This window comes from Syntrophomonas palmitatica JCM 14374, from assembly GCF_001311885.1.
Lineage (GTDB): Bacteria > Bacillota > Syntrophomonadia > Syntrophomonadales > Syntrophomonadaceae > Syntrophomonas_A > Syntrophomonas_A palmitatica.
In genome coordinates, this window is record NZ_BBCE01000010.1 from 57672 (window position 1) to 114186 (window position 56515).

The following is a 56515-nucleotide window of genomic DNA, read 5'->3' on the forward strand; positions in this document are numbered from 1 at the left end:
CCATGGAAGCGTTATTCTTAGGGGCCGATAAAATGCGTATAGAAGCCTCTGCAGCCAGGGCGGCGGTAGTCGGGGCAGCAGGTTCTATCGGACGGGCCTGCGCTTTGTTGCTGGCGGAAAAAGCCGCTTATATAACCCTTTTAGGCAATCCGGAGAAACCATCCAGCAACAAAAGGTTGGAGACATTGGCAGATGAAATGGTGCAGCTGGCGCTGCGCCGGCTGCAGGAAGAAAAGTACGGTGGTTTAAGCTCCTGGATTCTGCAAATAAAAGAAATGCTTTTGGCTGACCTAAATCCTGAGGCTAAGGAGTTACTTGACTATTTTGAGGAACAACCAGGCTTGGCCATTCTGGAAAAAGCATCAGATTATCTGAGGATAGCCTGTCCGGTCAATATCAGCATTGATATTGATGATTGCTTGCCTGAGTGCGATCTTATAGTTGCGGCCAGCAATTCTCCAGAGTACTTGATTTACCCTCAGCACATGAAGCCGGGAGCTGTAATCTGCGATGTAGCCCGCCCCGCAGACGTTTCACCCGAAGTCTTACAGAACAGACTTGATGTACTGGTTTTAGAGGGGGGGCTGGTTCAATATCCTGATGAAATAACATTTGGTCCTAACCTTGGATACCGTAACGGGGTAAACCTGGCTTGTTTGTCAGAAACAGTTCTGCTGGCACTTGAAGGCGATTATAATGATCACAGTATTGGGAGTAAATTGTCCATGGAGACGATGGAGTATTTCAGATACCTGGCTGATAAGCATGGCTTTGGTTTAGCAGGTTTGCGCATGGGCGGCCAGGAAATTAGCGATGAAGAAATTGAAGCAATTTACCAGCGTTCTCTGCAGCAAAAAACGCATACCCTTGCTAAAAATAAGACAAAATGTCTAGAATTAAATAGGCTTATTTAAAATAAGATCAAAAACTGTGTAAGGTGGGAAAATAACATAATGGATTTGCAAGATATTACTATACGTAAGAATGGCAAATGGTATTATGGCCAGGCCGAAATGTTTAGGCGTAATATCCTGAATATACTTGCAGCGCATATTGAAAAAAATGATGACGGCAGTTATTGTATTAAATTGGGCGATGATATGAATCCTATTACAGTTGAGGATGTTCCTTTTTTAGCTACGGGTTATCTTGAAGAGGAAACCGGAATAAAACTGGTTTTCCATGATCTGCAGGAGATGCCTTTAAACGAGGAAAAAAGGTTGATTTTAAAAGGAGAAGTGCCTTATGTTTCCTTCCGCTGGGAAGCTGATACCCGTCTCAGCCGGGGAGTGTACTGGAAGCTAAGCCAGTTCTTTGATTTCAGAGGAGAGGAAATCTATATCGTCCCCCCGGAAATCAATAAGTGACCATTATTTAAGTCCAAAAACCTGCTTGATCGAATACTGGGGATAAAAAAAGGGGGCTTAAAGTTGAAGCCCCGCGCAATATGGTTATACACCTTTGTGTATATCCCCCCTGAATTATAGAATATATGCAAAGATCATGCCTATTTTAACATAAGTGCTGATAGGGGTTATATTCATGGTTGTGATTGCCTGGTCTTTGCCTGCGAGCATGACCCGTATCAAAATAAAGACAGAAAACGTCTCAAAAAGGAGAATCGATTCTCAAATATGAGACGTTTTTATTTTTGTATAGGAAAATATAAAATGATAACGCTGGTTGCTCGGAGGGCGAATTCTTTCTTGGCCAACCGGCGGGATGGATGATCAGCGGACCCCGTGCCGGGAGGATATAACCATAAATGAAAACAGCTTGAGTACAAATTATAAATAAAATCTATGCTTATCTGTTTAAAGGTGACTTATATGGGCGGGACGAAAACGTGATTCATCTATTTGCAGGGCCTGATCTACCGACTCCAGCATGGCCTCACGATCTCGCGGCAATAAACCGCTTATATTCCAATAATTAGCAACATGATCGCTTAAAACCATCGTATTTTCACAAACGAGGTTCTCAACTAACAGGCGGATTTCCTGCAATGCTTCATGAGGAGTGAGCAGTTGAAAAAGCCCATTTTTATAATCATCATACAGAGGTGTGCCGGGTATTGGCACATAGGTGCGGATGCGTATGAAATCCGGACTGAAAGCACTTAAAACTCGGGCGCTGTTTATAGCATGCTCTTGAGTTCTGTCCCTGCCCCCGATTCCAGTCAGATAATATTCGCTGGTTTCTATCCCCGCCTCTTTGAGTTTTTTGCCTGCGGATATGATCTCTTCTGAAGAGGTGCCTTTTTGAATGCGGGCCAGAACCACATCATCCCCGCTCTCCATACCGGTGTGGACCCTGGACAAACCCGCTTCCTTAAGCCTTAGCAGGTCCTTTTCACTTTTCTTATTAATATAGCGCGCCGACCCATAAACGGTGATTCGCTGCAAGTGCGGGAAAAGGCTGCGGGCATGACTGAATATCTCCAAGAGCTGATCGGTTTTCATTATAATAGTGTTGCCATCAGGGAAAAATAGAGAATAAATGTATTCTCCATAATATGCCCGCGCGGAATTAAGATCTTCAATAATCTCAGCTACGTCGCGGAGTCGAAATTTTGTGCCCTTATACATGGGACAAAATGTGCATTTGTTATGGGGGCAGCCAATGGTTGCTTGAATCAGCAGACTCTGGGCTTCGCTGGGGGGGCGATAAACAGTACCTTCATAACGCATTATTTATTCTCCTATGATAGTTTCCAAATAATTGTTTCCAGATTACCAGAAAAACAAAATAAATAAAAGTGACTATTAGGGCAATAAATCATGGGTTTATACTCAAAAAGAGGTTGTTTTTCATTGGATTTGTCTATATTATAAAAATAGTAAATTAATAAAATGGGCTAGTTATAACCATTAAATGGAGTATGATAATATGCCAGTCCGGGTATTGATCGTAGATGATGATGAACGGGAAAGAATTGTGCTCCGGTATGTATTGGAACAGATAAAAGATATAGATATTGTGGGCGAAGCTATCCATGGTCTGGAAGCGCTTTTGTTATGCCAGGAAAAAAAGGTCAATCTGGTTTTCCTGGATATCAGCATGCCGGAAATGGGCGGTATGGAGACTGCATATAAGTTAAAACAATTAAAAGAACCTCCGCTGTTTGCTTTTATAACTCAGAAGAAAGATATGGCGGTAGAAGCATTTGAACTGGGAGCACTTGATTACATAGTTAAACCTATTGAACAAGCCCGCATTGAACGCACAATTGAAAGAACCAAAAACCGTATAGCTCATCAGGATATTATCGAAGAGATGGTTAAAAACAAGCTTAAAGAGCGTATTGACTTCATGCTGGAAAGCTATAAAAGCTTTGAGGTTTATTCCAATCGGTTGCCGGTTCGTGAAAAGGGCAAGATCAGTTTACTTAACCAGGATGATATTGTGTTCTGTGAGAGCCAGGGAAAAAAAGTTTTCATATGTACAAATAACGGTGGGTTTATGACCACATTTACCCTTAACGAATTGGAAAACCGCTTAAACACCATGACCTTTTTCAGGGCCCATCAGGCCTTCATAGTTAATTTAAATTATGTTAAAGAGATAGTGAGTTTTACGGAAGGTTCATATGTCCTGCATCTTACCCATACCAACAAAAATATTATTCTCAGTCGTTCGCGCGCCAAGCTGCTTAAAGAGAAAATGGGTATACAATAAACGAAATATACCGAAAAACAATCAAACCATACCTAAAAACCTACAAATTACGCCTGTTATTTAACGAATATATAATATTATCATGTAATTAGGTGTATATGAGAAACCAAGCCCCAAGCCTTCTGGCATATGATGGGATGAATGATTGGAGCCCGGCGGGCCTAAAATACGGATAATGTTGTCCAGCAGGATTGTTCTACCAAGTATCCGGCTATTTCAACCAAGTGTTTCATATATAGAGAAAAAAATCACAAAATGATTTATATTAATTATAGAAGAGAAGAACGAAAAATTTTAAGAAAAGGAGGGAATACAGTTTACAAGGTCAAGCTGATTCCGGGACGGCAAGTGAATCAGCAAGGATAGATAAAAGTTTCCTCGGTTTTAGAGCATAGTAGTCGTCCATGATAAGCGGGATGTTGTCCGGCCTTTAAGATTGGAGTGATGCTCATGATACCGTTCTATAAACTGGAACGTTATGAGGGTAATGAAGCCCTGTTTGATCTGGTTACAATGTCAATAGTATCGTCATACGTTGGCGAACCATTACATCTGCACGCAGAGGGATTAAGAGGAACGGGTAAAACTACTATTATGCGGGCAGCACGGCAAATATTGCCCCGCATAAAGAGAATAAAAGGATGTATATATAATTGCGATCCGGATGATCCGCATTGCCCGCATCACCGCGACCTCGACCCCGGGGAAATCGAGAGCCTGGGAGTAGAGTATATACCTATGCCTTTTTTGGAGATATCACATTCCACCAAAGTCGGTACTGTGGCCGGCAGCATTGACCTCAGCAAGCTGACCGATCATACTACACCGGAAGCGCAGTTGCTTCCCGGCATTATTCCCCAGGCACACCGGGGGATAATATTCATTGATGAAATCAACCGTCTGGCAGATACCTCTCCGGAAATAACCGATATATTGCTTGATGTTATGGGTAATAAACCTGGCCATCTGCAGATTGAGGAGGCGGGACTGCCGGTGGTGGATATACCCGTAAGCGTATCCATTTGGGCTGCTTCCAACCCTGACGAAGATCCAGGACCTCTGGAAGAAATACGCCGCCAGCTCTCCGACCGCTTTGATATGGTATGTTATATGGGGCGTCCGGATTCATTGGATGTTTTATCACATATGCTGGAAGAAAACTCCCATATTCATCGGGTTCAGAAAGGCCAGCAGCGCAAAAATGAGGAAAACGATCTGAGTAAAAACGATGTTTTCCGCAACAACATAATGAAATGGGCCGAAATGTATGAAAGGACAGAACTGCCTGACTTTTTAAGGAATTTTATTGCCCGTCTCTACATTAAACATAACCTGGAGAGTATACGCGCTATAGAAGCTATGCAGCAGGGAGCGGTTTTACACAGCGTTATTCGCAATCGTGACAAAGTACAGGTAAGTGATGTAACCTATATGATTCCGCTCGTTCTGAAGCACCGTGTGGATAACGATACCCTGATCAAGATGATTAACGATGTGGACAGCCGCAGCGGCAAAGAAGGAATCTTGAATTTCAGAGGACGTAAGAACAAGAGTAAAGAGGAGGATACCGAGTACTTCCAGCAAAATGCCCGGGCATTAAAAGACATGCACCGAGGTGAGCTGGTTAATACCGAGAAATCTTTGACCCCGAACGAATACTAAAGGGGGTGCTGTCTTATGCTGGGAGAGGGAACCAATGTAGATAAGGCGGCCTCGGTAGGCAATTATTTAAATCTATATTTCGGACAGAACCAGGGAATAAGACTGGGCGAGAGTACTGTGGTCAGCCGCAGGGCCCATGCCCGTATGCCCGAGAAAAGGGTAAAGGGTCAGATTAAGATCCTCACCAATAAGGATGCTGGTAAAACCTATCTTGATTACGTCGATGTAGACCAGATAGTGCATATTGACGTATATCACCGCCCCGGAGAAATCGATCCGCGTGATGTGGCCAGGGTCATTTTTTGGGGACTTGACGAACATTTTCTACAGAAGGATCCGCAGCTGCAGTATGCAGAAGACGAACGCTTTAAAACGGTCAGCGATTATGCCAACCGTATATATATTACGACCAATCGCGGCAAGGGACTGCTCTATGACCTTTTTCAGGACGTGGTTAAACCTTACCAGGAAGGCGATGAGGGGTGGGACCATGTTCATATACTGGCCCGTCTTAATCGAGAGGAATATTTTATCGTTTATGTAATTGCCGAAGTTGTGGAAGAGATGGTTCTGGCATCTGAAATCAAGCTTGCCAAAGTGAGAAATATTACTCACGGCAACCAGAAGGAAGAACGTGAAAGCTATGCCGGTTATATCAAATTGCCCTGGAAAAATTTTAAAGGACAGCATGCCCGACAGCTTCCCGATAAAGAAAATGTTAACCAGTTGATCTTGAAACTGGCGGAAAAGTTTGGCGGGGTAGATGAAATAGAAGAATTCATGGAGAGTTACTCTACCAATATTTTTAAACGCAAGGGAATTGAACAGCAGAAGAAAAAATGGGGCGATGTCGAACATGATGTGGAGCAGCTTGAACAACTGGGGCTGTTAAAAGATACTCCCTTCGGCAAGATTTTAACAAAACAGGGTTTTCAGCTTAAAGAGTATGTTATTAATCATAAATGTGAACTTGAAACGGAAATAAGGCGCAATACCCGCAAAATGCCGGGAGGCGGAGGGCGCTTTAAAAAGCTGGGCAAGGTTGATCAAAAGACCTCACAGGTGCAGTACACTAATCGCAATAAGACCATCAATGATCAGGACGGCAGCTGGTCAGGCGATTTGGCTGTGCCGGAAACGGTTATTCAAGCCAAAAAAAATTCTTTTCTGCGCGGTGACGATCATTTTACCATCCAAAAAGAGGATTTGCACTACTATGAAAAGAAGAGCTATGTTCCGGTCGATGTGTGTTTGTTAATAGACGCCAGCGGCAGTATGGCGGGAGATAAGAGACAGGCCGCCTGTTTCCTGGCTGAACACCTGCTGCTTTCCGGTAAGGAAAAGGTGGCGGTAGTTACTTTCCAGGAACGCAGCAGCAATGTGGTGGTTCCCTTTACCCGGAACCAGAAAATACTGAGTAAGGGTTTATCAACTATAGCCCCGGCCGGGTTGACCCCCCTGGCAGATGGAATTGTGACTGCGGTTAACCTGATTAAAGACAACCGGGTGCGCAATCCCTTAATGGTCCTGATAACAGATGGCATCCCCAACATTCCGCTTTGGACCATGGATGCTCTGGCTGATGGGATCGAAGCTGCCGGCCGTATTGCCGAAAATAAGGTGCGTTTTATTTGTATAGGGGTTGAATCCAACCGCTACTATTTGGAGAAGGTAGCCAACCGGGGCAATGGGGTATTATATCTGGTTGACGATTTGAACAAGGATAACCTTATCAACATCGTGCGCCAAGAGAAAAAGAATATGATGGAAAGCAAAAAACATATGGCGTAAAGGGAGAACTAACCACAGATGGACACAGATTAGTGAATGCGATTATAGCCAGGCTGGAAGCAGCTTTGCTTTAATAACTCCTCCTTCATGATGAGCACCCTCGGGTGCTCACTTTTTTATTGTATTAGAAAAGTATGATCCGAAACGATTGCCTTTGGGCCTCACAGGCCAATCATAGGTATCATCGCGGACGGCAGTACCGCCGCCGCTTCCCTGTCATTGCTGCGAAACCGGGAAAAGATTGCTTCGCTGTGCCCGTAATGACACAATAAAGGATTACCTTCGGGAATAACCTTACTGACGTTGCGAGGAGCGCAGCGACGCGGCAATCTAAAACAATGACGCTGATTGCCCGGAGGGCGAATTTATTCCGCCCGGAATATTTTGCTAACTCTTTTCGTATCTTTTTATGAAGATACGCTGAAGGAGGCTAAAGCAAATGGGTAAAAAAGCCGTAATAGCATTGGCGGTGCTGGTACTGGTTATTTGTATTTTGAGTGGCGGCTGCAAAACTCCGGCGGAAGAAAAACAGCGCCTGGAATCTTGGAAAGACCTGCTGAAAAAAGCGACAGAGGTAGATCAAACCAGGACAAACCGGGATGAACCAAAGGCTAAAACGAATTTGCAGGAAGTCAACACTGATACTGCCGAAAAAACTACGATTAAGTTATATTTTGGGGACCTTAATAATCATGCGCTGGCGGTAGAAACAAGGAATATAAGCAAAACCGAAGCCATAGGCCGAAAAACCCTGGCAGAGCTTATAAAAGGACCGCGTACTGCAGGACTTAAACCGGTTTTCCCTGCTCAAACCAGCCTGCGGGATATAAATATAAAGCCTGATGGTTCTTGTATCATTGATTTAAGCAGTGAGGCAACCCGGGTAGATAATGTCAGGGATGAGAAGATAATGGTATATGCGATGGCCAATACCCTGGGACAGTTTCCCACGGTAAAAGAGATCAGCTTCATGGTTGATGGGCAAAAAACCGATAAATTAGCGGGTTTTATGGATTTATCCCAGCCGGTTAAACCTGATTATAATATTACGTTCTGATTACGGTTCATTTTTATTAAACTGCTTTATAACCAAGCAAAAAGTAGAATATACAGTGTAAAAATGATAAATTAGTAAAGTAGTTGCATAAACTTTTAACGCGGGGTATATCCTGGCGTTAATTTTTATTGTCTAAAAACCAAAAGAGGTGTTATATTTGGGGAATAATTATCCCATCGGCATATTTGATTCCGGAGTGGGCGGGTTAACCGTAGTCAGGAGTTTGCTTGATCAGCTCCCTGGAGAACACTTTATTTATTTCGGCGATACAGCTCATGTTCCTTATGGCAGCAAGGAACAGCACCAGCTTTTTGCTTATGCCCGGGATATAATAGCGTTTTTGATCAGTAAAAAGGTTAAAGCCATAGTGGTAGCCTGCGGCACACACTCGGCAGTAACTGTCCCGCATTTAAAAAATGATTACCCAATCCCGATCCTGGGGGTCTTAAAGGCTGGAGCTCGCAGCGTGGTTCGAACTACTCACAACGGCAAAATTGGGGTTGTGGCCACCAGCGCAACCGTCAAGAGCCAGGCCTATACGAGCGAAATACTGCAATTGAATAAAGATTTACAGGTATTTGAACAGGCCTGTCCGCGGTTTGTGCCCCTGGTTGAATCGGGGCAAATCGATAGTGATGACAGCCTGCAGGCAATAAAGGAATATATACAGCCGCTGCTGGACCGGCAAATAGACAGCCTGGTTCTGGGTTGTACTCACTATCCCTTTCTCGCTCCGCAGATCAAGAATTATGTGGGTGAAGGGGTTGCCCTGGTGGACCCTTCCTGTGAGACTATAGAGGAATTAAAAGCGATTCTGGCTGCCCAAGACATGTTTAACCAAGAGACGGGAAATCCAACCAGGGAGTTCTATGTCAGTGGTCAGGATGATTCGTTTTATAATGTCGGCCGCTTGCTGATTGGCGATATCATTGACCAGGTGCAAAAAATCAATCTGGATTGAGGAAGTATATGAATCGAATCGGTTTTACCACCAGTATACCGGTGGAAATAATACTGGCGGCCGGTAAGATTCCGGTTGATCTGAATAATATATTTATAGAGCACCCCCAGGCCCAGCAGCTGATTACCCAGGCGGAGGAAGCGGGTTATCCCCGCAATACCTGCGGGTGGGTTAAGGGATTGTATGCGGTGGCTGCCACACATGACTTTGAGTCCCTTATCGCTGTTATGCAGGGCGATTGCAGCAATACCCAGGCTTTGATGGAGACTCTGGTTTTAAAAGGTTATAAAATCATGCCTTTTGCCTATCCATTCGATAGAGAGCGTAAAGCCCTGGAGGAACAATTCAATAAACTGATGGCTTTCTTTAATGTCAACCAGGATGAACTGCTGGCTGTGTGGCGCAATTTGAAGCATGTCCGCCAGTTATGCCGTGAATTGGATCTCATGACCTGGCGTGACAACTTGATTAGCGGTTGGGAAAACCATCGCTGCCTGGTTTCTTCCAGCGATTTCAACGGCGACCCCGCGGAATATGCAGACAAACTTGAGACATTTCTAAATGAAGCCAGAACCCGCAAACCTTTTAAGGATCAAGTGAGATTGGCTTATATAGGAGTACCTCCGATATTTACCGATTTTTATGAGGTTGTGGAATCAATGGGAGCCAGGGTGGTCTTTAATGAAATTCAGCGGCAGTTTTCTATGCCCTATGAAGCAGCCGACCCGGTGGAGCAGTATCTGCTTTATACATATCCCTACGGGGCGTTTGCCCGTTTGCCTGATATTACCCATGAACTGGCCCTGCGAGATGTTGATGGAGTGATCCATTATACCCAGACTTTTTGTTTCCGGCAGATAGAAGACATAATATATCGAGATAAGATCAAGCTTCCTTTATTAACCCTGGAGGGAGACAAGCCTGGCAAATTGGATAGCCGCAGCCGCATGCGGCTGGAATCGTTTATAAGCATGTTAAAAACATAGGGTGATGCTATGATTGGCATAGATTTAGGTTCAAGAAGTGTTAAAATAGTGCAGATGGATTATAAGACCATAACGCGCTGCGAACTATATGATACGATTGGTTTTTACAGACGTTATGCCAGTGCGGAAAAAGGCGTTCTAAGCCTGGATTTAACCAGGCTTGGTTTCGTTGAACAGCGTGTTGTAGCCACCGGTTATGGAAAAGTTACGCTGCAGGTGGCCGGGGCCGACACTATTCCCGAAATACAGGCTCACGTTAATGGGGCGGTTTTTCAAAGCGGGATAAATGACTTTACCCTGCTTGATATCGGTGGTCAGGATACAAAAGTGATTAAAGTCAGAGAAGGGCGGGCCGTGGATTTCATGACCAATGACCGCTGCGCGGCTAGTTCGGGACGCTATTTAGAAAATATGGCCGCTGTTTTGGGGCTAGGCCTGGAAGAATTATCAGCCTGCAGTGAAGAACCGGTTGAGTTAAATACTACCTGCGCAATTTTTGGGGAAACTGAAATTATAGCCAGGATTGTTGAAGGGCATTCCCTCCAGAGTCTGGCTGCCGGGGTCAATTACAGCTTGTACCGGCGCTTTGCGGCCATGCTTAAACAAATGGCCAGCGAAACCATAATCCTCTCAGGAGGATGCGCCTTGAACACAGGTTTGCAGCGCATTATTGCCCGGGAAACAGGGGCGCCGGTATTATCCCTTCCCGAACCTCAGCTGAACGGGGCTGTAGGCTGCTGCGTGTGGGGCTTAAGCCACATATGAACATAGACGCCTATCTGAATCGGTCCTGGTATTTAAATAAAAAGGAGTGTATATCACAATGAATAGACCTCATGACAGGCAAAATGATCAATTGCGGCCGGTACGGCTGGTTCCCGACTTTACTAAATTTGCCGATGGTTCGGTTCTGATTGAATGCGGAGATACCAGGGTAATCTGCACTGCCATGCTGGAAGAAAAGGTACCCCCGTTTCTTAAAGGCAGTGGGCAAGGTTGGATTACGTCCGAATACTCACTTTTGCCCTCCTCAACCTCCAGCCGTACCCAGAGAGAAGCCGCCCGCGGTAAAATCAGCGGTCGTACCTCTGAGATACAGCGGCTAATCGGGCGTTCATTGCGGGCTGTGGTTGATCTGCAGTCTTTGGGGGAGAGAACCATTTGGATAGACTGTGATGTTATTCAAGCGGACGGGGGAACGAGGACCGCCTCTATAACCGGGAGTTTCGTGGCCCTTTACCTGGCCTTAAAGAGACTTGTTGCCGAGGGCAAGCTGGAGACGATACCGCTTAAAGATTATGTGGCCGCTGTGAGCGTGGGCAAAGTAGACGGAGAACTCTTGCTGGATCTTGAATATGTGGAGGATTCCCAAGCTGAGGTCGATATGAATGTGGTAATGACCGGCCGGGGCAATTTTGTGGAGATTCAAGGAACCGGCGAGGAAAGCTATTTTACCAGAGAGGAATTAGATGGAATGCTGGCTCTGGCACAAAAAGGCATCGAAGAATTGCTGGCCCTGCAAAAATCCATTACCGGAGACGAAACCTTTTATGAATAAAACACTTTTGCTGGCAACGCGCAACCGTCATAAACAAAGGGAATTGCAGGATATGCTGGCCGGCACGGGTATTCAGGTCATAAACCTGGATAATATTCCTGATCTCCCGGAAGTAGAAGAAGATGGGGCGACTTTCACGGAAAACGCCGCTAAAAAAGCGCGGGTCATTGCCGCCGCCAGCGGAATGCTGTGCCTGGCAGATGATTCAGGGCTGGAAGTAGACGCTCTAAACGGCCGCCCCGGGGTTTTCTCGGCCCGATTTGCCGGACCTGATGCCGATGATGAGAAAAATAATGCTTTGCTCCTGCACATGCTGCGGGATGTCCCTGAAGAAAAACGCCGGGCCCGCTTTGTCTGCGTTATTGCCATTGCTGATCCGCAGGGCAATCTTTCCGTGGCGGAAGGCGCCTGCCCGGGAACTATCGGCTTTGCTCCTCACGGCAGCCAGGGCTTTGGATATGATCCCCTCTTTATTCCCCAGGGCTATAAACAAAGTTTTGCTGAACTTGGCGCTGAAGTAAAGAACAGCATCAGCCATCGCGGTCAGGCTCTGGCCAAAGCTAAACCCTTGTTGCAAGAGTTATTTAATCGCTGAAGAAAATGTCTTATCCACAGTGGCAAAGTCAGTTCAGCGCATTAAAAAACCGTGAGAATGTGTGTTAATCTTTGGCTATTTTATCTTAATGTTATCTTAATGGCAGAGGTATTAGCATGCGTATTGCAGTAGTGGGTGATACCCATGCCCGAATTGAAAAAATAAAAGCGGAATTGCAGCGCGTAAAACCCGATTTGATGATTTTTACCGGCGATTTTTACGCCGATGCCGTGAGGCTTTCACACCACCTGGGTATTAAATTTCGGGGGGTCAAAGGTAATTGTGATTCAACTCCAGCCGGAGATGAAGAACAATATCTGGATATCGAAAGCTATCATTTCTACATAATACACGGTCACCAGTACGGCGTAAAAAACGGACTGCAATCATTATATTATCGCGGAGAGGAAAAGCAGGCGGATGTAGTGCTGTTTGGCCATACCCATGTGCCTTTTTGCGAAAAGATTAACAAGATATGGTTTTTGAATCCTGCAGTCCCTCACGTCCCCGTCAGGGCTGCCAACCCAGTTACGGGCTGATCGATATTTCTTCCCATGAAATAATACCCCGTATTATAGAATTACCTTAAAACCTCAGGTTAGATTCATTTCCAAGCATATCAAAACTGAGATAAATCCTTGTATACAACATAATGTATATTGATTACAGCATTATTTTGGGTTATATTTTAGCGGGGAATTTATTCTTCAATAAATGTAGGGGATGTTACATATGGGTAAATTGCCGGATTACTTTGGAGTTACAGCCTTTGGGGTAAAGATGGGGGTTATTGTACCCGGATGCGATTTGGTGGGCATGGTGTATGACGCTCTGGCACTCTGCCACGCTGACGGTTTTCTGGAGGACGGGGATACCGTTTGTATTACTGAATCAGTAGTAGCCCGGTCTCAGAACAACTATGTCACCATTGAGGATATTGCAATACAGGTTCGCAAGAAGCTGGGTATTACACCGCGGAGCCGGATTGGAGTTTTATTTCCCATACTGAGCCGCAACCGTTTTTCTTTAATTATGAAGGCCATAGCCGCTGCCGTGCCTGAAGGTGAAGTGGTAGTGCAGCTTTCTTATCCGGCAGACGAAGTGGGCAATCAGCTCTTGCCTTATGATTTTGCCGAGAATATGGGCAAGAAGGACGGAGACACCATTGAGCTTGAAGAACTGGGAAGCAAACGCTTCCTACATCCGATTACCCAGGTTGATTATATAGAATTGTATAAAACCATTATTGAAGAACAGGGACCGCGGTGTACGATCTTTTTAAACAACGATCCTGTAAAGATCGGCGAATATGGACTGGATGGAATAATTGTGGCCAATGTTCACAGCCGCGAGCGCGTCCGTAAGAAACTGACGCAGAAGGGATATAACTGTATCACATTGCAGGATATATGCAACGAGGGAGAATCCTGGTCAGAATGGGGACTATTAGGCAGCAACCTGTCATCAGGGGATAAATTAAAGCTTGCGCCGCGCGAAGCTGATATTGTGGCCGATCAGGTTCAAACGCGGGTGAAACAAGGTTTGGGTACTAATATTGAAGTAGTTGTATATGGTGACGGGGCTTATCATGATCCTTCCACTGACATCTACGAACTGGCTGATCCCCAACCGGCCTTCGGAATAACCAACGGTCTGCGCGGCAGATACCGCGAGGGTTTGAAATACAAATACCTGGTGGACAAGATGCTGGATGAGGGTATGGATACCAGCGGCATCGAAACCAATTTGCAGCAGAAGAAAGCGGAGGGTTTTGAACGCAACTCTTTTGAGGCGGAGGGGACCACTCCCCGCAAAGCCGAAGACCTTCTGGCCAGTCTGGCGGATCTGATCAGCGGTTCAGCCGATGCCGGCACCCCGGTAATATTGGTAAAGGGTTTCTTCAAAAACTAGGTCAAAAATTAAAACCCCTCCTGATAAAACTGGAGGGGTTTTAATTTTTTGGTTATATTGAGACAATCCTGTCCAGCAAACGCTTAAAAGCTTCCTTGCGGTTGCGGTAATGATCAGGCAGCATCCAAACGTGCTGTTTTAAAAGCGGCAGGTCATGGATAGCTTCACAATAGGGAATAAAATCAGCAATTCTATCTTCACCAAACATATCCGCCAGCCTGAATAATTGACGGCTGTTATTTTCCCATTCCCCCGCATGGGCCATACCCGGTATGATGAGGTCAATCCCCCTTTGCCCAACACTCAGCTTACGAAGGTTTTGTTCCATTACTATCAGATTGTCTCTATTTATATTTCCGGCTTTGACACAGCATACAATTATAGTGAAAGTACTGATTTCCGCCAATTCCACTTCGTTATTTCCGAACTCTGTTAAATGATAATCGTAGTCTTTCTCCTGGTTAGGTATGCCCAACCTATAGTCTCCCATTACGGAAACCCCTATTTTATCATGGTAATAAACCGTAGATTCATAATTAGAAGCGGAATCAAACAACCAGCTATCAAAAAGCGCATCGTCCATATGGGGTGAAAGTAAAACGCGTTTTCCCTGCAAATGCAGGCCGGCGCCAATGTTTATCATTGCGGTGGTTTTGCCTGTTCCCGGACCAGGTGAAATGAAAGCGATTTTCTTCATGTTAGTTACGCCTCGCTTTATAATTGCTGCATTTAATTCATATAATACCATATCGATGATAATTGACATATGTCCAAAAAAGCTCTAAAATTCAAATTAAATATTAATAGATAAGAGGATTTGATTCATGCTAGAATACCAAAGTGCCGCAGAGTGGAATTCTATCCCGAGATTAAAATATTCAAACCGGCGGGAGTACCGCGTTTTTGTATTGAAAGTGTGAGTATTCGTATAGAAGAACTAGAGGCTATACGTCTAAAAGATTACCTGGGCATGGAGCAGGAAGAATGCGCGCAAAATATGCAGGTATCGCGCCCTACCTTTCAGCGTATTCTGGTTGAGGCACGCAAAAAGATTGCCGATGCTCTCATAAATGGAAAAGAACTGCAAATAGAAGGCGGAGATTACTGCCTCAGAGACGGTCCCTGCAGGCGAAAGGAACGTCATGCGGGGTCTGCTGCTGACTGTCCCTACAGGTCTGTAAATAAGGCTGGTGAGCCCGCAATACCTGATGAACCGGATAAATAATAAGTTTGAGGAGTTGATAAATATGATTATCGCAGTCGCCCAGGAAGGAAGCAGTGTAAGCGAGCACTTCGGTCACTGCCAATCATTTGCCCTTTTTGACAGCAGTACAGGCAAGTGGAGCATTACAGACAACCCCGGACATCAACCCGGATCGCTCCCGAAATATTTGCATGACTTAAAAGCTGATGTCGTTATTGCAGGTGGTATGGGGGCCAGAGCCCAGGAACTTATGCGGCAATATGGAATTCAAGTAGTGGTTGGAGCCCATGGATTGGTGCCTAATGTTGTGGAATCTTTTCTAAAGGGAACCCTGCAAAGCACCGGGGAGACCTGCAGCCATCATGAGCACCAGCATGAATGCGGCGGCTCGTGCCATGACTAAAATCGCTTTCATTCCCCTGTAAACAAATAGGTTGTTTGCTAATTCTCCTGATTTAACCTGATCTTTAATGGTCAGGTTTTCTTTGTCTGCATTTATAATTTAAATTTACTCCGCCTGTTTAATCTCATCTGCCAGGGTTACGTTATGGTTTAAAACCTTAAACGCATAATAAACCTCATTGGCTATATTTAATTCCGCGGGTTTGAAACTGCGTTCCCAATATTGAACCTGATTATCATGGTCAACCAACATAACAGTGGTGGTTTTGGTGCCATACTTAGGACTCATAACAAAGGTTGGCGCCAACATTCTTTCCCATTCCAGACTCACGCCGGTCTGGGGCAGATCATGGTCCTCCGGCTGTTCCCGGTCTGCCATCATAGCAAACAAGAATTCCGTCGTTATATCCTCCTTTTGCAGACCTTCTGCCAGTACTTTTTTGCCTTTGGTTACTTTGGGCCAGGGTACGTCAAGCAGGCTGTTGCTTAGTCCATGGATTCCACTGTTTATCTTGCGCAGCCTTTTTTCCCGGTTGGAATAATAATATAAAGAGTCACAGGTTCCGAACAAAAGGTTGAAACCATTATAATCTGCTCCATCCTTTTCTAGCTGTTCTATGTAAGATTCAGGGTCAAGATGGCCACAGAGGTAGTTTTGAACCAGATGCCCACGGGAGGGCCGGTTTGGTTTGTAGGTGGCAGGATCTCTGTAATTCGTTAAAACCGCAAACCGTCCGGCGGTGGTAATTCCCATCCAGGCGCCGCCTTCACGCAAGTCTTTTCCCGCGAGGATATCAGGATAATCAAGCCAAAACCCTGCGGCTAAAGCCGGACGATCATAGTATTCATCACGATTGGCCGCTACCACCAATTTATATTTAGGATGACAATTACAAGCAAAAAGAACTGTGCACATAATTCCTCCCCGATGAAACCAAAGAAATTGAAGGCTAATTAAATATTGCCATTTAATATCTGGTCTATGATTATAATACAAAGCACAATCCAGCAAAAGCAAGGGAAATTAACAGTGGCGCAGCCTTGAATACGCCTGGTAGTGTATGAAGCGGTTTTGTCTGTGGCATTATGGGCAATACTGATAATATAAAATAGTTAAAATAAGCTTGGATAATGGCTAAAATAATTATAAACTCTTAGCTAAGAGGAGGCGGGTTTATGCGTGTGAATACTACGGATTTAAGGCGTTATGCATGAACCAGGTTTTATTCAAAAATACTGACCCCTAAAAGAGGTATAGCTATGAGGATTACCGTAAACTCCCTGAAGGAGAGCCATGTCAGCTGATTGTAGGCGAATTGGTGATGGAAGCTGCTCCAGCCACCTGCCACTAGGAGATATCGGGTAACCTTGTTTTGAAATGACCTCATTTATACGTCATGACCATTTGTGTAAAATGCTGGCCGCTCCGGTTTAAAATCTTTATGAAATCTGCATGGATATAGATATAACCTATGAAAAGACATATAAATCAAATATTATGCTATGGCTGAATTCTCATGGTATATTCCTCTTACCATCATACAGGAAGGTGAGGACTGCCATGAAAACAGCCGTTATCGGTTACCCGAGGGTGGGAACCCTGCGCGAATTGAAGTTTGCTACCGAGAAGTATTTTGAGGGCGTTATAACCAGAGCCGAACTGCAAGAGGCCGCTGCCCGGCTCCGGAAAACCCACTGGCAAACCCAAAAAGAAAACGGTATCGACTTCATACCATCCAACGATTTTTCATTTTATGACAATATGCTGGATACGGCGGTTTTGTTTAATATTGTTCCGCAAAGATACCGCGAATTGGGGCTTGATAGCCTGGACGAATATTTTGCTATGGCCAGAGGGTACCAGGGCGCCAGAGGCGATGTGAAGGCCCTGGCCCTGAAGAAATGGTTCAATACCAATTACCATTATATTGTGCCGGAGATCGAAGACGATACCGAAATATCGCTGGTCGGGACCAAACCGTTCGATGAATTCATCGAAGCTAAGAACCTGGGGATAGATACCAAACCGGTTATCATCGGGGCCTTTACCTTTTTAAAACTGGCTAGGACTGCAGGAAATAAACCGTTAGATGATTTTGCCGCCGATATTATCAAAACATATGCAAAGATTCTAAATAATTTTAACCTCCTGGGCGCGGAATGGGTACAGTTTGACGAACCCGCGCTGGTGATGGACTTAACCGCGGATGATATTGGTTTCTTTAATAAAATCTATAGCGAAATCCTGGCGGCCAAAAGCAATATACGGGTACTCTTACAGACCTATTTCGGCGATATACGCGACTGCTACCAGGAGGCCGTTTCTCTGCCCTTTGACGGCATAGGGCTCGATTTTATCGAGGGTAAAAAAAGCCTTGAACTGGTAAAACGCAGCGGTTTCCCCGCCGATAAAACCCTTTTCGCCGGGGTGGTCAACGGTAAGAATATCTGGCGCAACAACTACAGGTTAACCCTGGATATCATTAATGAACTGAAAAAAACCGGCGCCGCCATCGTTTTAAACACCTCCTGTTCACTCTTGTATGTCCCGTATACGCTGAAGAATGAAGCTGCCCTGTCTGATGGTTTTAAGAAGCATTTTGCCTTTGCAGAGGAAAAGCTGGCGGAGCTGGCTGAGCTAAAGATGATCACAGCCTGTGATAACCCGGCTGGCATCCTAGAATTTTCCCAGAACACCCGGTTGTTCCAATCCTGCAGGTTGAGCCCAAACGAGTCTGTCCGGGCCGCGGTGGCCGCTCTGTCCAGGGAGGATTTTATAAGACGCCCCGCGTTTGAGGAGCGGGAAAAACTACAAAAGGCAGAATTCAATCTGCCGCTGCTGCCGACCACCACCATCGGTTCGTTCCCGCAGACGGCCGAGGTAAAGACCAACCGCTCTAATTATAAAAACGGCCGGATAACACTGGAAGAATACACCCGGTTCAATAAAGAGAAGATCGCGGAATGTGTGGCGCTGCAGGAAAAAATCGGCCTGGACGTCCTGGTCCACGGCGAATTTGAACGCAATGACATGGTGGAATACTTTGGCGAAAACCTGGAGGGTTTCCTTTTTACCGAAAAAGCCTGGGTGCAGTCTTATGGCGCCAGGTGCGTAAAACCGCCTATTATTTGGGGCGATATTTCCCGGCCCCGGCCCATTACGGTTGATTATATCGTATACGCGCAATCGCTGACCGGCAAATGTGTGAAAGGGATGCTTACCGGCCCCGTTACTATTTTAAACTGGTCGTTTCCCCGTGAGGATATTTCATTGAGAGAGTGCGCTTTCCAGATTGCATTGGCCATTAGGGCCGAGGTGCTGGACCTGGAAGCGAACGGCATTAGGATTATCCAGATCGATGAAGCCGCCCTGCGTGAAAAACTCCCGCTCAGGAAAAGCGACTGGTACAGTGAATACCTGGACTGGGCGATACCAGCCTTTAGGCTGGTGCACAGCGGGGTTAAGCCCCAGACGCAGATCCATACCCATATGTGCTACAGCGAATTCGGCGATATTATCCGGGAAATTGACGAGATGGACGCGGATGTTATCACCTTCGAGGCTTCCCGCTCCGACCTGGCCATAATAAGCGCGCTAAAAGACTGCGGGTTCAAGACTGAGGTCGGCCCGGGGGTTTATGACATCCATTCACCAAGAATTCCGACCGTTGATGAGATCAAGGCAGAACTATACAAGATATTGCAGAATATCCCCCGGGAAAAGCTCTGGGTAAATCCCGATTGCGGCCTTAAAACCAGAGGGAATGCGGAAACGGTCCCCAGCCTGGAAAACCTGGTTGCCGCCGCCCGGGAAGTGAGGGAGGCTTTGAGATGAGGACATCGGAAATTTTTAAAAACAAGACCGTTTTGTCGCTGGAGGTCTTTCCTCCCCGGCGCACCGCGCCGATCGATGTAATCTACCATACCCTCGATGAACTGAAGGGGTTGAAACCGGACTTTATCAGCGTAACCTACGGTGCCGGCGGGAGCGAGAACAACACCGCCACCCTGGAGATCGCTTCGGCCGTCAAAAACCTGTATGATATTGAGAGCGTGGCGCACCTTCCGGGCTCTATCTGACCAGGGAAGACGTGCTGGCCATGCTTGACGGGTTCAGACGAGAGGGTATCGAAAACATTCTGGCCCTGCGCGGCGACATTAATCCTGAACTAGAGCCCTGCCAGGATTTCCGGTATGCCAGCGACCTGATTTCATTTATCCGCGCCAACGGGGACTTCAATATAATCGGGGCCTGCTACCCGGAAGGGCACAGAGAATGCGGGAGCCTGACAGAAGACATCCGCAACCTCAAAACGAAGGTGGATGCCGGTGTAAACCAGCTTATTACCCAGCTGTTTTTTGATAACAGCTATTTCTATTCCTTCCGGGAGCGGGCCGCCATAGCCGGAATAAACGTGCCGATTCAAGCGGGAATTATGCCGGTGGTAAACAAGAAGCAGATCGAACGTATGGTATCGCTGTGCGGGGTAAAGCTGTCCCGGAAATTTACCGCTATGATGGAAAGATACGAAAACAACCCCATAGCCATGCGGGACGCGGGGATCGCCTATGCTGTCGATCAAATCGTAGACCTTCTGGCGCAGGGCGTGGACGGAATCCACCTTTACACCATGAACAACCCCTATATTGCCCATAAGATATATGCCGCCATCAGCAGCTTGCTGGCCGCCTGAACAAGAGGGCTGCAGACCCCCGCTTTATCAGCCGGGGGTCTTTTTACACCACAGTATAGCCGTATTCGGCAATCACACGCTTTAGTTCGGCTATATAGTTCGCGGCAACGGCACTGAGACGGGCTTGCTCGTTGATTATCCAGCCTATTCGCATCCTCTCGCTGGTCTCAAGACGCACGGATACGATATTATCGCCGTTCAGATCACGGCTTAAAACCCCGCTGCAGACAGTATACCCGTTCAGCCCGATGAGCAGGTTGAAAAGCGTGGCGCGATCGCTGACGTGGATAGTCTTTTTGTGGGGGACGGTGCTCAGAATCTCCTCTGAAAAATAAAACGAGTTATACTCTCCCTGTTCAAAGGCCAGAAACGGGAAATCGTCCAGATCTTCCAGACAAACCCTTTCTTTTTTGGCCAGGGGGTGGTCCCTGCTGATAAAAACATGCGGTTGGGCCTCGAAAAGCAGGTTAAAAACCAGGTGGTTTTCTTTTAGAATCTTGTTTATCACTTTCTCGTTGAAGTCGCTGAGGTAGATAATACCCAGTTCGCTGCGCAGGTTTTTCACATCTTCAATGATTTCATAGGTCCTGGTTTCCCGCAGCGTAAACTCATATTCGTCCACGTCCATTGATTTCAGCAGGTTGACAAAGGCGTTGACCGCGAAGGCGTAGTGCTGGGTAGAAACTGAACAAAGCTGTTTGGAGGGCTTCTTATTCAGGTAACGCTGTTCCAGCAGTTCGGTCTGTTCGATAACCTGGCGCGCGTAGGACAAAAACTCCGTACCGTCAGCCGATAACGATATGCCTTTGCTGGTGCGGTAGAAGATCTCGATGCCCAGTTCGTTTTCCAGCTCCTTGACCGCGTTGGAAAGGCTGGGCTGCGATATAAAAAGCTGCTTGGCGGCCTCGGAAATAGAGCCGCATTCGACTATTTTTATGATGTATCGCAGTTGCTGGAGCGTCATACATCAACCCCCAAAAAACTGTTCCTTAAGAATTACAGGTGATAAGTCTATTATATGTATCTTAATCAAGAGACTCCAGCTTTACTTGCCAGCACGCGGGGCATAACCTATAATTCATTATGTAAAAGGTGATTATGGAAGGTGCTATAAACATGGACAGAGAAGAACAACGCCAAAAATTTATTGATATTATGGCCAAATTTACCGCCTATACGGGCAAATATCTTCCCGATGACGTTCATGCCAGGCTGAAGGAACTGAGAGTGCAGGAAAATACTGCTCTGGCCAGGGTTGTATATGACGCTATGTTTGAGGATCTAAAATTGGCGGACGAACTCGACCGGCCCCTCTGTCAGGATACCGGAGTTATCCAGTATTTTGTGCAGGTCGGCACCCGGTTCCCGCTGATCGATGATATAGAGGAATGTTTGCGGGAAGCGGTGAAGAAAGCCACTATTATCGGACCCTTGCGCCATAACGCGGTGGAGGTTTTCGATGAGAAAAACACCGGCAACAATGTGGGCAAGAGAATACCCTGGATTGACTGGGAGATTGTACCTAATAGCGATGAAGCCAAGATTTATGTGTATATGGCCGGCGGCGGCTGCAGCCTGCCCGGAACCGCCAGGGTGCTGATGCCCTTGGAAGGGTATGAAGGAGTAGTAAAATTCGTTTTTGACCAGATCACCTCCTACGGTATCAACGCCTGCCCGCCTCTGCTGGTGGGGATCGGTATCGCCGGGTCCGTAGAGGTCGCGGCCAAATTGTCCAAAAAGGCATTGCTGCGTCCGCTGGGTACGAAAAACAGCAATCCCCGCGGGGCTGAATTGGAGGAAAGGATCGAAGCGGGACTTAATGCCATTAAGATAGGTCCGGGCGGCCTGGGCGGAGAGAATTCCGTCATGGGGGTGCATATTGAAGAAGCCGCGCGTCATCCCGCCACCATAGCGGTGGGCTTGTCCACTGGCTGTTGGGCGCACCGGAGAGCAGCGATAAGATTCAATCCCCATATAGATTATGAAGTCATTTCACATAAAGGAGCAGTATTATGAAGCGTAAAATACTTACCACTCCCATCCAAGATGAAGAACTGGAATCATTGACGATCGGAGATATTGTATATCTGAACGGGTATCTGGTGACCAGCCGGGATGATGTGCATCAACGCTTAATAAAACAACATAAGAGCTTACCAGTGAATTTAGCAGGCCTGGCGATATTTCATGCCGGGCCGATTATGCAGGAAATCGAAGGACAGCCGGGAAAGTACCGGGTAATTTCCATTGGACCCACTACCAGCATGCGCATGGAAAAATATGAAAAGGAATTTATTGCCCAAACCGGTTTAAAACTTATGGTCGGCAAAGGGGGCATGGGCCTGATACGGCTGATGGATGCCGGGAATATAAAGCGGTGCATACTGTGTTTCCCGGCGGCTGTGCGGTTCTGGCCGCCAACTGCGTGGAAGAGGTGGAACGGGTGGAGTGGCTTGATTTAGGCATGCCAGAGGCCATGTGGGTGATGAGGGTCAAGGGATTTGGCCCCCTGATCGTATCTATTGATACCCAAGGCAACAATCTTTTTGAGAACAATAAAAAGCTATTCAATGTGAAAAGGGATGAGGTGGTAGAGGAAATCTGCCGCCATGTCGATTATTTGGAATAAGCCTTCGGCCAATTACAAAATCCGTTCCGGCCAATCCCTTAGCAAGATATGAATTTGCGTCAAGAAAAAAGGTTGCATTAACCCTCATAAGCAGCCAGCAGTATATTTAAAACATCCTTACAGTCCAGTTTTTTAAAAGCACCCAGGGTTTCTCCGTTGGTGACCTGCCGGGCTATCGTTTCCAGGCTCTTTTCTTCTAGCCCAATTTCTTTTAGACTGGAAGCCATACGCAATGATTTAAAGAACTCTGCCGTTCTGGCTATGCCCGCCCGAGCTGCTTTAATATCATCACTTTCAGATATAGCCCATACGTTGCGGGCATATTCGGCCAAACGCGGAGCGGTTTTTTCATCCAGGACATAATTCATCCAATGGGGAGTAAGGATAGCCAGACCCAGGCCGTGGGTTACATCGTAAAGGGCGCTGATTTGATGCTCGATATCATGGGTAGCCCAATCGGTCAGTTTGCCGGAGCCGAGCAATCCATTTAGGGCCAGGCTGCCTGTCCACATCAGGTTGGCGCGGGCTTCGTAATTATTCGGTTGTTCAAGTGCAATGGGTCCATAATGGATGCATGTTCTGAGCATGGCTTCGGCCAGACGGTCTTGAACATAGCTTCCCTCAGTAGGGCTAAAATACTGCTCGAATACATGACTCATGATATCGGCGGTTCCTGCTGCGGTCTGTTCAGGCGGAACAGAAAAACTATACTCGGGGTCCAGAATGGAAAAGCGGGGGAAGAGGGCTGAACTGCCCGTACCCAGCTTCTGTTTGGTTTCATCGTTGCTGATTACCGCATAGGGGTTCATTTCCGAGCCTGTGGCGGCCAGGGTCAGCACCGTTCCTACCGGCAGGGCATGAGTAATTCGCGCCTGACGGATAAAAAAGTCCCAGGCGTCACCGTTGTAACAGGCTCCGGCCGCAATGGCCTTAGCGCAATCAATAGAGCTGCCGCCGCCTACCGCCAGCACCAGCTCTATTTCATGCTGGCGACACAGATCAACCCCCTGGCGGACGCTGCTGATGCGTGGGTTGGGCTGTACTCCGGCAAGTTCGACATGGGTTATACCATTGTCCTGAAAAATCTGTATCAATTGATCGTATAGCCCGCTGCGCTTGATGCTGCCGCCGCCGTAAACCAGCAAGACCTTCCTGCCCCAATTCCGCATTTCACTGCCCAATTCTTCTATTTTTCCCCGCCCAAAATGGATACGGGTTGGTATGTGCATATCGAAGTTTAACAATTTTGTCAGCCCTTTCTCTATGATAATAAACCAATGTTTACGTAGGTTCGTTAACTATTCTAATGTTTTGTTTCAGCAATGTCTAATAATGTTTCTTGCCCAGTAAACATTTTAATGAACTGATGGTTGCGTCAGGCTGTCTAACCGTTTTGAATTAGCCTGTTACGGATAGAAATGAATAGTATAATAACTTTAGGCACAACCTTTCAGACAATGATGATGAAATGAGGTTGTTAGAAACAGGAGGCGAGAACAGTGACAAAAGGTCGCATACATTCAATTTGTATTTCCGCAGCGAGGGGAACACTGAAATCTGAGGTGAAGCAGGCTCAATTAATCTCCGGTTTTGGCATAGAAGGCGACGGACACGCTGGGGAGTGGGGCAGGCAGGTAACCTGCCTGGCCTGGGAGAGCGTACAAAAGATAAATAAAGAGAAGAATATGAACATTGGCCCGGGACAGATGGCGGAAAATATATTGATTGAAGGCCTGGATTTTTCAAAAATCGGGGTGGGGGAGAAAATTAAAATCGGTTCTGATGCAGTATTGGAGGTCAGCCAGATAGGAAAGGAGGATCACCCAGTGTGGTAACCCGCACCTTTGGAGTGAGCCTTTTGCCGCATGAGGGTTTGTTCTGCAGGGTAGTCAGCGGCGGTACAATTCATCAAGGGGATATAGCCGAAATAATATAAAGCAAGGTTTAAATAATGAATTTTTAAAACTATTCGTTTTTGGCCTGGCAATCCTTGCAGATTCCATAGACCTCAAACCGGCATTCCAAATCTTTGAACTCTCCGGTCTGAGAATTGCTTAACTGCTGCAGGGGGCAAAAATCGAGGGGATTCACTTTCCCACAGATGCGGCAGATGAGATGGTGGTGGTGCGCGTGCATTTCCGGCAGGCAGTAGGCGAAAGCGCCTTTATTATCACGGTCAACCCGGCATAACAGACCCAAACCGCTCAAGGTGTCAAGATTGCGGCACACCGTGGAAAAATCCATGCGGGGATGGTCTATCAATAACCGATCATACAAATCGCTGGCGGTTATCCAGCCCGTTTCGCTGGCCAGAGCGTTCAGTATGGCCTGACGGGGCTTGGTAAGCTTCAAACCTCTCCGGGTTAATTCATTTTCTAATTGTGATTTTTCCATAACAATATTCCTCTTGGTTATTATAACCCAGGCTTAAGCAGAACGATGAGGAGTTCTTTTGCCGGGTGTATATATCAAGTATACAGCCATATATACGCTTACAGACAGGATGACGATTGCGGCGCCCGAAGCGATATTGTATTGATATGAAACAGCCAGCCCGGCCAGGCAGAATACAGCTCCCAGCAAGGTGGCCAGACGCATAATCGCTGCAAGATCATAGGTAAATAATCGCGCCAGGCTGGTGGGAACGCAAAGCAGGGCGAGTATCAGTATTATGCCGACCACTCGAATTAAGACCACAACCGTTATGGCGATCATGGCGTAAACCAGAGATTCGGCCAAAATCACCGGCAGCCCCAGAGCGGTGCTGAATTCCTCATCAAAAAGGTAGGCCTGTAAAAGATGATAGAAGCTAACAGTAACCGATAACAGCAGGATATCCAGAACCAGCATTAACCATAAATCCGACCGGGAAACGGTTAAAATATCACCAAAAAGGTAGCTGCTCATGCTGGGTGGGTAGCCGGGGGTTAAGGAAATAAAAACAATGCCCAGGGCCATGCCCAGAGGCCAGAACATACCTATTAGAACATCCGATATAACCGTTGAGCTGCGTTGAATGCGGGCAACAGCCAGAGCAGATATAAGGGAAAAACCAAGAGCGGTAAATATGGGTTCTACCTGCAGATAATAGCCCAGCCCAATCCCGCCAAAAGCGGTATGAGCAATCCCGCCGCTCATCATCACCAGCTGCTTCTCTATAATCATAGTGCCGATGATGCCGCAGGCTACACTGGCCAGTAAGGCTGCCATAACAGCGTTCTGCATAAAAGTGTAATTAATGATGGTGGAAATCATGACTGCCTCCATGTTCTTCCAGGACCCGGTGGGGGACGCCATGAGCGATCAAGTCCACCGGGCATCCATATAGTTTCATAACAATGTCAGGAGTGAGATCAGGCTCACCATGATAGTGCAGTTGATGATTAATACAGGCAATGGTGTCAACACATGAACTTATAGCCAGGGTGTCATGGGTGACCATAATAATCGTCATCTCCCGGTTAAATTCCTGCAGCAAATCATACACCTGGCTGCTGGATTTGGCGTCCAGACCGCTGGTGGGTTCGTCCAGAAGCAGCAAAACCGGTTCCACCGCCAGGGCGCGGGCGATCAATACCCGCTGGAACTGGCCGCTGGAAAGCTGCCCTATTTGACGTTCAGACAGGTCCTGCAGGTCAAGCCGCTGCAAACAAATGTCTATTGCCTCCCGGTCCATATTATTGAAACGATGAAAGGCGGGCCGTTTGCCGTCCAGCCTGCCCAACGACACCACCTGGCGCACAGAGATGGGAAACTGACGGTTTATTGATGCGGCCTGGGGAACATAACCAATCATACGACGGCTGTCCCTGGGATTTAATCCCAACACCTCAACCTTTCCGCTCCAAGGTTCAATAAGCCCCAGCATAATTTTGAGCAGGGTGGTTTTTCCTCCGCCATTGGGGCCGATTATACCAGTAAAGCTGCCTGCAGCAATGTTAAGGTTGATATTTTCCAGGGCCGATATATTGCCATAACCTGCATTGACATCCTGCAGGCAGACAGCGTTGTTCATCCGTGACACCAGACTTTCATCTATTATTCTTTTTCAAAATTTATAAATTTCGGGCGAACCTGAGCGGTTTTGCGCAGGTTTTCTATATAATCGGGAGCCAAAGGAGCAATAAGCTCAGCCTGCCCGTTAAGTTCCCGGGCCAGGGTTTTAGCCTGTTTACTGTCCATTTCCGCCTGATAGAATACTACCCTGATATTCTCCTTTTTAGCCTTGTCGATTACCGCTTGCAGGTCATGTGCGTTCGCTTCTTTGCCTTCTTCTTCAAGGGCAATCATCTTGAGGCCATAATCATCGGCAAAATAGCCCATCGCCGGATGGTAAACAATAAAAGACCTGCCTTTTACTTTAGCAAGTGAATTGCGAATCTCCTGGTCCAGGTCAGCCAGTTGGGCTTGATAAATACGAGCGTTTTTCTGGTAAATCTCAGCATTGGAGGGGTCTGCTAAAGCCAACTCCTGGGCTATTATTCTAACCATTTCCTGCGCCCGCCGCGGAGACATCCAGCGATGCGGGTCTTTTTCCCCAGGAGAGATTTCGCGTGCGGGATAGACCTGGTCTACTTTGGCAGCCAGATCCACAACCTTCATCTGCCGGTTGACCTGCCTAAGTCTGGGCAAGATACCGCTGGTTTCGGCAGGCACACCAACAGCGAAATAGATTTTGGCCAGGCTTAATCGCTCCATAATTTGTGGTGAGGGAGCATAATTTTCCGGACTGGCGCCAGGCGGAACCATGGTTTCAACCTCCACCAAATCTTCACCGATTGCTTTTATGTAGCTGGCTTCAGGAACTATTGAGACGGCCACGCAAAGCCTGGCTGGTTGAGTGCCAACAGGTTCTGCTGTTTTTTGTTTTGCGCTGCTGCATCCCGATGCTAGCAACAGTACAGAACAGAGCAGAGCAGATAGAACCCGGGACTTCAAAAGCCTTTTTGGGTTGGTAAACATTCTGATCAACCCCCCTCTGATTTAAATGCAAGTAGTTGCATTTAGTTTACAGCGATATTTTATACTGGTCAAGGTTACATTAGTATCAATAAATAACTAAAAAGTTAGACTATAATAATTTATTGACGTATGTTCATAACCTCACTATACTGAAATATGGACATAAGACCAGATTGAAAACCCGGCAATTGAACATCAGTGTTAATCTGTGGCCATTTTCTAATTAAATCAATGGAAGGAGGTGACGATGAAAAATGATGAAAATAGACAAAGACGTCATAGCAGAAAATGATAATAAAGCCTTGATTGGTTCTCTAAACCAGATAGACAAAGTTATAGCGGTGATGAGCGGTAAAGGAGGCGTTGGCAAATCGACCTTTACAGCTCTTATCGCTGCATCACTGGCGCGTTCCGGTTATAAAGTGGGCATACTGGATGCGGATATAACCGGTCCCAGCCAGGCGCGGGTTTTCGGTTTAAAACCGGACGGATTACATTCTACGGAGTTTGGTTTGGAACCGGTAATAACCCGTTCGGGCATAAAAATGATATCCATTAATTTCTTACTGCCCAATGAGGATGATCCGGTGATATGGCGGGGACCATTGCTGGCCGGAGCCGTAAAGCAGTTCTGGGAAGAGGTGGACTGGCAGGACCTGGACTACCTGGTGGTGGACCTGCCCCCGGGGACCGGAGATGTGCCATTAACTGTACTGCAGAGTATACCTGTAGATGGTTTGGTTATCGTTTCTTCTCCCCAGGATTTAGCCTTAATGGTGGTGAAAAAGGCTATAAAAATGGCGGCTAAAATGAAAGTGCCGATCCTTGGCCTGGTGGAGAATATGAGTGAAGTGGTCTGTTCTCATTGCGGTGAGACCCTAAAGATTTTCGGGCCGGGTCAGGGTGAAAAAGTGGCTGCGGAAATGAATATTTCCTTTTTGGGAAGCCTTCCCTGGGACCAAAATCTAAATGAACATCTGGATACAGGACGAGTGGAATTTTACCTGTCTTCCCGTGCGGATCAAATCATGGAGAACATTCTGGCGCAGCTGCCGCAGAATCAGCAATAAGCAAAGCAGGGGTCTTAACAGCACCTGTCGGCGTAAAATAAAAGGAGGGGCAATAAGCCCCTCCTTTTATTTACTTACAGATTAATTATTTAACCCTCTGCCAGATGGCGGCAGCGCCATGACCATGGCCGATGCACATGGATTCAACGATGTATTCTACATCGGAGAAGTCGGGATCGGCAAACAGGGCGGTTATGTCGCAGGCGATGCGAGCGCCGGTGCAGGCCAGAGGATGGCCGATGGAGATACCGGAACCCCATACATTGACTCTGTCTTTCGGCAGGCCCAGGGTGTCGCGGCAGTATACGGACTGAGAAGCGAAGGCTTCATTGACTTCCCACAGACCAATCTGATCCTTGGTCATGCCCGCTCTCTTCAGAACCTTGGGAATGGCCAGAGCGGGTCCGATACCCATGATTTCGGGTTCCAGACCTACAACAGCCCAGGATATCATCTTCATCTTGGGCTTCAGGCCCAGGGCTTTGCAGCCTTCTTCAGTGGCCAGAACTACACCGGCCGCGGCGTCATTGATCTGAGAGGCATTACCGGCGGTAACGGATGCTTTTTCATCCTGCATAAATACCGGAGCCATAGCAGCCAGGCTTTCCATGGTGGTCTCGGGACGAACACCCTGGTCACGTGCGCAGATTACCTCTGCCAGTTCTTCGCCTTTCTCGGCGGCGGCTTTGGCCAGATGATCGGTGGCTACATAGCGGCGGCCATGTTATGCGGATTGGTATTCTTGGCGGCTTTGGCCGGAACTTTACACTGAATCGGGATAATGGTATCTTTGGTCTTATTGGCAGCCTGAGCGGCAGCACATTTCAGATGGGATTCCATCGCGAATTGATCCTGCTGTTCGCGGGTAATGTTGTAACGGCGGGCTACGATTTCAGCGGTGTAGCCCATGTTGATAGCGCCCAGGTCCATATATTTGCCGAGGTCAGGATGGATGTCAGCGCCAGCGCCCATCGGAATATGGCTCATGTGCTGGCAGCCGCCGGCGATTTCTACATCGCCGCCCCAGCCATTCATCATGGTGGCAATGGCGAACTGAATTGAGTTTACACCGGAAGCGCAGAAGCGGTCTACTGTACATCCGGGAACATCATAGGAACCATCGGAGAGGATCCAGGCCAGGCGGCCGATGTTCAGACCCTGTTCCATAAAGGCATTGGCAGTTGCTGCCCAAACTACGTCATCAATGATACCCTGCTTGGCTTTGTCTTCGAGTCCGATTCTCTTTCTCAGTTCTTTGAAGACAATAGCGGACAGTTCATCAACACGGACATTGGTAAACCAGGATTGTTTGCCGGCGCGGGCCACCGGGGTACGCGCAGCTTCCACTACAAATACGTCTTTCATTCAGCTAATCCCCCTTAAATGTTTTTAAAATATTTCTCTACGTTGTCCGTTGCTACAGGGACAAACCACTCACGCTGATTTTATTCTACAACTGATGTAAATATTCCTTCTAAACGGTATACAAAAATAAAAGTTACAATATTCAAATAATTCAACGATTGCCATTTGATTTAGATACATTAAAAGATGTTATCTATAAAAAAGGAAATTGAATAATTTTGTCAAATAATATCTCTGATAGGTTAACCCGGGACTATTTTTCTAGGACATATGCCATCAAACGTGTTTTTTAAAGGAATTAAAGGAAATGCACCCTTAGCTGTCGAAAATATTATGGTGAATTTCTGAAGGAGCTTAATATGCTTGAATATTTGCTGTATGTCATTTTAATATATATTCCTATTGGTTTAGCCCTGGCTTATTATTTAAAAAGAGATGGCCTGTCACCCAAGGATATAGCCGCTATAGTATGTATCTGCCTGCTGGTAATTGCAACTTTCCCTATCAGCGTTGAAAGACTAGGCAGTTTATTCTCTATGGCGTTGTATATTATAGTATTAGGGGCTTTGGCCCTATACCTGCTCCACAAACAGCGGGCCAAATACTTCGAAACCCTGGCATCTTACCTGCGCGCATGGCGGCAGCAAGCGGATTTGGCAGTTGATTCCGAAGTATCACAGATAACCGTTAATCAGCTGCTGGCAGTTATGGAACAGGCTGAAAACAAACAGGTTGTGGAAAAGCCCGCACAGCCCGGACAGAATGAAAACGATTTGAAAATGGAAACAGAATCTGCTGCATTTGATTCTGCAGAACAAGTATTAAGCGTTGAAGCTGTTCCTGAAACAGGCGAAATCGAATCCCCTGCACAAGATGCGGCTGGTAATGCGGATAATGATTTGCCGGTTAATGAACCAGAAACAATCATTGCAGTCGTTGATGAAGTTAAAGATGAAGGTAAAGATGAAGAACCTGATTTAAAAAAAGAACTTGAAACTGATGACCAATCAAATTCCGAAGCAGCAGCCCTTCCTGAAGAACAACCAGAAGAAAGCGCTGTTGATCTTGAAACGGATATGGTTACAGATTTACCTGCTGAAGAACATCAGGAAACGAAGGCAGAAAACGCAGATATGCTTGAAGAACCGGAACAACTCATAACTGAACCGGCAATAAAATATGAACTTGCTGGTGATATATTGCCGGACAAGGTAGATACAATAGCAGAGACTTTCGCAACCATGAATGAACATATTTCAGAAGCAGTCGCAGATGAAGCTGCGGCAGAAGGAATTGACGAAGAATTTGCCGCAGAGGAAATAAAAACTATTAACGAAGAAGTTATCGCAGAGGAAGCAGAAACGATAGAATCTGCAGATCAACCAAGCAGCCCGGTTGAAGAACAGACAGAACCCCTTGTAGAAAAGGCTGAAGAAATTATAGAATTATTACCTGAGACGGCTGCGCCGCAACCTTTAGAAATTCTGCCTGAACCTGCAGATTTACAAACGGATATTAATCAAGTGAATATTAATGAGGAACCTTTTATTGACCCGCAACCTGTTATAAATCAGAGCAGTGACATAAATAGTTTGATTGATCAAGGGTTCAGGTACAAGAGTAACGGACAAGAACTGCGGGCCATAGATGCATTTAATGAGGCGTGGCTGACTACGCACAACTTGGAGTTAAAGTACCTGCTGACCCTGGAACTGCTTGATCTCTATAAGGAAACCGGAAATTATTCGCAGGCCGAAATGACTATGGGTTTATTCATTGAATCGGGAGAAATTAAATCTGATATAATAAACGAAATACATTATCAGTTGGAATATATAAGATTACTGGCTGCGGAGTTGAATCGCCTGGGCATGAACGGACTGCCATATTCCAAGGTGCCGCGATGGATTCGCCTGGAAGTGGAACACGTGTTAAGCATATAAGTCACTTAGGAAGGGAGAAGAAATAATGAAAAAAAGCCAGGAGATTATTGGCCTGCCTGTTTTTTCTATTGTTGACGGGAAAAAAATTGGTCAGGTTAAAGATCTGGTCCTCAATCCAGAGGAGGGCAAACTTGACTTTATTCTGGTAAGCAACGGCAGCTGGTATGTGGGAGCGCGGGTATTACCCTATAAAGCGGTTATGGGCATAGGGCAGCATGCGGTTACTACCGAGAGTGAAAATCTTTTGACCAGCATCAATGAAACATCCAGCGCCAACAGTCTTTTGCAGAGGAATATAGAAATCAAAGGCAACCGGGTTCTAACTAATAAAGGTAATCTTATCGGCGTTATTACCGAATATGAAGTGGATGAATTGAGCGGAAAAATTACCCGTCTGGAATATAGAAGCGCCTATGATGAATCTAGTATTGAAATAATTGATGCCACCCAGGTTTTAACGTATGGTTCTGATGTAATCGTGGTTAAAGAACCTCAGGAAGGGCTAGGGCCTCTGTCATTTACCCCTGCGCCGACCGAAGCCGGCGGGGCTGCTGAAACCGAAGGGGCAGCATTTTTCAAACAGAGACAAAGGCAGTTTTTATTAGGCAAGAAAGTCACCCAGGATATCCGTGATGGTTCCGGCAATGTGTTGATAGCTGAGGGAACCGTGGTTTCGGAAGAAATCATTATAATCGCTGAGAATAATAACAAATATGTGGAGCTGACCCAGTGCGTTAAATAATTAGGGAGTTTTCATATGACGGACTCAACTAAAATAGTCGCCCGGGTTATGTCACTGGTTATAACATCAGTTATATTAAGCCTGGTTTTTGTTTCATTTGCGCTGGCCAGGCGTGATGCTGATACTTATCCCTCCAATATATGGCTGGGAGGGGTATACATAGGCAACCTGACCAGAGAGGAAGCCCTTAACGTAATTACCAACCAGCTGCAGAACACCTGGGGGAAAAACTATCCTTAAAACTTCCCGATAAAAAACTTGAATATGCCCTGGAGAAAATGGGGGTTAATTATGATTACTCAGCCAGCCTGGAAAGGGCAGAAGAGGCGGTAACCGCTAATGAAGGACTTTCCGGGTTATTGCATCATGCCACCATCAGGGGGGCAAAACAGAATATTAATCCAGTATTTAATTTTGATAAATCTTCACTGACTGATCAGTTGAATAGTATTAAATTGCAATATGATAAACCCGCACTTGATGCGCGTGTTATGTATGCCAATGATTACCTGGAATATATTTCTCATCGTGATGGTTATTCCATAAACATTAATAAAAGCCTGGCAAAGATAATGGATTCTCTGTGCCAAGGGTCTTTGGACCCGATAGAATTGGAAATAGAACCCGTATATCCACGCGTAAGATTGGATGACATCAAAGAAGTAAAAGATGTTTTGGGAATCAGCTTAATGAAGCTGCCGGGAACAGCTGAACAGTATAAAGCCCTTCAGACCAGCATAAATGGAGTAATATTCATGCCGGATGAAAGCTTTACCCTGGCTTCATTTCTGCAGGATGGATGGGCATCGAACCAGCAGTTATGCCAGCTGGTCGATAAAACTATAACGGAAGCATGCACAGAGGCTGGACTGAAGGTGGAAGGAACTCCGGGCTATTATACCAATACCCTGGAAGATCCCATATTGCTGGCAGCTTCGCTCGATAAGAACAGCCTTATCATTAAGATTTACGGTTGTCAGACTGAGGAAGGGAAAGAAATAAAATATATTAAAGAAAAAGAAAAGATAGAACCGGGGGTACAATTCAAAACCGACCGGCATATTAGCCCCAACCAGCGCGTTATAAAACGGGAAGGAACCCCTGGCTTGGTGGACAGACAATATCGAGTGGTTAAACTGCATGGCAAAGTAATTGAAAAGACCCTCTTATCCGAGCAAACCACACCGGCTGTTGACACTATTATCCTGGTAGGACCGGGAACAATCAAAAAGTAAACAACTGCAACGTGCATATGTTATAATAATTGGAACATAAACAAGGAGGAAAACGCATGGAGGAGTTAAAAAAACAGGTTATCGGGGAAATGCTGCGCACCCTGCTGTGGATTGCTATAGCTATGGGAGCTGGAATAGGCGTCCACTATGTTATTTGGTAGGCGTTAAGGCTCTTCTCGATGTCATAAATTTGAATCAAGCGGTAAAAGATAAGGGTGGCATTAATACTGCCCTTATTTTTATTGACAATATTGGATACCATATTTATACTAAATATATAAATACCCATGGGGGGTATTACACAATGCCGGAAGCGGAAAATAATACCCAAAAGGTTTTATTGATGCGTCTTAGACGTATTGAGGGGCAGGTACGTGGTGTGCAGCGCATGATTGAAGACGGCAGTGATTGTGGCGAAATTCTTAACCAGATTGCCGCTGTTAAAGCAGCGGTAAACCGGGTAGGTATCTTAATATTTGAAAACCATGCTAAAGACTGCATCCTGCGTAATGTAAGTCAAAGTCCCTCCGATGAAGAATTCAAAGAAATTTTCACTATGATGGGCAGGCTGCTCAGATAAAAGAAGAAGGAGGTAATACGATGTCTGAGGTTGCAAGCGTGAATCAAGACACCTGGGAAAAAGAAGTGGTACAATCTGAACTTCCGGTGATGGTGGACTTTTGGGCTCCCTGGTGCGGACCTTGTAAAATGTTGGGGCCGACCATAGATACCCTGGCAGGTGAGAATGCTGGTAAGATTAATGTAGTCAAAGTAAATGTGGACGAAAATAAAGCCTTGGCGGTTCAATTTGGCGTACGCGGCGTTCCCACCCTGGCCTTTTTCAAAGGAGGATCTGAAGTTAAACGCATCGTGGGCGCTCAGGGAAAAAGCCAGCTGCAGCAGGCAATTGATGACGTAATTAAATAGAGAGACGAAAAGCTCGGCTTGATTCTATCACAAGCCGGGCTTATTTTTTTGTTTCAATTCTTTTTAAGAACTCAGCGATTTTTATTTCATAACCGTTTCTGCCAGGTTGATAAAAAGTACTTCCCCGGGCTTCTTCGGGCATATATTCCTGGGCTATGTAGCCGCCATAATCGTGGGGATATCTGTATCCCTGACCATGGCCCAGCAAAGAACCGGCTTTAGAATGCGAAGCATCAGCCAGGTGTTTGGGGACCTGAATTTTTTTGCTCTGGCGTACGAAGTTCATGGCCTGGTCAATGGCGGTTTTACTGCTGTTGCTCTTAGGGGCTGTGGCCAGGTATATAGTGGCTTCGGCTAATGGAATCCGTGCTTCGGGTAAACCCACGAAATCGACTGCCTGCGCAGCGGCAGCAGCTATCGATAAGGCATAAGGGTCAGCTAACCCGATATCTTCAGCGGCATGAACAATAATGCGGCGGGCTATGAATTTGGGATCTTCTCCGCCTTCCAGCATTACCGCCAGCCAAAAAAGAGCGGCGTCAGGATCTGAACCCCGGATGCTTTTAATATAAGCGGATATGGTGTCATAATGATAGTCTCCGCTGCGGTCATAATTAAGCATGGGACGAGACATAATCATCTGCAGCATGTCCGCGGTTATAGTCATGCTCTTCGCTCTATCCACGTCCAGAAATGAGTTCACGGCTGTTTCAACAATATTCAGGGCCATGCGGCCATCGCCTTTACAAGCAGCAGCCAGCCAGTCCAAACTTTCCTGCTCAATCGCTATATTGTATTCACCCAGGCCTCTTTCTTTATCTGCAAGGGCATGTTTTACCACTTGAGTTATCGCCGTTTCGTCAAGGGGTTCCAGGATATATATTTTCATTCTGGATAACAAAGCGTTGTTTAATTCATACAGGGGATTCTCAGTGGTGGCGCCTATAAGCAGGAGGGTTCCGTCTTCTACAAACGGCAGCAGCACATCCTGCTGGCTTTTGTTAAAGCGGTGGATTTCATCAACAAACAGAATGGTTCGCTGCAGGTGGTATTTTAAACGATCGGAAGCTTCAGCGGCAGTGCGTTTGATATCACTGACTCCGCTGGTAACCGCGGGCAGAAAATCAAAATAGGAATTGGTGGCTGAAGCAATTACCCGCGCTATACTGGTTTTGCCTGTTCCGGGAGGACCATACAGTACGAAAGAATGCAGCTGGTCTTTTTCAATCGCACGGCGGAGTACGGAACCGCGGGCTACTGCCTTTTGTCCAACCACCTCGTCCAGATTGCGGGGACGCATGCGGTAAGCCAGAGGGGCATTATTGTTCACTATTTTATCCCGGTTGGTATCAAAGAGATCCATTTAAGCCTCCAAATCAGTCTGTTGAAAATATTATAAAACAGAATAAATGTTTGCACCAGGTTACAGTGACTTGATTTACTCGGTTTTTGATGGTAATACTAAGAAATGGACGCAGAAGACACGGGATTTGTGTCAACTGCGAAATTTGTATTAGCAGATTGTCTGCTAAATTAATTTGTGGGGAGAAAACAAGTGAAGACAGCGGTTTTAATGAGCGGCGGGGTGGACAGCTCGCTGGCGGCGTTATTGCTTCAAGAGCAAGGTCATGAGATCATTGGCCTTACCATGATAAATTGGCATGAAGAAGTAGCCGAAAAGGGCAGGGAAGCTGCAGAATTACTGGGAATTCAACATTATGTGGCCGACCTGCGCGTCCTTTTTCAACAAAAGGTGATCGATTATTTCTGTAAAGCATATGAAAAAGGGGATACCCCCAATCCATGCGTGGAGTGCAACCGTCACATAAAGTTTGGCGCACTGCTGGATGCTGCGCTTAGAATTGGCTGCGACAAGGTAGCCACAGGGCATTATGCCCGGGTAGAGTATGATGATCAGCGGGAACGCTATTTATTAAGGAAAGGGTTGGATGTATCCAAGGACCAGAGTTATTTTCTCTGGGCTCTGAACCAGGACCAGCTAAGTCATATTATTTTTCCCCTGGGGGAGATGCGTAAAGAAGGCGTAAAAAGACTGGCACGGGAAAAGGGATTGCCCGCCGCGGACAGCCGAGAAAGCCAGGAGATATGTTTTATCGAAAATGATTACCGTGATTTTATTCGTGACAGGATTTATTACCAGGAAGGCGAGATAGTTGACAGGCGGGGGCAGGTTCTGGGGCGTCATCAGGGATTGCCTTTTTACACTGTCGGCCAGCGCAGGGGATTAGGAATTGCTGCCGGGAGTCCTGTTTATGTTTGTGCAATGGAATATGCACAGAATAGGCTGATTTTAGACCAGGAGGAAACGCTTTATAAGTCTGAACTGATCAGCAGGCATAACAATTATGTTATGTTTGATGAATTACAAGCTCCTATGAGGGTTAACGCCAAAATACGCTATGCCGCCAGAGCAGCCGAAGCGGTCATTTATCCGCTGGAAGATGGAAATGTGCGGGTTGAATTTACCGATCCCCAACGGGCTATAACCCCGGGGCAGTCGGTAGTTTATTACCAAGGGGATTATGTTGTAGGCGGGGGAATAATTGTGTAATCAGTCTTGTTTAGATTTGGGTGTATAGCTGTACCAGAGCAATGAAACAATGAACAAAAACGGGGTGAACCATATCATAAATTTGGCACCCAACAAAGGGCAAAGCATTAAATATAAAGCACCAACAATCATTAATATATTATCTTTATCAGGTTTTTTCATGTAATCACCTCTTTTACTATTATATACATCTAAAATAAATAATTGAACAAAAATTGATAATTAAGATTACTATAAGCGGTTGTTAACCGCATTTTTTATTTTCTGCAGTAAAGACTAAGAAAGAAAAATATAGAGAGAGGGGAGATTAATGTGAAACTGCGCCGATTAATAAACCTGCCGGTTTTTGATGAACACACAGCTCAGATTGTTGGCAGGGTGATTAAAGCAGTAATAGGCGATGATTTTAGGTTATCCTATCTGGTTATTGAGAGTCCGCAGGGTTACGGGATACTGCGCAGACAGGATCTGCAGTTGAGCAACGATGCGGTATGCATTAAAAACATAAGAAGTATTAAACCCTACAACAACAGGGAAGAATTATCCATATATAACCGCAAAATCGGAGATACGGTGTATGATCACACCGGCAGAGAACTGGGTATTGTCAGTGATTTTGTCCTGGCGCCTGATGTTTATCAGATACGCGGGGTGGAATTATCGCGCGGCGCCATAAAAGATATGCTGAACGGGCGCAGCGAAGTGGAACTGAATAGTATTTCCTGGAAAAGCCCGCTTACGGCAGTAGCCAGGTTGGAAGGGAGCGAATTAAATGATAATTAGATGTCCCATATGCGGGGGGTCGCAGGTAGGAAAAGTGGGCAGTGAACAGTATTACTGCTGGAACTGTTTTATGGAATTTAATTACAATAAGGGCCGCATTAATCTGTATGAGGTGGCCGAAGACGGCAGTTTAATCGCTATGGATCGTTCGCCGGAATTGTTATAGAGGTGATGGGCGCTTGCTGCAGGTTAACGGCCGCAAAATTTTGCGTTATATAATATTTATGGCGGTGCTGGCCGCCGTTTTTTCTTTTTTTTATCTGGTTCGCGAGGTGGTGCTGGTTTTCTTTTTAGGCGCCTTTCTAGCCTACCTTCTTTACCGCCCTGTTAATTGGATTGAGAAAAAGGGCATTAAACGAGTATGGGCAATTTTAATCCTGTATCTTTTAGCAGGGGTATTGCTGGCAACTGCTTTGTATCTGATCATACCCGGTATGGTTAAAGAATTAACCACATTGGCCAGGTTGTATCCTGAATATGCAAAACAGGTTCAGGATATGCTGGGCAGGATTGATGACATGAATATGCCCGGCCAGCTTAACGAACTATGCCGTCAAAACCTGGGAAAGATAGAGAAAGGAATTTACGCCGCTTTAAATGGGTTCCTCAGCGGGATATATATTTTTATGGGTAAAGTATTGGCTCTGGTATTTTCACCCATTCTGGCTTTCTACATGTTAAATGATTGGGAAAAAATCCGCGATGTCTTTCTGGGGTTATTCACGCCGTCCGCCCGCCGGGAAGCCAGTTTGATGGGCAACCAAATTGATAATGTCTTGATTGAATTCCTTAAAGGGCATCTGATGATAGCCAGCATGGTCGGCCTGGCAGTAGGCCTGGCAGCATGGATTCTGGGGGTAAGGTTTCCGCTTTTGATCGGTGTGGTAGTAGGGATTTGCGATCTTATACCGTATTTCGGTCCATTCCTGGGGGCTGTCCCGGCGGTGGCCCTGGCCTTATCCCAGTCGTTGCGGCTGGCTATCTATATCACTATCGCTATGGTGATTATTCAGCAGGCAGAGAGCAACTTGATTACTCCCCGAATAATGAGTGACAGGCTGGGTTTGCATCCTCTGGTAATAGTTTTTGCCTTGCTATGCGGGGGCAAGCTTCTGGGAATATGGGGTATGCTGTTTGCGGTTCCGCTGGCGGCGGTATTGAAAGTAATTTTAAACCGGGCTTACCTGTGGCTAATAGATTATTGAGGCCGAGAAGTTGACAGCAGGAAACATATCCGTGAAAATAAATGCGTAGACTTTTCGGGACGGAGGAGGACAGGCCCTTGTGGAGCAGTAAGGATATCAGAGCAACTTTTCTCAATTATTTTCAGGATAAAGGACATACCGTTGTAGAGAGTTCGTCACTGGTGCCGGTGAACGACCCTACCCTGCTTTTCAGCAATGCCGGGATGAACCAGTTTAAAGACGTTTTCCTGGGGATCGACCAGCGTAATTATGTGCGCGCCACCACTTCACAAAAATGTGTGCGTGCGGGAGGAAAACATAACGACCTGGATACGGTAGGCCGCACCGCCCGTCACCATACCTTTTTCGAAATGCTGGGCAACTTTTCTTTCGGCGATTATTTTAAACGAGACGCCATTAATTACGCCTGGGAATTTCTGACCGGGGTGATGGAACTGCCCAAAGAACGCCTGTGGGTTACCATTTACCAGGATGATGATGAGGCTGATGCCCTCTGGCGGGAAGTAACCGATGTCAGACCGGAACGGATTCTGCGCCTGGGGGAAAAGGATAATTTTTGGGCTATGGGAGATACCGGGCCATGTGGTCCCTGCAGCGAAATACATTACGACCGCGGGCCGGAATATGCCTGCTCTCCTGAGTGTGCCCTGGGGGTCTGTGATTGTGACCGCTGGCTGGAAATATGGAACCTGGTATTTATGCAGTTTAACCGGGATGAGGAAGGCAGATTAAGTTCCCTGCCCCGGCCCAGCATAGACACCGGCATGGGACTTGAACGGCTTACCTCGGTACTGCAGGGTGTAGACAGCAATTTTGATACCGACCTTTTTACACCTATTATTAAGTTTGTCGAAGAACTAACCGGTAAAAAGTACGACCGTGGTGAAGGAGGTTTCGCTTTCCGCGTTATCGCCGACCACAGCCGGGCCTGTACGTTTTTAATAGCTGATGGCGTTCTGCCCGGCAATGAAGGCCGGGGATATGTATTGCGCAGGATTTTGCGCCGGGCGGTTCGTTTTGGCCGTTCCCTGGGGATAGAGGAAGCTTTCCTGTATAAGAGTGTTGATGTGGTATGTAAATTGATGCAGGAAGCTTATCCTGAACTAAATGAAAAGAAGGACTTCATAAAAGACGTAATAAAACTGGAAGAGGAACGCTTCCTGCTGACTTTATCCGAAGGTTTAAAGAAAGTGGAGGAAATAATTAAAAACCTCCGCAAAGAGAACTTGCAGATAATAAGCGGGCAGGACGCTTTTATGATGTACGATACCTACGGTTTCCCCCTGGATTCACTGGAAGACCTAGCGGAAGAAAATGGTCTGACGGTGGATAAAGACGGGTTTGCCAATTGTATGGAAGAACAAAGAAAACGGGCGCGCCAAGCTGGCAAGGGTGAAAACGCCTTTGCCAGAGAAATGCTTCTGTCGGAGCTTTTTACGGGCCAGGCCGCCACAAAATTTGTGGGTTATGATAGTTTGCGCCAAACTTCTGAAGTTCTGGTCTTAGTAGCGGACGGTCAGCTAAGGGATAAGGCTGAAGACCAGGAGGTAATAATCCTTGTCGCAGAAACGCCTTTTTACGCGGAGAGCGGGGGGCAGGTCGCTGATGCGGGCGTTATCCGGGGTAAAAACGGCAGTATTGCAGTTGATGATGTACAGAAGGTAGCGGGATGGATTGCCCATTACGGCAAATTGCAGGGCAGCATGCAGAAAGGCGAAATGGTGTCACTGGAAGTGGACGAAAAGCGCCGTCTTAATACCGCCAGGAATCATACCGCTACCCACCTTTTGCACAAGGTTTTGCGAGAAGTCCTGGGTGATCACGCCCAGCAAAAAGGTTCGATGGTGGAACCGGAACGATTACGTTTTGATTTTTCTCATCTGGCTTCTTTGTCGGTCTTTGAATTGCAAACGATTGAAAAAAAGGTGAACCAGGCCTTATGGCAGCTGTATGAAGTTAATACGGTTGTAAGCGATGTTAAAACGGCCCGTGAAATGGGAGCCATGGCCTTGTTCGGAGAAAAGTACGGGGATGAAGTCAGGGTGGTAAAGGTGGGAGAATTTAGCCTGGAACTTTGCGGCGGAACCCACGTCAAAAACACTGGACAGATAGGTATATTTAAGATAACCAGCGAAGGCAGTATCGGTTCCGGTTTGAGAAGAATCGAAGCGGTCAGCGGAGAATATGCGCTGGAATATTTAAATGAAGCCGAAGCGAGGCTGAAGGCCGCAGCTCAGGCGGCGCGTACCAGTCCGGAAGATTTAGGCCATCGTATCGAAGTTCTAAATCGCAGCCTAAAAGATAAAGATAAGGAAATTGAAGCTTTAAAAACCAAGTTATCCAGCGCGTCCAGCCAGGACCTGGTTAATCAGGTCAGGGAAATAAAGGGAGCCAATGTTTTAATTGCGGCTGTAAGCGGGCAGGACATTAACACTTTACGGCAGCAGGCTGAGACATTACGGGATAAGTTAGGCAGTGCCGTTGTCTTATTGGGTGCGGTTGTCGAAGAAAAAGTAGCGCTGGTTGCCTTTGTCAGCAAAGACCTGGTTTTGCGGGGACTTCATGCCGGCAAACTGGTAGGTGAAGCAGCTCGGATAGCCGGCGGCGGCGGGGGCGGACGTCCCGATATGGCCCAGGCCGGAGGCAAGGATACCGCAAAACTAGGTGAAGCTCTGGACAAGGCTCGTGAATTGGTAGAAAAAACCCTGATTTAAACAAAGGAGAAACAGAAGCTGGTATAGAAATTTATAACCGGAGGGGGTGTTGTTTATGCCTCATACCGGCAATACGGTAAGTTTCCAGCGGGATCGGGAAGATGAGAGCCGGGTGGATGCTATACTGAAAGCGGTTTATCAATCCCTGGAAGAAAAGGGCTATAATCCGGTTAATCAGTTGGTAGGATATATGATATCCGGCGACCCGGCGTACATAACCAGCCATAAAGATGCCCGCAGCCTTATCTGCAAGGTAGACCGGGATGTAATCATGGAAATTTTGCTGAAAAACTATTTGAAATTATAGAGCAAGGATTGCCACGCTTTCGGCTCGCAATGACAACCAAGCTATATTGGGTCATTGCGAGAGCGAAGGGACGCGGTAATCCAGAGTTAGAAACGATAAAACTATTTGACGCTCTGGAACCCAATTATTATGGGTTTTTTTATTCTACTCAGGAGGTTTGCCGTTTTGCGCATAATGGGACTCGATTTGGGGGAAAAAAGGATCGGGGTGGCATTGAGTGATCCTATGGGATGGACAGCCCAGGCTCATTCCGTGCTGCAGCGAGGCAATAACTCCTGCCGGGTTATTGCCGACTTATGCGCAGAATACGATGTGGAGGGAATAGTATTAGGATGGCCGCTGAATATGAACGGTACGGCCGGACCCAAGGCAGCGGAGGCTGAGGATTTTGCCAGGCAGCTGACCGAATGTACAGGCCTGAAGGTGGAATTGCAGGATGAAAGGTTGACAACGAAAACCGCGGAAAGGGTACTATTGCAAGCCGATGTTTCCCGTAAGAAACGGCGGCAGGTGATTGACAAGATGGCGGCGGCTTATATCCTGCAGGTTTACCTGGATAGTCATAAGGACCATAAAGGTATGATTTGACAAAGGTTCAGGGAGATATTAGAATAGCCTTAGTTTTTTGAAAGAGGTGGAGAAATGAGCAATGAAGAATACTTAGAGGATGATGATTTTTCTATACTGGTTCTGGTTGATGATGAAGGTGTCGAACATCAATTTGAATTACTGGCTGAACTGGAAATAGAAGATGACAAGTATCGCGTGCTTGTTCCTATTGATGAAGATGAGGAAGAGGACGAGGATGCCGAAGTGGAAATAGTTATTCTGAAGGTTGTTTATGATGAAGATGGTAATGAGTTATTAGCCGATATTGATGATGATGAAGAATGGGAAATGGTGCTGACGCCTGGCAGGAACTGGTGGAGTCTGAAGAACTATAATAGAGAAATGTATTCAGCAATGCTGCAGAGGCCGAAAGGCCTCTTTTTTATGTTAGGCAAAAGTCCGGTAATGGAGTAAAATGTATAAGTCAGAGATTTTATGTCATATATTATTATAACGTTATATTAGGGGGGCGCCAAAATTTGTCCGGCGGTAAATGGAAAACGGCCCTGGTCGTAAGCCTGGTGATCCTGTTCGGTAGTTGTTCAGCTATAGTACTCTATTTTTATCAGGTTTTTTATCTAACGGAACGTTTTCTGCCCGGAGTGGAAATCGCTTCGATACCAGTCAGCGGCTTAAGCCGCCAGGAAGCGCTAAATGTGCTGGATAATGCGGCGGCGGGCGCGGCTCAATGCCGGGCGATTTTTTTCATGATAATTACATATACGAAGTGAAGTTTTCTGATCTGGCGGTAAAGTTGGACAGCGTCATCTGGTTGATGAGGTATGGCTTAAAGAAAGGGAACGTAGTTTCAGTTCTAAACTGTTCAATATGGATGGCGCTCATATAATTGCTTATCCGGCCAAAATTGTTTATAAATCAGAAGTGATTACCCGGATGGGACATGAGTGGGATGCTAAACTGGGAAAACAAGCGGTTGACGCCCGTCTGGAAATGGACCCGGAACGAGGGTTGATAGTGGTTCCTGACAGCCCAGGCACAAAGGTTAATCTTTCTGAGACAATGGCTGAGCTGCCCCGTTACTGGGGTGAAATGGACGAATTACGGATACCTATAATTATGAATGAAAAGCAGCCCCGGGTTAAAGCTCAGGATCTGCAGGGGATGGGGGAACTGTCCAGCTTTAGCACCTGGTTTAATACCAGTGAAGAGAACCGCTCACATAACCTGCGTTTGGCGGCGGCCGGTATTAATGGCAGTATGATTGAGCCAGGAGAGGTGTTTTCGTTCAATTCCAAAGTTGGCCCGCGAACATACGAGAATGGCTTTAGTGATGCTATGGTAATCGTAGGAGACAAATTCGAATTGGGGGCTGGAGGAGGAGTATGCCAGGTTTCAACCACTCTTTACAATGCCTGCCTTTTAGCTGGTTTGGAGATTGTTGAACGGCACAATCATAACCTGGCCGTTTCGTATGTCCCTCTGGGAAGAGATGCCACTGTATATTACGGGGCCCAGGACTTTAAGTTTAAAAACAACACCGCCTCACCGGTTTATTTAAGGGCTTATACCCTGGGAGGCAAGTTGATAATGCAGGTATATGGAAACACGTTTTTTAAACAAAAAATAGGGTTAAGCTCGACAGTTGACCAGGTAATAGATTTTAAGGAAGTATACGAGGTGAGCAAAGATTTGCCGCCAGGCAAAACCAGGGTGGATCATGCTGGTATTCCTGGCTATTCGGTCAGGTCATACCGTAGTTTTTATGACAGCCAGGGCAAACTTGTCAGGCAGGAGCAAATAGGGCGCGATTACTACAGACCGCTTAACAAATTGATATATACCGGGCCCAAAGTTCAGAACTCTGCCAATGACATACCAGATAATAAGATTGAAGAAACCGTAGAACCACCCTCAGATGAAGGACAGGCCCCGCCAGAAGGGGAGACAAGCACAATGAACGAGGTTTCAACCGAACCGCAGTTATAGATGACTTTCACAATCAACAGTTAATGTTGAGTAAATGATTGTATTTCAGGGGTATGAAATGAGTGAGACAAGTTTGGTGAGAAGAACTAAAAAAAGAAGTCCTCTTAAATTACTATTAGTAATTCTGGCAATGATTTTACTTATAGCCTTGGGAACGGCTAAATTTATAAAAAGCCAGTATGCCCCAATGTCCCCCGGTGATACCAAACAGGTAGATGTAGTGATTCCCCCCCAGAGCAATGCTCACCAAATAGGAGCTATATTGTATGAAAAGGGTCTGATCCGGAATGAAAAGGCGTTTCTAATATATATACGCCGTAATCAATTAGATAACCGGCTGTTAGCAGGACATTACAGGTTAAGCCGCGGCCAGTCGCTGCAGGAGATTGCTGAAGTTATTACCCAGGGCAAGGTAGCAGGTATAAATTTCACCATACCGGAAGGCTTTACGGTAAAACAGATCGGCGATTTGCTGGTTAATAAAAAAATCTGTACGCATGAGGATTGGAACAAAGCTGTTAATCAACACTACAATTATGATTTTCTCAAAGACGTCTCACCCTATAATTTAACCCCGCTTGAAGGATATCTTTTTCCGGATACGTACTCTATTTCAGAATCAACCACGTCTGAACAGATAATTAAACAGATGTTGAACAATTTCCGGCAGCACTGGAGCAGGGAAGTATCCCTTCGAGCCAGGCGGCGAGGAATGAGTGTCAAGGAAACCATAATTATAGCTTCGATTATTGAGAAAGAGGCTAAACAGGCTGATGAACGATGCAGGATTTCGGGTGTAATCCATAACCGCCTGCAGCAAGGTATGATGCTGCAGCTTTGTCCTACCGTCTTATATTGCCTGGGGCAGGAAAATAAAGATAATGTGAGCTACGAGGATCTTCAGGTTGATTCTCTCTATAATACCTACAAATACCCTGGTCTGCCGCCCGGACCTATATCCTGCCCCGGCGCCGCCTCGATTTCTGCCGCTCTTAATCCGGAAAAACATAATTACTATTATTATGTTTCCAAAGGCGATGGCAGCCATTACTTTTCCAAGACCTATTCTGAGCACCTCGCCGCGCAGAGAAAATACAGCAAGTAAGAAAAAGTTATTGGCCGTGTTTAATCGTTCTCTTTATCTCCCAAAAACAGGAGGATATGCAATGAAAGCTCCGGAGCTTGTAATGCCCGCGGGCAGCCTGGAAAAATTGAAAACCGCTTTGGTATTTGGTGCTGACAGTGTTTATGTGGGAGGCAAAGATTATAGCCTGCGAGCCTTTGCCGGTAATCTTGACCTGGACGAAATACGCCAGGGACTAGCGTTTGCCAGGACCAGAGGACAGAAGGTTTATATTACCGTCAATATCCTGGCCCGTAATCGTGATTTAAAGGATATGCCATCCTATTTGGAAGCTTTGGCTGACATTGGGGTTGACGGGATCATCGTATCAGACCTGGGAGTCCTGCGTCTGGCAAAACAATATGCCCCGGATATACCCTTAACCATCAGTACCCAGGCCAATATAAGCAACTATGAAGCAGCCGCCTTTTACCGCGACCTTGGCGCCACGAGGCTGGTGCTGGCCCGTGAATTAAGCCTGGAAGAAATAGCCGATATTAAAGAGCGTGTTGCTGCCGAAATCGAAGTATTCATTCATGGCGCTATGTGCGTATCTTATTCCGGGCGTTGTCTATTGTCCCACTATATGACGGGGCGCAGCGGCAACCGCGGAGAATGTGCCCACCCCTGCCGCTATAAATATACCTTGATGGAGGAAAAAAGGCCGGGGCAGTATTTCCCTATTGAAGAGGACGAACGCGGCAGCTATATTTTGAATTCCTGTGACCTGTGTTTGATTGAATACCTGCCGGAGTTAATTGAAATAGGCATAGATGCTTTCAAGGTGGAAGGACGCATGAAAAGCCCCCTGTATGTTGCCAGTGTAGCCGGGGTTTACCGGCAGGCTATAGATAAATTTGTTCACAGCTTGAAACCCTTTGCGGAATCAGAAAAGGAGAATTGGATAAAGGAACTGGCAAAAACCGCCACCCGTCCTTTTGCTAATGGTTTTGTTGCCGGCGATCATCCTGATTTGCAGGATATTTATAAAGATAAGCCCCCGGAAAGGGCTGCTTTTTGCGGGATAGTTAAGGGTTGGGATCAGGAGAACTTGCGGGCAGAGGTTGAACAGCGCGGGAATTTTGGTCCTGGTGACCGGCTGGAATTTCTGCTGCCTGGCAATAGAATTAAGCCGGTAGACTTGGAATCGTTGTATGACGCGGAAGGTAATCTGGTGGATCGTGCCCGTCATGCTCAACAGGTTGTTTATATTCCATGTGAAGAAAGCATTCCGGTTTGCTCCATATTAAGAAGGTTGGAAAACAGAGATGAGTGACAAGATCTTCCTTCAAGTCAAGCCTGAACATATAGATATGCTCACGAGGATAATCGAAGCCTTTGATCACCTGGGGGTTGTATCTACCTTGAATCGTGAAGAAGGCCTGGTAATGATCAGGGGTACAAAAGACACTATCCCGGAAATATATGGAATCCTGCCCACACTGCCGTTCCCAGTAAAAATAGAAGTGGACTTGCCCCAATAAACAGTATAACTCCCCCTGTACAGGCAAAGCTAATTATAAAGCTTGATACAGGGGGAATATTATTTTGAACAGGCAGCGCGGCTTGTTAATGTTGGTTTTGTTTCTATTAGCCTATATGGGGTTGGCGGGGAGAATAGCCTGGTTTCAACTGGTGCGTGGTGAAAAATTGAGCCGTGAGGCGGTAGCCATGCGCAGCCGCGCTATTGTATTAAAGGAATATGACCGGGGTGAAATACTGGATCGCAACTCACTGCCTCTTACCGATCTTAAGACAACCACCGCTTTATATTGTCTTCCCGGACTGCTTAAAGATAATAATCAAGACTTCAATTCTCCTATGTACGCTTCACCTAAGAACCAGGAACTAAGCAGCAAGTTAGCTCAAATATTGGATAAAGATAAAAAAGATATTGAAATGACAATTTCTCAGGCGCGGCATTCGGGTCATGGTTTTGTGCGTCTGGCCTCTGACTTAAACCCGCAGGAGCAACATAGCTTGAATAATTCTCAGCTTACCGGTGTTATAGTGGCTCCAGAACTTAAACGCTACCAGGACAACGGTTTTTGTGTACATCTCCTCGGTTATGTCGGAGGGGGGAATCCCCCAAGAGGTCAGGCGGGGCTGGAAAAGGCGTATGATCAGATTTTTGCCCGGAGCAGCAAAAACCAGGCATTAACTTCGGTATTTGATGCCCGCGGCCTGGCCATTCAGGGCCTGATGTTCAAGGTCAGGCAGGAGCAGGATAATCAAAGCGCCCTTGGTTTAACCCTGGATAAACGTATTCAGACCATCGTTGAGGAATCAATGAATAAAAGGGTTAACAAAGGCGCGGTTGTGGTAATGGATGTGAAAAGCCGGGAAATATTGGCTATGGCCAGCCGGCCCGCTTTTAATCCTTACCGGGTAGAAGATTATATCAACGACAATCAAGGCAGTCTGAATAACCGAGCCCTTATGGCGTATCACCCGGGCTCGCTTTTTAAAATGGCAGTGGCCACATCTTTATTGGAGAAGAAAATGGTCAGCCTTGATGATTATTTTCAATGTGACGGCGAGTACAGGTTTAATGACGAAGTGGCTATATCCTGTTGGAAAGAGGGGGGGCATGGCAATATTACTTTTAAAAAGGCTTTCGCATCTTCCTGCAACTCAGTCTTTATACAAGCTGCGCTCAAGCTGGGGCGCAAAAACCTTTTGGATATGGTTGAACGGCTGCACCTGACTGATGATACACTAGGTGGTTATTCGGTTAAATCGGATTCCTATGTGAAGATTGATGCGGGCGATCCGGCTATGGGTAATGCTGCTATAGGCCAAAAGGGCGTCATGTTAAGTCCCCTGCAAATATGTTCATTGGTAGCCAGTATTGCCGATGATGGTTGCTGGCGCAGTCCTCAGCTGGTTAAATACTTTGTTGATGGAAAAGGCAAACGTACTGTGATTACCCCTGAACCCAAACAACGCTTGTTCAGTCGGGAAACATCTAAAAACATGCGGATTTTAATGGAATCGGTTATAAATGAAGGAACCGGGAAAAACGCCGCCATGTTGGAAATGCCTGTTGCAGGCAAAACCGGTACCAGTCAAAGCGGGCGCATCAGTATTGATGGAGAAGAAATACTTGATACCTGGTTTGCAGGATATTTCCCGGCTAATAATCCCCGCTGGGCAATAGTCGTGCTGGTTGAACAAGGCAAATCCGGAGCCGAAGACGCGGCGCCGGTATTCAAAGAAATAAGTCAGGGTATGTTGAACCTGTTTTCAACTGCCGCAAGTGAATAATACCAATTCATACCTTACTCAGGCCTTCTTTGTCGTCCGTTAATATTACCGCTGCCCATACCAATTTGACTAATATTGACTAAAAAATAATTGGTTAATATAATAATACTAAAGGCAATCATCATTGCGACAGAAAAATAGGTGTTATTTGACTTAATTTTGACTTTATTAAACCAAAAGATTGGTGGAGGTGATTTTGTGAACATTGAACGTTTTACGCAAAAATCCCGGCAGGCTCTGGGTGAGGCACAGCAGTTGGCTGCCGAAAAACATCATCAGGAAGTAAGCGGTAAGCACCTGCTGCTGGCTTTGCTGCAGCAGGAGGAGGGCCTAAGCGGCAGGATTTTTGAACAAGCCGGTATTGATACCAGAATGCTGGCCGGGCATATAGATAATTTACTGGATAAGGCGCCTGCGGTTTACGGTTATGAAGGCGCGGTAGTTTTAAGCGGCGCCCTGGCGCGAGTCTTAAGCCAGGCGGAAAAGGAAGCCGCAGGCCTAAAAGATGACTATATAAGCGTGGAGCATCTCTTACTTGGTTTGACACAGGAAGCGGAAAATGATCTGCGCCAGCTGCTTACCCGGATGGGCATTAATAGAGACCTAATACTAGGTTCTCTGCGCCGGGTCAGAGGTTCACAGCGGGTTAGTTCGGATAATCCGGAAGAAAGCTACGAAGCTCTGCAGCGCTACGGGCGTGATCTGACCCAGCTGGCCCGGGAAGGCAGGCTTGACCCAGTTATAGGCCGGGATGATGAGATACGCCGGGTCATGGAAATATTATCGCGGCGCACCAAGAACAACCCGGTTTTAATCGGTGAACCGGGAGTGGGGAAAACGGCTATAGTTGAAGGGCTTTCCCGCCGTATAGTCGCTGGAGATGTTCCCGAGGGTCTAAAAAATAAACAATTGGTAGCATTGGATATGGGATCACTGGTAGCCGGGGCCAAATATCGGGGTGAATTTGAAGAAAGACTCAAGGCGGTACTTAAGGAAATCGAGGAATCTCACGGACAGATAATTCTGTTTATTGATGAACTGCATACCGTAGTGGGAGCGGGTGCGGCCGAAGGAGCTATGGACGCCAGCAATTTATTAAAACCAATGCTGGCCCGGGGTGAGCTGCGGGCAATAGGGGCTACCACCATTGCCGAATACCGTAAACATATCGAAAAAGACGCCGCTTTGGAAAGGCGTTTTCAGCCGGTAATTGTAAATCCTCCCTCGGTGGAGGATACGATTTCCATACTGCGGGGATTGAAAGAACGCTATGAGGTGCACCACGGGGTGCGCATCCAGGATGCGGCCCTGGTAGCTGCAGCAGTGTTATCAGACAGGTACATTTCTGACCGCTTTCTGCCCGATAAAGCTATTGATCTGATGGATGAAGCCGCCGCCCGCCTGCGTACTGAGATTGACAGCATGCCAACCGAGCTGGATGAGATTACCCGCCGCATAATGCAGCTGGAAATAGAGGCGGCAGCTCTGGAAAAAGAAAAAGACAGCGCTTCACACGAACGCCTGGAAGAGATATTGAAGGATTTACAGGATCTGAAAGGTGAGGCAGACCTGATGCAGACCCAGTGGCAGGCAGAAAAAGAGGCCATATCCCGGCTGCGCCAGATAAAACGCGCGATAGAGGACACCCGCATGGAAATGGAGAGGGCCGAACGGGAATATGACTTGAATCGTATTGCCGAATTAAAATACGGTAAATTAAACGAACTGGAACGCAAGCTAAAAACTGAAGAAGAACAGCTGGCAGGCAAACAGAAACATAATATGCTTTTAAAAGAAGAAGTTGATGCTGAAGATATTGCCCGTGTGGTAAGCCGCTGGACCGGTATTCAAGTGAGTCGTCTTATGGAGGGTGAAAGGGAAAAACTGAGCCACCTGGAGGAGATTCTGCACCAGAGGGTTATAGGACAGGAAGAAGCCGTGGTGGCTGTTGCTGATGCGGTGATTCGCTCCCGCAGCGGATTAAAAGACCCTAACCGCCCGGTAGGCAGCTTTATTTTCCTCGGTCCTACCGGAGTGGGTAAGACTGAATTATCAAAAGCCCTGGCCGAGGCGCTTTTTGATGATGAAAAGAACATTATCCGCCTGGATATGTCTGAATATATGGAAAAGCACAGCGTGGCCCGATTGATAGGCGCGCCTCCCGGCTATGTCGGATATGAGGAAGGCGGTCAGCTTACCGAAGCTATCAGGCGCCGCCTTATTCAGTAATTTTGTTTGACGAAATTGAAAAAGCGCATAATGATGTTTTCAATGTACTGCTGCAGATACTGGATGACGGCCGTTTGACCGACGGCAAAGGACGCCTGGTGGATTTTCGCAATGCCATTATAATCATGACTTCCAATATCGGCAGCCAGGAAATTCTGGATTACCAGCAGAGCGGCGGGGATTATGCTGAAATGAAACAAAGGGTTTTAGGACTTTTACGTTATAATTTCCGGCCCGAGTTTTTAAACCGTATAGACGAAATCATAGTTTTCCATGCGCTGCAGGAAGAGGAAATCGAAAAAATCGCTGAGTTATTGCTGAAACGATTATCTTTAAGGTTGCGTCAAAATACCCGGGGAAACCTGGCCTGGGAACCAAACGCTTTAACCTACCTGGCACACAAAGGATATGACCCGGCTTACGGGGCGCGTCCTCTAAAAAGGCTGATTCAGCAGGAGGTAGAAACTATCCTTTCTCGAAAAATGGTAAAAGGTGAAATTCAGTCTGGTGACGAGGTGGTTTTAAGAGCTGTCGGGGATGCTCTGGAAATTGAAAAAGCGTAATGCGACTGAGGGAGGCCGAAGCCTCCCTCAATTAATTAATTCGCCTGCATCCTGTACATATCCTCAATTACATCCTGGTATTTTTCCAGAATGGTCTTCATTTTAAGTTTATTGGCATGGCTTAATTCCCCGTCTTCCTCGCAAAAACGATGCCGCATCAAACGGAAGGTTTTAATAGTCTCGTATTCTCTGAGCTTGCTGTTGATCATATCGATCTGATCCTGCATAGCCAGGCGCACCAGGTCGTTTTGCATTATATCCATACCAACTTCTACACAGGTGCTTATATCGTTAATATCTTGATATACGACCTGGCTTTCATCAAAAGGTATGCCGTGACTGCGCAAAACCCGCAGGATAAAATCGTAGTTGGGAACAATCAGAGCACTTATATATTCGCGATCCTGGCCGACTATCGCCACCTGATCTATCAGGGGTGAGGTGCCGCACAAGGCTTCTAAACGAGCCTGGGAAATCTTCTTGCCGTTATCAAGCACGATCAAGAGTTTCTTGCGGTCTACTATTCTAATATAGCCATTATCATCCATTTCTGCGATATCGCCGGTTTTAAACCAACCATCGCTGGTTACACTCTCCCGGGTAGCTTCTATGTTGTTGTAATAGCTGTCAATAACCCCAAGCCCCTTAATCAGCAATTCGCCATCTTCATTTTGTCTGAATTCTACTCCGGGAGTGGGGGGAGAAATCCAGCCGATTTTATATTTGTCCGGGCAGGAAAGAGCAATCCCGGCGGCGCTCTCAGTGAGGCCATAACCCAGAATGATGGGCAGGCCCATCCCCACTAGTTTGCGCTGCAGATCTATATCCAGATAAGCCGCCCCAATGATAAAGTTTTTTAACTGACCGCCCAAAACATGGTGAAAACGCCAGTATACACTGTTATATGATTCTATCCATTCCTGGCGCAGGGGCTCTTCAAGCTGGTCAGGTATAGGGATAGTCAGGTTAATATATCCGTTATGGTCTTCAAGCGCTTTAGTGGCGCGGACTGCCACATCCATAGCTTTTTCCCACGCTATTCTTCCATCCTTGGTGCTCATAAAACCTTTTTGAAAACTTAGAAACAGCACCGCAGCCAGGCGTGGAACCCAGGTAAGCCAGGTGGGTCTTATTGTTGCTATATCCATAAGCAGGTTTTCATAGGAACTCGCAAAACCCAGCGTTCCCCCCAGGAGCAGGGGACTGAAGTAGCCATGAATCTTTTCCATAATGTGTGAAACCGGTAAGAGCACCAGACTGACCAGGTTATAATCCAGTGGCTGCCCATGTGCTGCCAGATGTTTAAAAACCCGGGTGCATGAATTAAGGATGTCCTTATGGCTGAACAAGCCAGCCTTCAGGCTCCTACCGTGCCTGACGTATATACAACAGCTGCGGGACTGTCAGCCCGCAGAGATTTTAGGCGGTTTTTCAACAGGACTAAACCTGCTGTATAATCAGTGCTGCCCAATCGGATTAGTTCACCCAGGCTGAATACATCTTGACCGTTACCGCGAAAGCCTTTTTGCAAACAAACCAGGTACTGCAAAGAAGGCATATCGGAGCGGTAGGAATTTATCTCGTCCAGCCTTTGCTGGTTGTCAACGAACAACAATTTAACATTGCTGTGTTTGACCACCGCGGTGGTTTCAGCCCGGTTGAGATTTGGGTAAAGGGATACGGTGGCGGCGCCCGCAAAAAGGGTTCCCAGATCTGCCCACGTCCAGCGCGCGCTGGTATTGCCTTTGATACCTACCCGGTCTTCAGGAGAGAGGCCAAGTCTAATTAGACCAATTGCCAGTTTTTCCACCCGGCTTATCATCTCATTATAGGTAACAATACGCCATTTTCCTTCTTCTTTTAGGATATTGGCCGGCCGGTTGCCGTAATTGGTCTGGGTATTATATAGTGCGCCGGGTATAGTATGTACCTGCTCATCGAACAACTCCAAGAGGTTTTTGTTCATGATTAGCCCCCCCAAAAATAAATGTCATAACATTATGAAAATTTTATCTATCTTTACCAATATTCTGTCTTATGCTTGAAGCTGGTGTCAACAACAAAATATATAATCCTAATGTAAATTAATAGAACTAATAGAAACAAATTCATAACATAAAAAACACATTTTTATCTTTTTCGGCATATAGTATAAAGCGCTCAATTTTGATGGAGGTGGTATCTTGACCATCCTGGGCTGGGTATTGGCCGTTTCAGCTATTGTCAAGGGTACTTTAATACTGTTTGGCTACATCCATAATCAGGTTTTCCCTCATCCCCTGGAAGAAGCCGAAGAAGGCAAATATTTAAGGGAATTAAAAGGAGGCAGTGAAGAAGCTCGAAACGTACTCATCGAACATAATTTACGCCTGGTAGCGCATGTGGTCAGAAAATATGAAAGCAGCGGTGAAGATATAGAAGACCTCATTTCCATCGGAACAATTGGTCTCATAAAAGCTATAAAAACGTATGACGAAGAACGCGGGGTCAGGCTGGCAACCTATGCGGCACGTTGTATTGAAAATGAAGTTTTAATTTTATCTTCGGGCGGAAAATTAAGGAAGTGAAAATTAAAAATTAAAACATCTAACCCCCAAAATTTTTTTAAAGATTTTGGGGTTTTTTTATGGGCAAAATCCTGATTATTTGTTAGGGAGGAATTACCGTGGCTGATATTTGTAGAAGAATTAAAAGAAGAAGCTTTACTCAGATTGATAATGAACCCATAAATGACCCCGATCTGAAGTATGAAGATATTGGTTTATTGGCTTATGTTATGAGCAAACCCGATGATTGGGTTTTTTACAAGAACGAATTAATTAATAATCACGGGAATGGCCGGGAAAGCGTTGGAGGTATTTTTAATCGCCTGGAAGCCAAAGGATATTTATTAGTTATAAAACGCAAAAACGAAAAAGGGCAGTTCACAAATAACGAATATATATTCACTGATGTTCCTTTTGATTTTGGAGACATACAGATAAATAATATAGAAAATAATAACAAACCCCAGAACCCGCACCAAACCGGCATTTCACCCGTGAACGGGAAGCCGTCAACGGGAAGCCGTCAACGGGAAACCGTTAACGGAAACCCGTCAACTACTAATACTATATATAGTAATACTATAAATAATAATAATGTCGTCGTCTTAGACGAAATCCAAAAAATCTTTTTAGAAAAACTTAATCAAGAGATGCCTGACAGTTTGGCAGAACCACTTGGGCAGTATACTCTTAGCGAAATACATACAGTGGTTGATACTTTAATTGAGAAAAAGAGACAAGGTCGTATTTCAACTCCCATTGGAGTATTGCTAAAAAACCCCCATTCAGTTATATCTAGAATATTATCGGGTTCATTTTACCCAACTGGGATAGAGGATTCTGAGTACACAACGGAAATATTAGAATTTGAAAAATACACCGGAATCAACCTAAGCGGTAAAGTAAGACAGGACGCCTATAAAACATGGAGAGCAAAATTTTCTAAAGAAATGGTTTTTAAGGCAGGTGAATTGGCTGCAAAAAACTCTAAAACAGGTGGTATAGAATATATTAATGCCGTACTCAACGATTGGGAAAAAAGAAACGTACAAACCCCAGAACAAACTAAAAGGCCCAGAAAAACACAAACATCAGAATATGTAACATATGTGCCAGTATAGTATTGTTTTTTGTAAGCAAAAAGATTATAATTTTTAATAAACAAATAATTAAATATCAGGGGTGGTTTACAAAAAATTAGACTTTTTTGTGTTACTACCCCTATGCCCTTCGGTAAGCGAAGGTTTTTTGTTTTAAAAACATTTTTCAATCCCTGAA

General features: G+C 46.1%; 56 protein-coding genes and 3 pseudogenes (1 of these 59 running past the window's edge). 44 read left to right on the forward strand and 15 right to left on the reverse strand.

The features are described 5' to 3' along the window. Together JCM14374_RS07180 and JCM14374_RS07185 are read left to right on the forward strand one after the other, a co-directional pair. On the forward strand, positions 1-914 hold the 3' portion of the coding sequence (locus JCM14374_RS07180; protein ID WP_054695412.1) for an aminotransferase class III-fold pyridoxal phosphate-dependent enzyme. It extends 1798 nt beyond the left edge of the window; 914 of the gene's 2712 nt are visible here — the last part of the coding sequence; the start codon falls outside the window, past its left edge; the stop codon is at positions 912-914. A 39-nt stretch (positions 915-953) separates the two neighbouring features. After that, a complete protein-coding gene (locus JCM14374_RS07185) occupies positions 954-1367 on the forward strand; it encodes a DUF1285 domain-containing protein (RefSeq protein WP_083453940.1) in 414 nt (137 codons plus the stop codon). A 447-nt stretch (positions 1368-1814) separates the two neighbouring features. Here the strand turns inward: JCM14374_RS07185 and JCM14374_RS07190 are convergent, their stop codons facing one another. Next, positions 1815-2690, reverse strand: coding sequence for a radical SAM protein (locus tag JCM14374_RS07190; protein WP_054695417.1), 876 nt, complete (start codon positions 2688-2690; stop codon positions 1815-1817). A 199-nt stretch (positions 2691-2889) separates the two neighbouring features. On the opposite strand from JCM14374_RS07190, the gene JCM14374_RS07195 reads away from it, so the two are divergent. The 3 genes from JCM14374_RS07195 (at position 2890) to JCM14374_RS07205 (ending at position 7131) form a co-directional block, all read left to right on the forward strand. Beyond that, complete coding sequence (locus JCM14374_RS07195; RefSeq protein WP_054695420.1) at positions 2890-3678, forward strand: LytR/AlgR family response regulator transcription factor; 789 nt, start codon at positions 2890-2892, stop codon at positions 3676-3678. Positions 3679-4128: 450 nt separating this feature from the next. Then, positions 4129-5340: a magnesium chelatase ATPase subunit I gene (locus JCM14374_RS07200; RefSeq protein ID WP_054695425.1), complete on the forward strand. Its 1212-nt coding sequence runs from the start codon at positions 4129-4131 to the stop codon at positions 5338-5340. Positions 5341-5355: 15 nt separating this feature from the next. After that, complete coding sequence (locus JCM14374_RS07205; RefSeq protein ID WP_054695428.1) at positions 5356-7131, forward strand: vWA domain-containing protein; 1776 nt, start codon at positions 5356-5358, stop codon at positions 7129-7131. Between the two features lie 161 nt (positions 7132-7292). On the opposite strand, the gene JCM14374_RS13490 is transcribed toward JCM14374_RS07205, so the two are convergent. Beyond that, positions 7293-7460: a hypothetical protein gene (locus JCM14374_RS13490; protein ID WP_157049016.1), complete on the reverse strand. Its 168-nt coding sequence runs from the start codon at positions 7458-7460 to the stop codon at positions 7293-7295. A 110-nt stretch (positions 7461-7570) separates the two neighbouring features. On the opposite strand from JCM14374_RS13490, the gene JCM14374_RS07210 reads away from it, so the two are divergent. From JCM14374_RS07210 to JCM14374_RS07245, 8 genes are all read left to right on the forward strand, one after another. Beyond that, the gene (locus JCM14374_RS07210) at positions 7571-8188 is read left to right on the forward strand and encodes a GerMN domain-containing protein (RefSeq protein WP_054695430.1); all 618 of its coding nucleotides are present in this window, start codon (positions 7571-7573) and stop codon (positions 8186-8188) included. A gap of 148 nt (positions 8189-8336) precedes the next feature. Beyond that, positions 8337-9149, forward strand: a complete 813-nt coding sequence (gene murI / locus JCM14374_RS07215) for a glutamate racemase (protein ID WP_242848874.1) — start codon at positions 8337-8339, stop codon at positions 9147-9149. A gap of 8 nt (positions 9150-9157) precedes the next feature. Next, positions 9158-10135 carry a 2-hydroxyacyl-CoA dehydratase family protein gene (locus tag JCM14374_RS07220; protein ID WP_054695436.1) on the forward strand — a complete coding sequence of 326 codons (978 nt, stop codon included), beginning with the start codon at positions 9158-9160 and terminating at the stop codon, positions 10133-10135. A gap of 9 nt (positions 10136-10144) precedes the next feature. Next, entirely contained in the window at positions 10145-10900 is a 756-nt protein-coding gene (locus JCM14374_RS07225) for an acyl-CoA dehydratase activase (RefSeq protein WP_054695439.1), read from the forward strand. Between the two features lie 58 nt (positions 10901-10958). Next, entirely contained in the window at positions 10959-11693 is a 735-nt protein-coding gene (gene rph, locus JCM14374_RS07230; protein WP_054695442.1) for a ribonuclease PH, read from the forward strand. Further along, positions 11686-12288 carry an XTP/dITP diphosphatase gene (locus tag JCM14374_RS07235; protein WP_054695445.1) on the forward strand — a complete coding sequence of 201 codons (603 nt, stop codon included), beginning with the start codon at positions 11686-11688 and terminating at the stop codon, positions 12286-12288. Before rph ends, JCM14374_RS07235 begins: the two co-directional genes overlap by 8 nt. Positions 12289-12404: 116 nt before the next feature. Then, a complete protein-coding gene (locus JCM14374_RS07240) occupies positions 12405-12827 on the forward strand; it encodes a YfcE family phosphodiesterase (protein ID WP_054695449.1) in 423 nt (140 codons plus the stop codon). Positions 12828-13020: 193 nt separating this feature from the next. Next, complete coding sequence (locus JCM14374_RS07245) at positions 13021-14199, forward strand: coenzyme F420-0:L-glutamate ligase (RefSeq protein WP_054695452.1); 1179 nt, start codon at positions 13021-13023, stop codon at positions 14197-14199. 52 nt (positions 14200-14251) lie between these two features. Here the strand turns inward: JCM14374_RS07245 and JCM14374_RS07250 are convergent, their stop codons facing one another. Then, a complete protein-coding gene (locus JCM14374_RS07250; protein WP_157049017.1) occupies positions 14252-14896 on the reverse strand; it encodes a ParA family protein in 645 nt (214 codons plus the stop codon). A 120-nt stretch (positions 14897-15016) separates the two neighbouring features. Here JCM14374_RS07250 and JCM14374_RS07255 point away from each other — a divergent pair, with 120 nt between their 5' ends. Next, positions 15017-15424, forward strand: a complete 408-nt coding sequence (locus JCM14374_RS07255; protein WP_242848875.1) for a DUF134 domain-containing protein — start codon at positions 15017-15019, stop codon at positions 15422-15424. Between the two features lie 22 nt (positions 15425-15446). Next, a complete protein-coding gene (locus JCM14374_RS07260) occupies positions 15447-15806 on the forward strand; it encodes a NifB/NifX family molybdenum-iron cluster-binding protein (RefSeq protein WP_054695459.1) in 360 nt (119 codons plus the stop codon). Positions 15807-15911: 105 nt separating this feature from the next. Here the strand turns inward: JCM14374_RS07260 and JCM14374_RS07265 are convergent, their stop codons facing one another. Then, a complete protein-coding gene (locus JCM14374_RS07265; RefSeq protein ID WP_054695460.1) occupies positions 15912-16721 on the reverse strand; it encodes an NRDE family protein in 810 nt (269 codons plus the stop codon). 645 nt (positions 16722-17366) lie between these two features. Between JCM14374_RS07265 and metE the strand changes: the two genes are divergently transcribed. Next, the gene (gene metE / locus JCM14374_RS07270; protein ID WP_054695462.1) at positions 17367-19640 is read left to right on the forward strand and encodes a 5-methyltetrahydropteroyltriglutamate--homocysteine S-methyltransferase; all 2274 of its coding nucleotides are present in this window, start codon (positions 17367-17369) and stop codon (positions 19638-19640) included. Beyond that, positions 19637-20499: pseudogene (gene metF, locus JCM14374_RS07275) on the forward strand (methylenetetrahydrofolate reductase [NAD(P)H]). Before metE ends, metF begins: the two are co-directional and overlap by 4 nt. Before the next feature lie 43 nt (positions 20500-20542). Here the strand turns inward: metF and JCM14374_RS07280 are convergent. Continuing rightward, positions 20543-21463, reverse strand: coding sequence for a LysR family transcriptional regulator (locus JCM14374_RS07280; protein WP_054695465.1), 921 nt, complete (start codon positions 21461-21463; stop codon positions 20543-20545). A 134-nt stretch (positions 21464-21597) separates the two neighbouring features. On the opposite strand from JCM14374_RS07280, the gene ttdA reads away from it, so the two are divergent. Both ttdA and ttdB read left to right on the forward strand, forming a co-directional pair. Beyond that, entirely contained in the window at positions 21598-22515 is a 918-nt protein-coding gene (gene ttdA, locus JCM14374_RS07285; RefSeq protein WP_369397317.1) for a L(+)-tartrate dehydratase subunit alpha, read from the forward strand. Further along, positions 22512-23128 (forward strand): annotated as a pseudogene (gene ttdB / locus JCM14374_RS07290) (L(+)-tartrate dehydratase subunit beta). The gene ttdA and the pseudogene ttdB overlap by 4 nt, the downstream one beginning before the upstream one ends. Positions 23129-23205: 77 nt before the next feature. Here ttdB and JCM14374_RS07295 read toward each other — a convergent pair. Beyond that, complete coding sequence (locus JCM14374_RS07295) at positions 23206-24372, reverse strand: iron-containing alcohol dehydrogenase (protein WP_054695468.1); 1167 nt, start codon at positions 24370-24372, stop codon at positions 23206-23208. A gap of 255 nt (positions 24373-24627) precedes the next feature. Here JCM14374_RS07295 and JCM14374_RS07300 point away from each other — a divergent pair, with 255 nt between their 5' ends. Beyond that, positions 24628-24963, forward strand: a complete 336-nt coding sequence (locus JCM14374_RS07300; RefSeq protein WP_083453941.1) for an MOSC domain-containing protein — start codon at positions 24628-24630, stop codon at positions 24961-24963. 130 nt (positions 24964-25093) lie between these two features. On the opposite strand, the gene JCM14374_RS07305 is transcribed toward JCM14374_RS07300, so the two are convergent. The 4 genes from JCM14374_RS07305 to JCM14374_RS07320 are packed head-to-tail and all read right to left on the reverse strand — an operon-like array spanning position 25094 to position 28090. After that, positions 25094-25522 (reverse strand): Fur family transcriptional regulator, encoded by a 429-nt coding sequence (locus tag JCM14374_RS07305; RefSeq protein ID WP_054695469.1) that lies wholly within the window; start codon positions 25520-25522, stop codon positions 25094-25096. 33 nt (positions 25523-25555) lie between these two features. Continuing rightward, positions 25556-26353: a metal ABC transporter permease gene (locus JCM14374_RS07310; protein WP_242848876.1), complete on the reverse strand. Its 798-nt coding sequence runs from the start codon at positions 26351-26353 to the stop codon at positions 25556-25558. Between the two features lie 10 nt (positions 26354-26363). Continuing rightward, positions 26364-27143, reverse strand: coding sequence for a metal ABC transporter ATP-binding protein (locus JCM14374_RS07315; RefSeq protein WP_054695476.1), 780 nt, complete (start codon positions 27141-27143; stop codon positions 26364-26366). 23 nt (positions 27144-27166) lie between these two features. Continuing rightward, positions 27167-28090: a metal ABC transporter solute-binding protein, Zn/Mn family gene (locus JCM14374_RS07320; RefSeq protein WP_054695479.1), complete on the reverse strand. Its 924-nt coding sequence runs from the start codon at positions 28088-28090 to the stop codon at positions 27167-27169. Positions 28091-28344: 254 nt separating this feature from the next. On the opposite strand from JCM14374_RS07320, the gene JCM14374_RS07325 reads away from it, so the two are divergent. Further along, positions 28345-29160, forward strand: a complete 816-nt coding sequence (locus JCM14374_RS07325; RefSeq protein ID WP_054695482.1) for an Mrp/NBP35 family ATP-binding protein — start codon at positions 28345-28347, stop codon at positions 29158-29160. Between the two features lie 85 nt (positions 29161-29245). On the opposite strand, the gene JCM14374_RS15235 is transcribed toward JCM14374_RS07325, so the two are convergent. Further along, positions 29246-29770 (reverse strand): thiolase family protein, encoded by a 525-nt coding sequence (locus tag JCM14374_RS15235; protein WP_054695485.1) that lies wholly within the window; start codon positions 29768-29770, stop codon positions 29246-29248. A gap of 95 nt (positions 29771-29865) precedes the next feature. Further along, positions 29866-30525, reverse strand: coding sequence for a thiolase family protein (locus tag JCM14374_RS14570; protein WP_054695487.1), 660 nt, complete (start codon positions 30523-30525; stop codon positions 29866-29868). 359 nt (positions 30526-30884) lie between these two features. Here JCM14374_RS14570 and JCM14374_RS07340 point away from each other — a divergent pair, with 359 nt between their 5' ends. From JCM14374_RS07340 to trxA, 6 genes are all read left to right on the forward strand, one after another. Then, the gene (locus JCM14374_RS07340) at positions 30885-32468 is read left to right on the forward strand and encodes a prolipoprotein diacylglyceryl transferase (RefSeq protein ID WP_054695489.1); all 1584 of its coding nucleotides are present in this window, start codon (positions 30885-30887) and stop codon (positions 32466-32468) included. 25 nt (positions 32469-32493) lie between these two features. Then, positions 32494-33210, forward strand: a complete 717-nt coding sequence (locus JCM14374_RS07345) for a PRC-barrel domain-containing protein (protein WP_054695492.1) — start codon at positions 32494-32496, stop codon at positions 33208-33210. A gap of 15 nt (positions 33211-33225) precedes the next feature. Beyond that, positions 33226-33450, forward strand: coding sequence for a hypothetical protein (locus JCM14374_RS07350; protein ID WP_054695495.1), 225 nt, complete (start codon positions 33226-33228; stop codon positions 33448-33450). A gap of 29 nt (positions 33451-33479) precedes the next feature. Then, positions 33480-34445, forward strand: coding sequence for a peptidoglycan binding domain-containing protein (locus JCM14374_RS07355; RefSeq protein ID WP_439646069.1), 966 nt, complete (start codon positions 33480-33482; stop codon positions 34443-34445). Between the two features lie 304 nt (positions 34446-34749). Then, positions 34750-35025: a metal-sensitive transcriptional regulator gene (locus tag JCM14374_RS07360; protein ID WP_054695549.1), complete on the forward strand. Its 276-nt coding sequence runs from the start codon at positions 34750-34752 to the stop codon at positions 35023-35025. Positions 35026-35045: 20 nt separating this feature from the next. Beyond that, positions 35046-35372: a thioredoxin gene (trxA, locus tag JCM14374_RS07365; protein ID WP_054695500.1), complete on the forward strand. Its 327-nt coding sequence runs from the start codon at positions 35046-35048 to the stop codon at positions 35370-35372. A 40-nt stretch (positions 35373-35412) separates the two neighbouring features. Here trxA and JCM14374_RS07370 read toward each other — a convergent pair whose 3' ends face one another. Further along, complete coding sequence (locus tag JCM14374_RS07370) at positions 35413-36735, reverse strand: replication-associated recombination protein A (protein WP_054695504.1); 1323 nt, start codon at positions 36733-36735, stop codon at positions 35413-35415. Positions 36736-36927: 192 nt separating this feature from the next. On the opposite strand from JCM14374_RS07370, the gene mnmA reads away from it, so the two are divergent. The 15 genes and pseudogenes from mnmA to clpB all read left to right on the forward strand — a co-directional run bounded on the left by mnmA (position 36928) and on the right by clpB (position 52691). Then, positions 36928-37944, forward strand: a complete 1017-nt coding sequence (gene mnmA / locus JCM14374_RS07375; protein ID WP_278279248.1) for a tRNA 2-thiouridine(34) synthase MnmA — start codon at positions 36928-36930, stop codon at positions 37942-37944. A gap of 312 nt (positions 37945-38256) precedes the next feature. Then, positions 38257-38727: a PRC-barrel domain-containing protein gene (locus JCM14374_RS07380; RefSeq protein ID WP_054695507.1), complete on the forward strand. Its 471-nt coding sequence runs from the start codon at positions 38257-38259 to the stop codon at positions 38725-38727. Then, a complete protein-coding gene (locus JCM14374_RS13495) occupies positions 38723-38893 on the forward strand; it encodes a YrzR-like zinc ribbon domain (protein ID WP_500797392.1) in 171 nt (56 codons plus the stop codon). The genes JCM14374_RS07380 and JCM14374_RS13495 overlap by 5 nt, the downstream gene beginning before the upstream one ends. A gap of 13 nt (positions 38894-38906) precedes the next feature. Next, complete coding sequence (locus JCM14374_RS07385) at positions 38907-39932, forward strand: AI-2E family transporter (RefSeq protein WP_054695508.1); 1026 nt, start codon at positions 38907-38909, stop codon at positions 39930-39932. Between the two features lie 77 nt (positions 39933-40009). Beyond that, positions 40010-42646, forward strand: coding sequence for an alanine--tRNA ligase (gene alaS / locus JCM14374_RS07390; RefSeq protein ID WP_054695510.1), 2637 nt, complete (start codon positions 40010-40012; stop codon positions 42644-42646). Positions 42647-42701: 55 nt separating this feature from the next. Beyond that, positions 42702-42953, forward strand: coding sequence for an IreB family regulatory phosphoprotein (locus tag JCM14374_RS07395; protein WP_054695512.1), 252 nt, complete (start codon positions 42702-42704; stop codon positions 42951-42953). Between the two features lie 165 nt (positions 42954-43118). Next, on the forward strand, positions 43119-43541 hold the full coding sequence (ruvX, locus tag JCM14374_RS07400; protein WP_054695515.1) for a Holliday junction resolvase RuvX: 423 nt from the start codon (positions 43119-43121) through the stop codon (positions 43539-43541). A 54-nt stretch (positions 43542-43595) separates the two neighbouring features. Beyond that, the gene (locus JCM14374_RS07405; RefSeq protein WP_242848877.1) at positions 43596-43976 is read left to right on the forward strand and encodes a DUF1292 domain-containing protein; all 381 of its coding nucleotides are present in this window, start codon (positions 43596-43598) and stop codon (positions 43974-43976) included. A gap of 65 nt (positions 43977-44041) precedes the next feature. After that, positions 44042-44293 (forward strand): hypothetical protein, encoded by a 252-nt coding sequence (locus JCM14374_RS07410; protein ID WP_054695517.1) that lies wholly within the window; start codon positions 44042-44044, stop codon positions 44291-44293. A gap of 163 nt (positions 44294-44456) precedes the next feature. Next, on the forward strand, positions 44457-45509 hold the full coding sequence (locus JCM14374_RS07415) for a VanW family protein (RefSeq protein WP_207641604.1): 1053 nt from the start codon (positions 44457-44459) through the stop codon (positions 45507-45509). Between the two features lie 58 nt (positions 45510-45567). Further along, positions 45568-46614: an endolytic transglycosylase MltG gene (gene mltG, locus JCM14374_RS07420; protein ID WP_054695524.1), complete on the forward strand. Its 1047-nt coding sequence runs from the start codon at positions 45568-45570 to the stop codon at positions 46612-46614. A gap of 61 nt (positions 46615-46675) precedes the next feature. Next, a complete protein-coding gene (locus JCM14374_RS07425) occupies positions 46676-47908 on the forward strand; it encodes a peptidase U32 family protein (protein WP_054695527.1) in 1233 nt (410 codons plus the stop codon). Continuing rightward, the gene (locus tag JCM14374_RS07430; RefSeq protein WP_054695530.1) at positions 47901-48116 is read left to right on the forward strand and encodes a DUF4911 domain-containing protein; all 216 of its coding nucleotides are present in this window, start codon (positions 47901-47903) and stop codon (positions 48114-48116) included. Before JCM14374_RS07425 ends, JCM14374_RS07430 begins: the two co-directional genes overlap by 8 nt. A 64-nt stretch (positions 48117-48180) precedes the next feature. Continuing rightward, positions 48181-49899, forward strand: coding sequence for a peptidoglycan D,D-transpeptidase FtsI family protein (locus tag JCM14374_RS07435; RefSeq protein WP_054695533.1), 1719 nt, complete (start codon positions 48181-48183; stop codon positions 49897-49899). Between the two features lie 198 nt (positions 49900-50097). After that, positions 50098-52691: pseudogene (clpB, locus tag JCM14374_RS07440) on the forward strand (ATP-dependent chaperone ClpB). Positions 52692-52726: 35 nt separating this feature from the next. On the opposite strand, the gene JCM14374_RS07445 reads toward clpB, so the two are convergent. Both JCM14374_RS07445 and JCM14374_RS15240 read right to left on the reverse strand, forming a co-directional pair. Beyond that, positions 52727-54040, reverse strand: coding sequence for an AMP-binding protein (locus JCM14374_RS07445; protein ID WP_054695536.1), 1314 nt, complete (start codon positions 54038-54040; stop codon positions 52727-52729). Between the two features lie 8 nt (positions 54041-54048). Next, the gene (locus JCM14374_RS15240) at positions 54049-54657 is read right to left on the reverse strand and encodes an AMP-binding protein (RefSeq protein ID WP_054695539.1); all 609 of its coding nucleotides are present in this window, start codon (positions 54655-54657) and stop codon (positions 54049-54051) included. Positions 54658-54874: 217 nt separating this feature from the next. Between JCM14374_RS15240 and JCM14374_RS07455 the strand changes: the two genes are divergently transcribed. Both JCM14374_RS07455 and JCM14374_RS07460 read left to right on the forward strand, forming a co-directional pair. Then, a complete protein-coding gene (locus JCM14374_RS07455) occupies positions 54875-55258 on the forward strand; it encodes a sigma-70 family RNA polymerase sigma factor (protein WP_207641605.1) in 384 nt (127 codons plus the stop codon). A gap of 98 nt (positions 55259-55356) precedes the next feature. Beyond that, a complete protein-coding gene (locus tag JCM14374_RS07460) occupies positions 55357-56358 on the forward strand; it encodes a DnaD domain-containing protein (RefSeq protein WP_054695542.1) in 1002 nt (333 codons plus the stop codon). Positions 56359-56515: the final 157 nt, after the last annotated feature.

Excerpts from the sequence above, each read along its gene's own strand:
- mltG (WP_054695524.1), top strand. The coding sequence starts at position 45,568 with ATGAGTGAGACAAGTTTGGTGAGAAGAACTAAAAAAAGAAGTCCTCTT.
- JCM14374_RS07425 (WP_054695527.1), top strand. The coding sequence starts at position 46,676 with ATGAAAGCTCCGGAGCTTGTAATGCCCGCGGGCAGCCTGGAAAAATTG.
- JCM14374_RS07265 (WP_054695460.1), bottom strand. The coding sequence starts at position 16,721 with ATGTGCACAGTTCTTTTTGCTTGTAATTGTCATCCTAAATATAAATTG.
- JCM14374_RS07430 (WP_054695530.1), top strand. The coding sequence starts at position 47,901 with ATGAGTGACAAGATCTTCCTTCAAGTCAAGCCTGAACATATAGATATG.
- JCM14374_RS07200 (WP_054695425.1), top strand. The coding sequence starts at position 4,129 with ATGATACCGTTCTATAAACTGGAACGTTATGAGGGTAATGAAGCCCTG.
- JCM14374_RS15235 (WP_054695485.1), bottom strand. The coding sequence starts at position 29,770 with ATGGAAAGCCTGGCTGCTATGGCTCCGGTATTTATGCAGGATGAAAAA.
- JCM14374_RS07205 (WP_054695428.1), top strand. The coding sequence starts at position 5,356 with ATGCTGGGAGAGGGAACCAATGTAGATAAGGCGGCCTCGGTAGGCAAT.
- JCM14374_RS07235 (WP_054695445.1), top strand. The coding sequence starts at position 11,686 with ATGAATAAAACACTTTTGCTGGCAACGCGCAACCGTCATAAACAAAGG.
- JCM14374_RS07325 (WP_054695482.1), top strand. The coding sequence starts at position 28,345 with ATGATGAAAATAGACAAAGACGTCATAGCAGAAAATGATAATAAAGCC.
- JCM14374_RS07310 (WP_242848876.1), bottom strand. The coding sequence starts at position 26,353 with ATGCAGAACGCTGTTATGGCAGCCTTACTGGCCAGTGTAGCCTGCGGC.
- JCM14374_RS07320 (WP_054695479.1), bottom strand. The coding sequence starts at position 28,090 with ATGTTTACCAACCCAAAAAGGCTTTTGAAGTCCCGGGTTCTATCTGCT.
- JCM14374_RS07260 (WP_054695459.1), top strand. The coding sequence starts at position 15,447 with ATGATTATCGCAGTCGCCCAGGAAGGAAGCAGTGTAAGCGAGCACTTC.
- JCM14374_RS07350 (WP_054695495.1), top strand. The coding sequence starts at position 33,226 with ATGACGGACTCAACTAAAATAGTCGCCCGGGTTATGTCACTGGTTATA.
- JCM14374_RS07190 (WP_054695417.1), bottom strand. The coding sequence starts at position 2,690 with ATGCGTTATGAAGGTACTGTTTATCGCCCCCCCAGCGAAGCCCAGAGT.
- JCM14374_RS07250 (WP_157049017.1), bottom strand. The coding sequence starts at position 14,896 with ATGAAGAAAATCGCTTTCATTTCACCTGGTCCGGGAACAGGCAAAACC.
- JCM14374_RS07185 (WP_083453940.1), top strand. The coding sequence starts at position 954 with ATGGATTTGCAAGATATTACTATACGTAAGAATGGCAAATGGTATTAT.
- JCM14374_RS07220 (WP_054695436.1), top strand. The coding sequence starts at position 9,158 with ATGAATCGAATCGGTTTTACCACCAGTATACCGGTGGAAATAATACTG.
- JCM14374_RS07360 (WP_054695549.1), top strand. The coding sequence starts at position 34,750 with ATGCCGGAAGCGGAAAATAATACCCAAAAGGTTTTATTGATGCGTCTT.
- JCM14374_RS07210 (WP_054695430.1), top strand. The coding sequence starts at position 7,571 with ATGGGTAAAAAAGCCGTAATAGCATTGGCGGTGCTGGTACTGGTTATT.
- metE (WP_054695462.1), top strand. The coding sequence starts at position 17,367 with ATGAAAACAGCCGTTATCGGTTACCCGAGGGTGGGAACCCTGCGCGAA.
- JCM14374_RS07225 (WP_054695439.1), top strand. The coding sequence starts at position 10,145 with ATGATTGGCATAGATTTAGGTTCAAGAAGTGTTAAAATAGTGCAGATG.
- trxA (WP_054695500.1), top strand. The coding sequence starts at position 35,046 with ATGTCTGAGGTTGCAAGCGTGAATCAAGACACCTGGGAAAAAGAAGTG.
- rph (WP_054695442.1), top strand. The coding sequence starts at position 10,959 with ATGAATAGACCTCATGACAGGCAAAATGATCAATTGCGGCCGGTACGG.
- JCM14374_RS07405 (WP_242848877.1), top strand. The coding sequence starts at position 43,596 with ATGAGCAATGAAGAATACTTAGAGGATGATGATTTTTCTATACTGGTT.
- JCM14374_RS07240 (WP_054695449.1), top strand. The coding sequence starts at position 12,405 with ATGCGTATTGCAGTAGTGGGTGATACCCATGCCCGAATTGAAAAAATA.
- JCM14374_RS15240 (WP_054695539.1), bottom strand. The coding sequence starts at position 54,657 with ATGAACAAAAACCTCTTGGAGTTGTTCGATGAGCAGGTACATACTATA.
- JCM14374_RS07305 (WP_054695469.1), bottom strand. The coding sequence starts at position 25,522 with ATGGAAAAATCACAATTAGAAAATGAATTAACCCGGAGAGGTTTGAAG.
- JCM14374_RS07195 (WP_054695420.1), top strand. The coding sequence starts at position 2,890 with ATGCCAGTCCGGGTATTGATCGTAGATGATGATGAACGGGAAAGAATT.
- JCM14374_RS07370 (WP_054695504.1), bottom strand. The coding sequence starts at position 36,735 with ATGGATCTCTTTGATACCAACCGGGATAAAATAGTGAACAATAATGCC.
- JCM14374_RS07395 (WP_054695512.1), top strand. The coding sequence starts at position 42,702 with ATGCCTCATACCGGCAATACGGTAAGTTTCCAGCGGGATCGGGAAGAT.
- JCM14374_RS07340 (WP_054695489.1), top strand. The coding sequence starts at position 30,885 with ATGCTTGAATATTTGCTGTATGTCATTTTAATATATATTCCTATTGGT.
- JCM14374_RS07345 (WP_054695492.1), top strand. The coding sequence starts at position 32,494 with ATGAAAAAAAGCCAGGAGATTATTGGCCTGCCTGTTTTTTCTATTGTT.
- JCM14374_RS07245 (WP_054695452.1), top strand. The coding sequence starts at position 13,021 with ATGGGTAAATTGCCGGATTACTTTGGAGTTACAGCCTTTGGGGTAAAG.
- JCM14374_RS07280 (WP_054695465.1), bottom strand. The coding sequence starts at position 21,463 with ATGACGCTCCAGCAACTGCGATACATCATAAAAATAGTCGAATGCGGC.
- ttdA (WP_369397317.1), top strand. The coding sequence starts at position 21,598 with ATGGAAGGTGCTATAAACATGGACAGAGAAGAACAACGCCAAAAATTT.
- JCM14374_RS07315 (WP_054695476.1), bottom strand. The coding sequence starts at position 27,143 with ATGAACAACGCTGTCTGCCTGCAGGATGTCAATGCAGGTTATGGCAAT.
- JCM14374_RS14570 (WP_054695487.1), bottom strand. The coding sequence starts at position 30,525 with ATGAAAGACGTATTTGTAGTGGAAGCTGCGCGTACCCCGGTGGCCCGC.
- JCM14374_RS07415 (WP_207641604.1), top strand. The coding sequence starts at position 44,457 with ATGGGACATGAGTGGGATGCTAAACTGGGAAAACAAGCGGTTGACGCC.